41 protein-coding genes (1 of these 41 only partly in view) are annotated in these 57,671 nt (G+C 55.0%); 23 read left to right on the top strand and 18 right to left on the bottom strand.

Annotation, left to right across the window (positions count from 1 at the left end; translation table 11 throughout):
• Window positions 1-53: 53 nt before the first annotated feature.
• From AEAE_RS06240 to AEAE_RS06220, 5 genes are all read left to right on the top strand, one after another.
• The gene (locus tag AEAE_RS06240) at window positions 54-1,568 is read left to right on the top strand and encodes a Mur ligase family protein (protein WP_244569667.1); all 1,515 of its coding nucleotides are present in this window, start codon (window positions 54-56) and stop codon (window positions 1,566-1,568) included.
• The gene (locus AEAE_RS06235) at window positions 1,565-2,431 is read left to right on the top strand and encodes a type 1 glutamine amidotransferase (RefSeq protein WP_094690288.1); all 867 of its coding nucleotides are present in this window, start codon (window positions 1,565-1,567) and stop codon (window positions 2,429-2,431) included. Before AEAE_RS06240 ends, AEAE_RS06235 begins: the two co-directional genes overlap by 4 nt.
• A gap of 557 nt (window positions 2,432-2,988) precedes the next feature.
• Window positions 2,989-4,290: an adenylosuccinate synthase gene (locus AEAE_RS06230; protein WP_094690287.1), complete on the top strand. Its 1,302-nt coding sequence runs from the start codon at window positions 2,989-2,991 to the stop codon at window positions 4,288-4,290.
• A 163-nt stretch (window positions 4,291-4,453) separates the two neighbouring features.
• Window positions 4,454-5,281 (top strand): fluoride efflux transporter FluC, encoded by an 828-nt coding sequence (locus tag AEAE_RS06225; RefSeq protein ID WP_094690286.1) that lies wholly within the window; start codon window positions 4,454-4,456, stop codon window positions 5,279-5,281.
• Window positions 5,278-5,682: a fluoride efflux transporter FluC gene (locus AEAE_RS06220; RefSeq protein ID WP_094690285.1), complete on the top strand. Its 405-nt coding sequence runs from the start codon at window positions 5,278-5,280 to the stop codon at window positions 5,680-5,682. Before AEAE_RS06225 ends, AEAE_RS06220 begins: the two co-directional genes overlap by 4 nt.
• Before the next feature lie 51 nt (window positions 5,683-5,733).
• Here AEAE_RS06220 and AEAE_RS06215 read toward each other — a convergent pair whose 3' ends face one another.
• The 3 genes from AEAE_RS06215 to AEAE_RS06205 all read right to left on the bottom strand — a co-directional run bounded on the left by AEAE_RS06215 (window position 5,734) and on the right by AEAE_RS06205 (window position 8,476).
• Window positions 5,734-6,852: a hypothetical protein gene (locus AEAE_RS06215; protein WP_148139983.1), complete on the bottom strand. Its 1,119-nt coding sequence runs from the start codon at window positions 6,850-6,852 to the stop codon at window positions 5,734-5,736.
• Window positions 6,853-6,956: 104 nt separating this feature from the next.
• Window positions 6,957-7,721 (bottom strand): SIR2 family NAD-dependent protein deacylase, encoded by a 765-nt coding sequence (locus AEAE_RS06210; RefSeq protein ID WP_094690283.1) that lies wholly within the window; start codon window positions 7,719-7,721, stop codon window positions 6,957-6,959.
• Between the two features lie 107 nt (window positions 7,722-7,828).
• Window positions 7,829-8,476: a hypothetical protein gene (locus tag AEAE_RS06205; RefSeq protein ID WP_094690282.1), complete on the bottom strand. Its 648-nt coding sequence runs from the start codon at window positions 8,474-8,476 to the stop codon at window positions 7,829-7,831.
• 433 nt (window positions 8,477-8,909) lie between these two features.
• Here AEAE_RS06205 and rsmI point away from each other — a divergent pair, with 433 nt between their 5' ends.
• A complete protein-coding gene (gene rsmI / locus AEAE_RS06200; RefSeq protein WP_094690281.1) occupies window positions 8,910-9,977 on the top strand; it encodes a 16S rRNA (cytidine(1402)-2'-O)-methyltransferase in 1,068 nt (355 codons plus the stop codon).
• Here the strand turns inward: rsmI and AEAE_RS07100 are convergent.
• Together AEAE_RS07100 and AEAE_RS06195 are read right to left on the bottom strand one after the other, a co-directional pair.
• Window positions 9,883-10,419 (bottom strand): variant leucine-rich repeat-containing protein, encoded by a 537-nt coding sequence (locus AEAE_RS07100; protein ID WP_476723613.1) that lies wholly within the window; start codon window positions 10,417-10,419, stop codon window positions 9,883-9,885. The genes rsmI and AEAE_RS07100 overlap by 95 nt on opposite strands.
• Window positions 10,406-11,095: a hypothetical protein gene (locus AEAE_RS06195; RefSeq protein WP_094690280.1), complete on the bottom strand. Its 690-nt coding sequence runs from the start codon at window positions 11,093-11,095 to the stop codon at window positions 10,406-10,408. Before AEAE_RS06195 ends, AEAE_RS07100 begins: the two co-directional genes overlap by 14 nt.
• A gap of 632 nt (window positions 11,096-11,727) precedes the next feature.
• Between AEAE_RS06195 and AEAE_RS06190 the strand changes: the two genes are divergently transcribed.
• The 9 genes from AEAE_RS06190 (at window position 11,728) to gndA (ending at window position 25,823) form a co-directional block, all read left to right on the top strand.
• A complete protein-coding gene (locus AEAE_RS06190) occupies window positions 11,728-12,711 on the top strand; it encodes an ABC transporter permease (protein WP_094690279.1) in 984 nt (327 codons plus the stop codon).
• Between the two features lie 194 nt (window positions 12,712-12,905).
• On the top strand, window positions 12,906-13,799 hold the full coding sequence (locus tag AEAE_RS06185; RefSeq protein WP_094690307.1) for an ABC transporter permease subunit: 894 nt from the start codon (window positions 12,906-12,908) through the stop codon (window positions 13,797-13,799).
• 82 nt (window positions 13,800-13,881) lie between these two features.
• On the top strand, window positions 13,882-16,083 hold the full coding sequence (locus AEAE_RS06180) for an ABC transporter ATP-binding protein (protein WP_094690306.1): 2,202 nt from the start codon (window positions 13,882-13,884) through the stop codon (window positions 16,081-16,083).
• Between the two features lie 469 nt (window positions 16,084-16,552).
• A complete protein-coding gene (locus AEAE_RS06175; protein ID WP_158520552.1) occupies window positions 16,553-18,283 on the top strand; it encodes an ABC transporter family substrate-binding protein in 1,731 nt (576 codons plus the stop codon).
• A 192-nt stretch (window positions 18,284-18,475) separates the two neighbouring features.
• Window positions 18,476-20,350: a methionine--tRNA ligase gene (gene metG / locus AEAE_RS06170; protein ID WP_094690277.1), complete on the top strand. Its 1,875-nt coding sequence runs from the start codon at window positions 18,476-18,478 to the stop codon at window positions 20,348-20,350.
• Window positions 20,347-21,318: a TatD family hydrolase gene (locus AEAE_RS06165; RefSeq protein WP_094690276.1), complete on the top strand. Its 972-nt coding sequence runs from the start codon at window positions 20,347-20,349 to the stop codon at window positions 21,316-21,318. The genes metG and AEAE_RS06165 overlap by 4 nt, the downstream gene beginning before the upstream one ends.
• A 245-nt stretch (window positions 21,319-21,563) precedes the next feature.
• Entirely contained in the window at window positions 21,564-24,023 is a 2,460-nt protein-coding gene (locus tag AEAE_RS06160) for a KUP/HAK/KT family potassium transporter (RefSeq protein ID WP_094690305.1), read from the top strand.
• Window positions 23,965-24,156: a hypothetical protein gene (locus AEAE_RS06850; RefSeq protein WP_211277541.1), complete on the top strand. Its 192-nt coding sequence runs from the start codon at window positions 23,965-23,967 to the stop codon at window positions 24,154-24,156. Before AEAE_RS06160 ends, AEAE_RS06850 begins: the two co-directional genes overlap by 59 nt.
• Before the next feature lie 206 nt (window positions 24,157-24,362).
• Window positions 24,363-25,823, top strand: a complete 1,461-nt coding sequence (gene gndA / locus AEAE_RS06150) for an NADP-dependent phosphogluconate dehydrogenase (protein WP_094690275.1) — start codon at window positions 24,363-24,365, stop codon at window positions 25,821-25,823.
• Window positions 25,824-25,956: 133 nt separating this feature from the next.
• Here the strand turns inward: gndA and AEAE_RS06145 are convergent, their stop codons facing one another.
• The 4 genes from AEAE_RS06145 to zwf form a co-directional block, all read right to left on the bottom strand.
• Window positions 25,957-26,319 carry a YccF domain-containing protein gene (locus AEAE_RS06145; protein WP_094690274.1) on the bottom strand — a complete coding sequence of 121 codons (363 nt, stop codon included), beginning with the start codon at window positions 26,317-26,319 and terminating at the stop codon, window positions 25,957-25,959.
• Window positions 26,320-26,355: 36 nt separating this feature from the next.
• Complete coding sequence (pgl, locus tag AEAE_RS06140; RefSeq protein ID WP_094690273.1) at window positions 26,356-27,189, bottom strand: 6-phosphogluconolactonase; 834 nt, start codon at window positions 27,187-27,189, stop codon at window positions 26,356-26,358.
• A 195-nt stretch (window positions 27,190-27,384) separates the two neighbouring features.
• Window positions 27,385-28,485, bottom strand: coding sequence for a glucose-6-phosphate dehydrogenase assembly protein OpcA (locus AEAE_RS06135; RefSeq protein ID WP_094690272.1), 1,101 nt, complete (start codon window positions 28,483-28,485; stop codon window positions 27,385-27,387).
• Entirely contained in the window at window positions 28,482-30,017 is a 1,536-nt protein-coding gene (gene zwf, locus AEAE_RS06130) for a glucose-6-phosphate dehydrogenase (RefSeq protein WP_094690271.1), read from the bottom strand. Before zwf ends, AEAE_RS06135 begins: the two co-directional genes overlap by 4 nt.
• A 312-nt stretch (window positions 30,018-30,329) precedes the next feature.
• Here zwf and AEAE_RS06125 point away from each other — a divergent pair, with 312 nt between their 5' ends.
• A complete protein-coding gene (locus tag AEAE_RS06125) occupies window positions 30,330-31,313 on the top strand; it encodes an HD domain-containing protein (protein ID WP_244569665.1) in 984 nt (327 codons plus the stop codon).
• Window positions 31,314-31,413: 100 nt separating this feature from the next.
• On the opposite strand, the gene AEAE_RS06120 is transcribed toward AEAE_RS06125, so the two are convergent.
• Together AEAE_RS06120 and AEAE_RS06110 are read right to left on the bottom strand one after the other, a co-directional pair.
• Complete coding sequence (locus AEAE_RS06120; protein ID WP_094690270.1) at window positions 31,414-33,711, bottom strand: heavy metal translocating P-type ATPase; 2,298 nt, start codon at window positions 33,709-33,711, stop codon at window positions 31,414-31,416.
• 366 nt (window positions 33,712-34,077) lie between these two features.
• Window positions 34,078-34,644 (bottom strand): MerR family transcriptional regulator, encoded by a 567-nt coding sequence (locus AEAE_RS06110; RefSeq protein WP_094690268.1) that lies wholly within the window; start codon window positions 34,642-34,644, stop codon window positions 34,078-34,080.
• 185 nt (window positions 34,645-34,829) lie between these two features.
• Here AEAE_RS06110 and AEAE_RS06105 point away from each other — a divergent pair, with 185 nt between their 5' ends.
• Entirely contained in the window at window positions 34,830-35,867 is a 1,038-nt protein-coding gene (locus tag AEAE_RS06105) for a zinc-binding dehydrogenase (RefSeq protein WP_094690267.1), read from the top strand.
• Between the two features lie 105 nt (window positions 35,868-35,972).
• Here the strand turns inward: AEAE_RS06105 and AEAE_RS06100 are convergent, their stop codons facing one another.
• On the bottom strand, window positions 35,973-37,070 hold the full coding sequence (locus tag AEAE_RS06100; protein ID WP_094690266.1) for a hypothetical protein: 1,098 nt from the start codon (window positions 37,068-37,070) through the stop codon (window positions 35,973-35,975).
• A gap of 150 nt (window positions 37,071-37,220) precedes the next feature.
• Entirely contained in the window at window positions 37,221-38,486 is a 1,266-nt protein-coding gene (locus tag AEAE_RS06095; RefSeq protein WP_094690265.1) for an MFS transporter, read from the bottom strand.
• Window positions 38,487-39,436: 950 nt separating this feature from the next.
• On the opposite strand from AEAE_RS06095, the gene AEAE_RS06090 reads away from it, so the two are divergent.
• The 6 genes from AEAE_RS06090 to AEAE_RS06065 all read left to right on the top strand — a co-directional run bounded on the left by AEAE_RS06090 (window position 39,437) and on the right by AEAE_RS06065 (window position 50,352).
• The gene (locus tag AEAE_RS06090; protein WP_244569664.1) at window positions 39,437-40,804 is read left to right on the top strand and encodes an MFS transporter; all 1,368 of its coding nucleotides are present in this window, start codon (window positions 39,437-39,439) and stop codon (window positions 40,802-40,804) included.
• Between the two features lie 512 nt (window positions 40,805-41,316).
• Complete coding sequence (locus tag AEAE_RS06085) at window positions 41,317-45,945, top strand: SpaA isopeptide-forming pilin-related protein (protein WP_094690263.1); 4,629 nt, start codon at window positions 41,317-41,319, stop codon at window positions 45,943-45,945.
• Between the two features lie 2 nt (window positions 45,946-45,947).
• Window positions 45,948-47,645 carry a SpaH/EbpB family LPXTG-anchored major pilin gene (locus AEAE_RS06080; RefSeq protein WP_094690303.1) on the top strand — a complete coding sequence of 566 codons (1,698 nt, stop codon included), beginning with the start codon at window positions 45,948-45,950 and terminating at the stop codon, window positions 47,643-47,645.
• A 110-nt stretch (window positions 47,646-47,755) separates the two neighbouring features.
• The gene (locus AEAE_RS06075; protein ID WP_094690262.1) at window positions 47,756-48,649 is read left to right on the top strand and encodes a class C sortase; all 894 of its coding nucleotides are present in this window, start codon (window positions 47,756-47,758) and stop codon (window positions 48,647-48,649) included.
• Window positions 48,650-48,709: 60 nt separating this feature from the next.
• Window positions 48,710-49,630 (top strand): L-lactate dehydrogenase, encoded by a 921-nt coding sequence (locus AEAE_RS06070; protein ID WP_094690261.1) that lies wholly within the window; start codon window positions 48,710-48,712, stop codon window positions 49,628-49,630.
• 518 nt (window positions 49,631-50,148) lie between these two features.
• Entirely contained in the window at window positions 50,149-50,352 is a 204-nt protein-coding gene (locus AEAE_RS06065; protein WP_094690260.1) for a hypothetical protein, read from the top strand.
• Between the two features lie 487 nt (window positions 50,353-50,839).
• On the opposite strand, the gene AEAE_RS06060 is transcribed toward AEAE_RS06065, so the two are convergent.
• The 5 genes from AEAE_RS06060 to AEAE_RS06040 all read right to left on the bottom strand — a co-directional run.
• Window positions 50,840-52,747, bottom strand: a complete 1,908-nt coding sequence (locus AEAE_RS06060) for an ABC transporter ATP-binding protein (protein WP_244569670.1) — start codon at window positions 52,745-52,747, stop codon at window positions 50,840-50,842.
• A 151-nt stretch (window positions 52,748-52,898) separates the two neighbouring features.
• Window positions 52,899-54,854, bottom strand: a complete 1,956-nt coding sequence (locus AEAE_RS06055; RefSeq protein ID WP_094690259.1) for an ABC transporter ATP-binding protein — start codon at window positions 54,852-54,854, stop codon at window positions 52,899-52,901.
• Window positions 54,851-55,444, bottom strand: a complete 594-nt coding sequence (locus tag AEAE_RS06050; RefSeq protein WP_158520551.1) for a MarR family winged helix-turn-helix transcriptional regulator — start codon at window positions 55,442-55,444, stop codon at window positions 54,851-54,853. Before AEAE_RS06050 ends, AEAE_RS06055 begins: the two co-directional genes overlap by 4 nt.
• Before the next feature lie 404 nt (window positions 55,445-55,848).
• Window positions 55,849-57,543, bottom strand: a complete 1,695-nt coding sequence (locus tag AEAE_RS06045; RefSeq protein ID WP_158520550.1) for a metal-dependent hydrolase family protein — start codon at window positions 57,541-57,543, stop codon at window positions 55,849-55,851.
• A gap of 127 nt (window positions 57,544-57,670) precedes the next feature.
• Window position 57,671, bottom strand: a 1-nt sliver of a protein-coding gene (locus tag AEAE_RS06040; protein WP_094690256.1) for an NmrA family NAD(P)-binding protein. The gene runs 875 nt beyond the window's last position; just 1 of its 876 coding nucleotides falls inside the window; its start codon lies beyond the right edge, outside the window — the gene reads right to left on this strand; the stop codon is cut by the window's right edge — 1 of its three bases falls inside, at window position 57,671.

Here is a 57,671-nt window from a genome sequence, read left to right as displayed (position 1 = left end):
GAATCTCGAGACTCTCGGAATTTAAAGGAATTTAAGGGAATTTAAGGAGCATAATGGCACAGCAATCAATGTCTGCTTTCACCTCCAGCGTGGCAGACGACGATGCTCAGCGCGCTCGCGTGCAAGCACACACTCACAGCTGGAAGAAGCCTTTCACTCCTGCCATCGGCAAATGCGTTTACGGCCTCGCTCACGTGCGCGGTGGCGGCTCGGCATTCCCTGGTGAAGTGGTGGAAAAGCTGGACCCTGGCTTCCTTGCTCGCACCTTGAGCAATCTTCCTTTGGGAACTGTGGTGGTCAGCGGCACTAACGGCAAAACCACGTCGACTCGCATGGTGGTCAGCCTTTTGGAAAGCTTGGGATTGAAGGTTTTTACGAACCCGACTGGCTCGAATTTTGTGCGTGGCGTCATCTCCTCGTTGCTTCCTCAAATCTCGCTTTCTGGCAAGCTGGATGCCGATATCGCGGTGCTCGAGCTGGACGAAGCCTACTCGGTGAAGTTTGTTCAGCAGGTTCAGCCTCGCTATACCTTGCTTCTCAACGTGATGCGCGACCAACTGGACCGATTTGGTGAGATTGACACCACGGCTCGTCTGCTGGCGCACGCGGCTCATGCCACATCAGGAACGCTGATTCTCAACCGAGAAGACCCACTCATCGCAGGCCTGGCGAAACAAGCTCGCCCTGGCACTCACATCAGCTACTACGGTTTGGGCTCTGATAATCTCAGAAAACTCTTCCCCAACGATGCACAACTGCACTCCTCAACCTTGCATGCTATCGAGCAGCTGACGGGAAGCGCAATGCCAATTGACCACAAGGCTGAACAAAGCCGAGAAGAAGAGTGGAAACGCGCCTCAAGCCTGCCCGCAGACGTGCTGCTCACCGGCGTGGAAACAGGCTTTGCAACCCTGCACATGGACGGGCTGGAAAAGCGCACCAGCATGCGAGTTTCCGGCGTCTACAACATGTTCAACGCAGCAGGCGCTCTCGCAGTTGCCCGCGCAGTGGTCGCAGACGCGAGCAAGAGTGCCGATCTGGAGAATGTGAGCCCAACTCAACGCCAACGCCTGGAGAAAGCCTCCCACATCACCACCGAGCAGCTGATTGACGCTGTGAGCACAGTGACTCCTGCTTTTGGCCGCGGCGAAACGGTGATGGTCAATAACGTGCCAGTTGAGCTGGTGCTGGTCAAGAACCCGGGCGGCTTCCGCTTGGCTTTGCGCTCCTTCCCTGCTCAGGGTACGAGTACCATGATTGCCATTAACGATGAGTACGCCGATGGACGCGATATGAGTTGGCTGTGGGATGTCGATTTCGCATCACTGGCTTCAACAGGAGTTTCTGAGGTGACCGGCGTGCGAGCGTGGGATATGACGACCAGGCTTGCCTACGACGGGGTGAATGTGCAGCAGACGCAGACGAACTTGCATGAGGCGTTGATGGCGTTCTTGCAGAGAGAGCCTGAAAAGCCGAAGAGAATCTATTGCACGTATACGGCTATGTTGGCTCTTCGCCAGGAGCTTTCCCAGATTGCCACGATCGAGAATGTGGGGGTTCGCGCATGAGTGAGCTTGAGGATCGTATTCACACTGTTGAGGGTGAGAATCATCTTCACTTGGCTGAGAGTGAGGATCATCTTCACAGTGGTGAGGCTGAGAATCGTATCAACGTGATTGACGATAGGGTTCGTCCGGCTGTCGATATTGTGTCACTGTATCCGCGCGATATGAATATTTACGGGGATACGGGAAATGTTCTCGTGGTGGCGAAACGCTTGTGGCTGTATGGCTACCAGCCGGTTGTGCACTATGTGAACCAGGGGGATGCCTGGCCAGAGCATGTGGATATCATTCTGGGCGGCGGTGGCCAGGATTCTGGTCAGAAGAAGATTCAGGATGATCTCATGGCTCGCGCTCCTCAGCTGCGGCAGATGGCGGATGAGGGAGTTCCGATGCTGGTAATCTGCGGCCTGTATCAGCTTTTCGGTAACTTTTTCCGCACTATTGATGGCGATGAAATTCCTGGGATTGGCATTTTTGATGCAGAAACGCTGGGGAAAACTGCTCGCTTGATTGGCAACCTGGTAGCAAGCTCGGACTACGGAACATTGGTGGGTTATGAGAACCATTCTGGCCAGACGTTCTTGCATGGGCAGACGAAAGCGTTGGGCCGTGTTACCTCAGGTGAGGGGAACAACGCTGAGGATGAGACGGAGGGTGCACAGAAGAACAACGTGATTGGTACGTATATGCACGGTTCTGTGCTGCCAAAAAACCCGAAACTTGCTGATTTTCTCGTGATGAAGGCGGTGGAGCATCGCTACGGCAGCTTCACTAATTTGGCTGATAGTTCGATGCAAGCTGAACTGGAGAAGCTGGATGAGTGTGCGCGTCAGGCTTCGCAGGTGGCGCAGCATCGCCCGAGGTGAGCGTGTGGGCTTCGGGGCTGCTAGCTTGTGCGGGCTTGTGCAAAGCTCTTCTGGTTTCTCAGGGGTTTGCGTGAGCAAAGGTGATGGGCTTGCCGGGCTTGCAGAACGCCGTTTTCAGTTTTCTTTCAGCAAACAGGAAGAGTTTTTGATGCGCATTTGAGGATTGAACCAAGAATTATGAGGTTATATATAACCATCAGCTCAACAGCTGAGACCTTTTAGGAAATCTTAGAGGCCATAATTGAATTTTCTTCTTCCTCTCCTCATTGAATGGAAGCGCCCTGGAATGCAGACCAGGGCGCTTTTGTTTTTCCTGAGGACCTCTTTCCAGCTATAATCTCATCGCCTCGGCTGCAAGAGGGAATCAGAGATGCTCATCATATAGTTTCTCGTAAGGCAAACTGTGAACGTGTTATCATCCCTTTTCCTTTAATTTTCTGGAAAACAAGCGCGTGTGACCTCCCGTTAACAATTCTCTGCCCCCGTTCGTGTAAGGTATATACCCGGCTTGTGCGCGAGAGGCGTGTGCAGCGGTTAGGCATAAGGAGCCAGCACATATGGCAGGAATTATTGTTGTTGGAGCTCAATGGGGAGACGAAGGCAAGGGTAAAGCAACAGACTTGTTGGGTACCCGCGTCGATTACGTGGCTCGTTACAACGGAGGTGCCAACGCTGGCCACACTGTCGTCGTGGGAGACAAGAGCTATGCTTTGCACCTGTTGCCAAGCGGTGTGGTGAACAAGAACATCACTCCGGTTATTGGCTCTGGCGTTGTCGTCGACCCTCAGGTGCTCGTCGACGAAATGCACACTTTGGAAGCTGAAGGCGTCGATTGCTCCAAGCTTCTGGTCTCCTTGGGTGCTCATATTACCGCTCCTTACGACCGCTACCTGGATAAGCTCAACGAAAGCTCTCGCGGCTCGTCCAAGATTGGCACGACGGGTAGGGGCATCGGCCCTACTTATGCCGACAAGGTGAATCGCATCGGAATCCGAGTGGCCGATCTGTTTAATGAGGAGCATTTGAGGGCTAAGGTTGAGGCAAACCTCGAGCTGAAGAATGAGCTGATTGAAAAGATCTACGGCGCTAAGCCGATGAGCTTGGCAGAAAACCTCGATGAGCTGCTGGAAAATGGCGAGAAGATTCGTTCTCACGCCACCGACGTGTCTCTCGTGTTGAACAGGGCTTTGGATGAGGGTAAGAATGTTCTGTTCGAAGGCGGCCAGGCCACCATGCTCGACATCGACCATGGCACTTACCCATTTGTCACCTCTTCGAACCCAACTGCAGGTGGCGCTTGCACGGGCACTGGTGTTGGTCCGACCAAGATCAACCGTGTGCTGGGTGTGACGAAGGCTTACACCACTCGCGTTGGCGCTGGCGCATTCCCAACCGAGCTCACCGATGAGCAGGGTGATTGGCTGCGCGCTCAAGGCCACGAATATGGTGTGGTGACTGGTCGTCCGCGTCGTTGTGGTTGGTTTGATGCTGTTGTTGTTCGCTATGCTGTGCGCATCAATGGTTTGACTGACCTCGTTCTCACCAAATTGGATACGTTGACTGGTTTGAAGAGCCTGCCAATCTGTGTGGCTTATGATGTGACTACTTTGCAAGGTGAGCATAAGCGCGTCAGCGAAATGCCAATCGACCAGTTTGAGTTCGCTTCTGCCAAGCCAGTATATGAGGAAATGCCAGGCTGGAGTGAGAACATTACGGGTGTGAAGAGCTTCGATGAGCTTCCTGCCGCCGCTCGTAACTATGTGTTGCGCTTGGAAGAGCTCTCTGGCTGCCAGATCTCGCTGATTGGTAACGGCCCTGCTCGCGACCACATCATCGTTCGCCACGAGATTTTGGACTGAGTGACAATCTGGCGGATTGCTTCTTTGACTGATTGCTCATCTGACTGATGGAAACTTACCGGCGAGCTGGTCTTCTGGCTCGCCGGTTTGTTGTCGGAGCTTGTTGGCGAGCAGCCAGCCGCCTTTTGCTCGAGCGTGCGATTTAGAGTAGTGCTTCGTGAATATGGAACAGAACGAGCGCACTGCAAAGCCGCATGCTGAGGGCAAAGTTGCCGCCGCCTCGCCCGCTTCTCGCGTCGAGAAAGCTGCTGAGGGCAAGCCGTTGTCTCTTGTCGCTCAGATTTTCTGCGTTTTTGCAGGAGGCCTTCTGGGCACTGCCGCCCGAGCAGGCCTGAGCCTTATGCAACCAGCTGCGCACACTGCAGTGCAACTTCAAGCCTGGCCGTGGGCAACTTTCACGGTGAACATGCTCGGCGCTCTGTTGCTGGGCTTCATTCTCGAGTTGTGGCAGCACTGGGGCCCCGATACTGGCACGCGTCAAGCGACGCGATTGCTGTTGGGAACGGGCATTATGGGCGCGTTCACCACGTATGGCACCTTCATTTGGGAGACGATCCTTCGCTTCGACTCTTCCTCTGCTCGTGCTGGCGTGATTGGCCTGTTCTACGCGCTGGCCAGTTTGGTGGGTGGCTTGTTGGCAGCAGGAATTGGCATTGTGATTGCCCGCTTGGTGTCTGGCCTTCCCGTCACTCAAGCTCAACTGCTCGCCGCTCAAGCACAAGCGGCGTCTGGAGATGCTCAAGTTGGAGATGCTCAAGCCTCCGGTTCCCAAGCCGCTGACTCTCAGGCCTCTTCCGAAACCCAAGCTTCCCGCAAGTCGAGCCCGCGCGCAGAAAAGCTGCACGCTCACGGCATCCTCGACCGCGAGGGCTGCTCGGCAAATCTGATTGGTTACGCGCACACGGATGATGATTTCCGCGGTGTGTGCGGCGATGTTGACCCGGAGCTCGAAGCGATTTTGAAGGAGCATGAGAAGGGAGATTCGCAATGACTTTTTCGCTGTTTCTTGTGGTCATGCTCTGCGGTGGCTTGGGTGCGGTCTGCCGTTTCCTCGTCGATTCTGCGGTGAAGAAGGCTGCTTCTCGCAGTAAGCGCTGGTCTGAGCGATGGGCGAGCTTCCCCGCAGGCACTTTTGTGGTGAACCTGACTGCTTGCTTGCTGGTTGGTTTTGTGGCTGGTTTGGCGTCGTCGTCACTCTTGCCGGCTGCTGTGGCAACTGTGGTGAGCACTGGCTTTTTGGGCGGTTACTCCACTTTTTCCACGGCAAGTGTCGAGGGTTATCGCTTGATCATTTCTGGCAAGGGAAATATCGCGTTCCTCTATTGCGCTGGCATGTTGCTTGCCTCGCAGCTCTTGGCCGCTGCAGGCTACTTCCTCGCCTCGCTTTTCTAAGTATTTCTTGAGATTATCAGCGCTGGTAATCTCAAGAACTTTAATTGCAGCCTAGAGAAGCAACATTTTTCGCAAGCTGGCGTTGGCATAGAGAAGTGCTGACAGGTAAATGACTACGCTCATGACGAGTACTAGCGAACTGGCTACTGAGTAATACCAATTAATTTGTGCGGTAAGGATTACTGGTATTGCTGCAGGTAGAAGCAGGGTAATTGCGAGGAATGCAGCGAATTGACACATGAGAAGGGGTAGTGGTGCTCCAAATGCGTGGCGGATTGAGAATTCGCGAATATCAGAGCGCACAATCGAAGAGCCAATTGCCCAGAAGAGCATGAGGACGAGGAATACGAGGGCGAATGCTGCGATAATGTAGATCGACGTTCGCACGAGTAACTGGCGGAAAATGGTGGGTTGACTGGTGGCGAGGTCAACGGGAATGAGGGAGGCTCCGTTTTTCTGCGCTGCGCTGATGTAAGCGTAGAGGTTTAGCTGTGCGCTCGCATTCTTGCTGTGAGGAAAGAAAATTGAGTTTCCTTCGGCAACCTGAATCATCTGATCATCGATATGGGTGAGAACGTCAGGCGGAAGAACGGCGAGCACGTAATTGTCGAGCTTTTCTCCTGTTCCATGTGGAGAGAAGTAGGCGGCCGCGTAAGGCAGACGCTTGGTAGCGGTGAGCTTGTAGTTGCCAACAGTGAAAGCAAAGGATTGATGAGGGAAACTTGCACCCAAATAGGCGCGAGGAGTGAGGTCAAGTTTTCCAGAAGAGGCGATTCCGGGAACTTCTGAAACCATGAGGCTTGCACGATGCCCAATGAGCACGATGATGTGTGTAGGCTTAGCGTTGAACCCTTGCTCTTCTCCTGTGGGGTGCACCTGCATTTCGATATAGGTGAATGCGCGGTCAGCTTTGATCTCTTTTCTCAAGATTTTCATTGCGGTGAGATCATGTTTTTCAACTCCGGGGTATGCGATCTGGAAGTAGGTTGCCTGCTGGTCGCGCAGCTGTTTTCCGCGCATATAGTTCATGCCTTGTGCGAGAACATCACCAAGGTTTAAGGCAATGATGGTGCTGGTAAGTGCAATAAGAACGAGGATTGTGGCGCTGTGGAAGAAGTTTCGTTTGACGAGGAGGAGACCTGCTGTGATTTCGTGCCAAAGTGTACGCATGGTCATCTTCCTTCTTTATGAGTTTTGATGATGACACAAGCGTGAATATAACTGGTCAGAAGCCAGGCAAGGGTGAGAATACACGTGTTAACTGCCGCGCTTCTTTACTCGGCGGCGGCGATGGTGGCGTGCACGAGCTTGGGCAGCGCGTTTTGAATCGGCTCGTGGATGAGGCGCTGGGCGAGCGAGTCATACATAGTGGAGCCTAGGTTCATGATGGTTATCGGAATGCCCGACTGGTGAGCGTACGGCACGAGCAGCGCGGCTGGGGTAACTTCCAGTGTGGAACCGATCACCCACAGTTCATCGGACTGCAACGTGAGGTTGAGCGCCTTCTCGAAAGCGCCCTGCGGTAGAGCCTCACCAAAGTAAGTGACGTCGGTTTTGATGATGCCATGGCATTGCCGGTTGGTAATCTCACCGTCGTCAGGCAGTGGCTTGTGGCAGCGCGGGTCTGGCTCTTCGTCCAAGCGGGCCATGATGTCGGCAGTCTGGTATTCCTTGCCGCAGCGCATGCAATGGCTGGTGGCAATCGTACCGTGAAGGTTGACGACGAGGTCCTCGCTGTTACCCGCTTTCTCATGCAAACCATCAAAATTTTGCGTAGCCAGAACGCTGAGCATTCCCGCCTTTTCCAGCTCCACCAGCGCCTTGTGCGCGACACCTGGCTGGGCATTCCACACGGGAGATTCCTTCTGCCAGCGCCAGGAATACTCGCGGTCAGCGGTGGAGGAGAGGAAGGAGTCGATGTCGTACACCTTCATCTGGTCAGGATGCTTCGTCCACACGCCTTGAGGGCCTCGAAAATCAGGGATTCCCGCGCTGGTAGAAATGCCGGCACCGGTCAAAATGGCGATCTTGCGTTTCATAATTTCCTGCCAATCTGGTGAAGTGACACTACTGTAACTTTACCTCTCTTGGCACTGGTTGCACTGTGGCGCAAGATTATCAGCGCGTGACAATCTCAAGCCATCATTTAGCGCAAGCGAGAGGAAAGTTGAGCGGCTAGGCGCGCGGAAAGGCGAGAGTCGAACAGCAGGGCGAGCAGGAAGCCGGCCATACCCCACGCGAACATGTGCCATACCGGCAAGGTTGCGCCACTCATCAGGCTGGAGAGCAGCGGGATGAGCGAGCCGAGGGCGAAGCTTGCTTGCGGGCCGAGCAGCAGGGCGGCGAAGAGAACGAAGATTGCGGTGAAGCTCATGCCGGAGGAGACAGCGAAAATCTCACTGGCAACGCCAGCGACGAGGAGCGCCGCCATGAGGAAGAGCGAGCGAGGAAGGCTGCGCGGAGGCTCTGCCAGCCACAACACCAGGGCGACAGCGCTTGGCAGAAGGGCGAGAGACAGCACGCTTGTCAGGCCGGCATGGCCTGCTTGAAGGGCGAGGAGGCCGAGGCTTGAGATTGTCACCGTGACGAAAAGAAGGATCTCGCTCATGCGGTGCACGGAAGAAGCGTTGTGCGCAGACAGCGCGATGCCGTTGGTGCTGGCGTTGCTTGAAGTGGCGCTAGCTGGCAGTGTGCTCGCGGTACGTGTACTAGCCGGCAGTGTGCTGAGGGCATCGATGGTGGTGGCCGCGCTGGTGGTTGCGGTTGCTGGGCGGCTCAGGGAAGAAACGGTCATTTCTTCACTCCTTCCTTTTCCTCTTCGCTCATGCGGGTTCGCCGCCTCGTGGGGAAGCGGGAACCCATACACTTCTCGGAGGAAAGGACCTTCGAGAAGACTCAGGAGTGAGACTCCTGATGTGGTAACTGTTTACAGTGATGACTGTGAATGCCAGTGGTGGGATTACTGGCTGCCTCACAGGAGGCACTACATATAGTAGCGAATGAAAGTAACAACACAAGATGTTGTGGTTATTCACCGCGTGTTGTGAGAAATCACGCCATTTTATGGGCGTGTTGCACCACGTTATCCACCGCCCAGATGACACAAATGTGAAGCTTTCCACAGCTTCACGCCTTGTATTTTCCATCTTCTCGTAACGTGAACGCATACTGAAGGAAGCGAGAAAAATTCTTATAAGCTGAGGGTGAAGCGAGGAAGGCGGTCACACATGGCTCACGACGCAGCACACCATGCACTGGAAAACTATGAGGCAAACGAGGCAAGCGAACACAGTGCAGAGCAGGAAGGCGTTCAGCACTTTTCTCGCGACCCGCGAGCAGTGAAAGAAGCCGCTGGTGAAGTCAGCTACGCCAATGAAATCACAGCGTCGAACGGGCAAGATGGTGGCGAAAAGCGTGGAAGGGTAATCTTGGCGGCTACCCCTATCGGCAACGTTGGAGATGCATCCGCTCGCCTGCGCTATAACCTCGCTCACGCCGACATTGTGGCAGCTGAGGACACCAGACGGCTCTATGATCTCGCTAATCGCCTTGGAATTCACGTTTCTGGACGCGTTGTGGCCTACCATGACCACAATGAGGATGCCAAAGCAGACGGCCTGCTCGATGAAGTAGAAAAAGGTGCAACAATCCTCGTCGTCTCCGACGCGGGAATGCCCACAGTTAACGACCCTGGCCATGCCATCGTCGGACGAGCAATCGCACGCAATATCCCCCTCACCTGTGCACCAGGGCCTTCCGCAGTACTCGACGCCATCGCATTAGCGGGCCTTCCTACCGACCGCTTCTGCTATGAAGGCTTCATGCCTCGCAAGCACTCTGAAAAACTCACGCGCTTGCGCTCCCTACTCACTGAGCAGCGAACCATCGTCTTCTTCGAAACAGCGCAACGAATTAGCGAAACCATGCACGCTTTCGAAGAGGTGTTCCCAGCTGATAGGCCGATGGCTTTAGCTCGAGAGCTGACTAAAGAGCATGAAGAAATCAGGCGTTCTACCGTCGCAGGAATTGCGCGCGGTGTCGAGCAGGACCCTCCACGAGGAGAAATCGTTCTCGTCATCCAAGGAGCGAGTAGCGAAGAAGTGCGCGAAAACGCTGCTGCAACCATCATGAGCGTTGAGGATATGGCTCGTGAAGCGCTCAGACTTTCTCAGCAGCAGAATATTCGCGTCAAGGATGCTATTAGCCAGGTGGTGGAAGCCCATCCTCTTCCTGACGGCAGTTTCGTTCGCCGAAAGCAGGTGTATCAGGCAGTTTTGGAGCTTCAAGAGAACTGAGAAGAGCAGACACTGCCTTATCTACTGGGCGAGAACCCTGTTGCGCAATCCAATCAATCAATACTGGGCTCGCATGGCTATTCGCCACAATCCACGGGCGCAAATGGGGCTTGTTGCGCGCCCATGCCCACAACTGCTCTTCGCTAGCCTGAGGGTTGAGCGCGTCTAAAGGTGTAATTGGCTTTGGCGGAGGAGTATGCCTCAGCGGAGAAGCGGTTGCGCGAGTAGGTGCGCCAACTGGTGTGCGAGTTGGCGGGCAACCGCGTGCACAATCTGGGTCGCGGGTTGCTGTGGTCGCGCGAGGGGGCAGAGAGTTCTGCGCCGACGCAGAGGTGCGCTGAAGGGAATGCAACCACGCCAGATGAGAATTCAGCGGGGGTTCAACTGTGGTTGGTGAGGTGCAATGGGCGTGACGGCCTCGCTGTGGTTTATCGAAGAACATGATCATCCTGACAATCTGAAGGTGTGCAGAAATAAAGGGAAGAAGTAAGGGTAGGCCTTGCGGCAGAAGGGAGAGCAGGGCGGCTGAAACTGCGAAAATGCAAGGCTTCCAGCGCATCAAGGTTATGCCGGCCTCGACGAGTAGCGATCAGGCGAGGGTTCGACTCCAGCTCTTCTCTCAGCTGCGGCAAAGAAAGAGCGCGGCACAACGTGACCAACTGCGCCACCGTGCCCATCGAGTGAAGGGTTGGACTGTAATGGACGGAACGCTCTGAATATTCCGGCTGGACGAGCTGATTGGTGAGGTAGCGCGAGCAGAGAACATCGCCAGCAGTCCTCAACGGTGAGGTGATGAGAAGCGTCGAGCCGGGAATGTTTTGCACTTCTTGGGCAGTGATCGCGCGACGACGAGGAAGAACTGGGTGGCCGAAAAGCTGATTGCGCGTGCGCGTGGGGCTGAGTACCTCGGGGTAATCGGGAGGAGTGCCGCCCACCCACACCCATAAAGCCAAAGTGGAGAAGGCAATGCAGGGGCGAACAAGGTGGTGAGCTACATAGTTCGCGCGCTGTTCGACGCTGGTGAGCAGAACAACGACGTCTGCTTCTCGAGTGTGTTCGAGCGTCCACCAAGCTTGCTGAGGGTTTTGGTCAGTCAGCAAGCTCAGTGAGGTGAGCATGCGGGCGGGATCCTGCTCGTGAAGCCGGCGTGTACACAGTCGCCCCGGAAAAACTGAGGTCAGCGAGCTGACAGGCGAGCCTTTGGGCGGCGCGGCACTAGGACTGGCGGCGTGGCTGGCGGCATGGCCTTCGTGGCAAGTGACGGCGCGGCTTTCGCAGCGGGTGGTGAGGCGAGCAGCTGAGCTGCCCCGAATTGCGTTAATTACTGATGTGTTCTCGTACATAGTGCAAGGCTAGAAGTACGCGCAAGTGAGCGGATGCTCACAGTGCAAACTGTGGAAGTGATAATCTCAAGGGCTTGAATTCAGCCTCTAAGCTGTGGATAACGGCAGCGCACAACACCAACAACCCGCCAAAACTCGAGAAAAACCAGAAAAAAGAACCGCCAGTCGCTCGACACGCACTCGACACGAGCCTTCTTGGCGGGATCTCGAATAGGATAGAGAAACATTAGGCGAAAAAAGAACGGGGACGGTTCGACAATTTGCTCTGAGCTGACAGCGCGAGGTGGAAAAAGAGGTGGAGCACCACGCTTCACCTGTGCACTGACGCACGCCTGTTCTCTGACCAAGGAGTGATATATGGCAGAGGCGCAAAATGCTAGCAAGCTGCCACAAGGCAGGTGCATGAGATGATCAAATACATCATCAAACGCATCGTGAACTACATAGTGATGCTCTTTGTTGCAGTCTCGATGACCTACTTCCTGGCGAGCGCGTTCATGAGCCCGCGATCCATGTACATGATGCGACACCCTATTCCACCAGAGGCGTCCATCGACAGGCAGCTCACAGCCGCTAACATTAACGACAAAACCCCTGTCATTCAGCGCTACTTCACCTGGCTGAAGAACATTTTCACCCAGTGGAACTGGGGTTTGGCGCCGGACCAGTCACCAGTCGGCCCGCAGATCGCCTCCCGAGCCGCCAGCTCCGTCCAGCTAGTCACGCTCGCCACTATTTTGGGCATTCTTCTGGGCGTTTCCATCGGCGTGTACACGGCAATCCGCCAGTACCAGTGGCAGGACCGCGTTCTCAACTCGGTGGCAACCTTCCTTCTCGTCATCCCAGCCGCAGTGATGGCACTTCTCGTCGTGCTCGCGGCCATCCAGATTAACACTGCTTCTGGCACTCGCATCTTCTACGTGACCGGCCTGCACAGCTACCAGGGCTCGAACCCGTGGCTGTACTTTGTGGACACGTTACAACACTTGATTTTGCCGACGATTTCCATGACGATCCCGGGTGCCGTGGGCTACCATCTGACCCAGCGCACCTACCTGCTCGACACGATCAACGCTGATTACGTGCGTACTGCTCGCGCGAAAGGCTTGACTTTAAACAAGGCCATTCGCCGCCACGCTTTGCGCACCTCCCTCATTCCAACCGCTCAGTCGGTGGCCTTCTCCATCGCATCCGTTTTCACTGGCGCTGTGATTTCCGAATCCATTTACGCGGTGAACGGCTTGGGTAAGTACTTCGTCACTGCCATCACGATGAACGACATCAACGGTTCGGTGGCCATTGCAGCCTTCTCCGGAGTGTGCACGCTGGTGGGCGCTCTCTTGGCTGATCTCTTCTCGGTTTGGCTTGACCCTCGCATCAAGCTCAGCTGAAAGGTGGAATGATGGTTTCTCAAGATTTTCAGGGCACTGATATGACCGACGAAGAACAAGCAACATCCGCTGAACAGGGCGGCGCGCAAGCCGCGCCTGCCGCCGCAGCTGTTGATAGCGCAGCCGCCTCACAAACTCCAGTTGATAGCGCAGCCGCAGCGCACGAAGCTGCTGAGGACGCAGGTATCGAAAACATGGCGACCGAGCAGGATAAGCAGCTCAAGCGCACCGGCCGCATGACCCTCTACGTTCATCGTTACATGCGCAACCCGGGCGCCGTTTTTGGCCTCGTGCTGCTCATCGTGCTCACCTTCTTCTCTATTTTTGGTAAGTATTTGACGCATTGGAGCTATTCCGACCTCGATTACATGGCTTTGGGTGCTCCGCCGAGCGCACAACACTGGCTGGGAACCACTCCGGGCGGCTCTGACCTCTATGCCATGATCTGCCGCGGTTTGGGCCGCTCGCTGTCCATCGGCATCATCTCTTCCATCGGCAACACCATCATCGCAGCCATCGTGGGCACGGCAATCGCCTATTTCCGCGGATGGTTTGAAAAGGTGGGCATGTGGCTGCTGGATATGCTGCTCGTCGTTCCAAGCTTCCTGTTGATCGCCATGATGGTTCGCGGCGCTTCCGGCACGTCGTCGTGGCTGTGGCTGGTGTTCGGCCTGACGGTGTTCGGCTGGATTGGTTACGCCCGCGTTCTGCGTACACTCACCCTCTCTTTGCGTGAGCTCGAGTACGTGCGCGCCGCTCAGTTTATGGGTGTGGGTTCCTTCCGCATCATCATTCGCCACTTGATCCCGAACCTCGGTTCCGTTTTGATTATCAACACGGTTTTGGGTGTCGTCTCTGCAGTCAACTCCGAGACCTCCCTCTCCTTCCTGGGTTTGGGTATTAAGGCTCCTGATACCTCGTTGGGCACGCTGTTGACGGATGGCCAGTCGGTTATTTTGACTCAGCCATGGGTTCTCGTGTTCCCAGCAATCGTGTTGATTTTGTTGACGTTCTCCATGCAGCTCATTGGTGACGGCATGCGTGACGCCATCGATCCATACTCCCGTTCCGGCGGAAAGGCAGAGTGACATGTCTCAATTCCGTAAAACCCTGTTCGACCCACAGATGGCAGCGATCATGGCTGCCGCGGCCGCGCACACTCAACAGCTCATGGCCTCTCGCGTTACTGACAATCTGGGTGGCGAGGGACGTGACGTACCAGCCGAGCAAGCTTTCCGCGAGAAGGACCCGAGCTTGTCGGCTGCCGAAGCTTCCCAATTGGCTGAAGAAGAGCCAGTCGTACTGTCCGTGCGCGACCTGACCGTCAACTTCGCCTCGGAGGCCGGTACTGTTCACGCTGTTCGCGGGATGAATTTTGATTTGCACCGCGGCGAAACCATGGGCATCGTCGGCGAATCAGGCTCTGGTAAATCCGTCACCTCGACCACCATCATGGGCCTGCTGGACCGTAATGCGAAGGTCACCGGCTCTATCAAGTACAAGGGTGACGAGCTTCTGACCAAGACCGACCAGGAAATGGCGGAAATTCGCGGTAAGAATATCGCCATGGTGTTCCAGGACCCGCTTTCTGCTTTGACGCCGGTCTACTCGATTGGCGACCAGCTCAAGGAAGCTCTCGTCATTCACAACCCGAAGATGACTGCTGAGCAGATTCACGACCGCTCGATCGAACTGCTCAACCTGGTGGGAATCCCCAACGCTGAAGAGCGCTTGAAGGCTTACCCTCACCAGTTCTCCGGCGGTATGCGCCAGCGCGTTGTCATTGCTATGGCCATCGCCAACAACCCCGACGTCATCATCGCCGACGAGCCAACCACCGCACTGGATGTGACCATTCAGGCCCAGGTTCTCGACGTGCTGCGTAAGGCGCAGAAGGAGACGGGTGCAGCCCTCATCTTCATCACCCACGATCTGGGTGTGATCGCCGGTATTGCCGACAAGATTCTCGTTATGTACGCCGGCCGCCCGGTGGAAACCGCTCCGGTGGATGACATTTTCTACCGCCCAGCCATGCCGTACACCATGGGCTTGCTGGGTGCAGTTCCGCGTTCTGACCAGCGCAAGTCTCGCCGTTTGGTGCCAATCCCGGGCGCACCAATGAACTTGGTGAATATGCCGAAGGGGTGCCCATTCTCCCCACGCTGCCCTATGGCAACGGATATTTGCCGTGAGAAGGAGCCTGAGCTTGCCGACATCCCCGGCCGTCCACACCAGAAGGCCGCTTGCTGGCACACCGATGAGATTGTCAGTAAGAATTTGACCTACATGGACGTGTACCACGTGGGGGAGGGCACGAAGTCCATCTTCGAAGGCATCCCGCGCGAGCAGCGTAAGTTGGTGCTCGAGGTCAAAGGCTTGAAGAAGTACTTCCCGCTGACCAAGGGCGGTTTCCTGCGTCGTAAGGCAGGCTATGTGCGCGCTGTGGATGGCGTGGATTTGGATGTTCGCGAGGGTGAAACCGTTGCACTTGTGGGCGAATCCGGTTCGGGTAAGTCCACCACACTGCTTGAGATTATGAACCTCGTCAAGCCGCAGGCTGGCACTATTTGCCTGTTTGGCCAGGATGTTGCTGATAAGCTCACCGCCGCTCAGAAGCGTGAGTTGCGCAGCCAAATTCAGTACGTGTTCCAGGACCCGATGAGCTCGCTCGACCCGCGCCTGCCAATTTACGATATTCTGGCAGAGCCAATGAAGGCTGTTCATATGAGCAAGCAGGAGATTAACACTCGCATTGCTGAGCTCATGCGTTTGGTCGAGTTGAACCCTGACCAGGTGGATCGCTTCCCAGCGCAGTTCTCTGGCGGCCAGCGTCAGCGTATTGCTATTGCTCGCGCGCTGTCGGTGAATCCGAAGCTGATTTTGCTCGATGAGCCAGTCAGCTCTTTGGATGTGTCCATTCAGGCTGGCGTGCTCAACCTGTTGGAAGATTTGCAGAACAAGCTGGGCGTGGCCTACTTGCTCGTGGCGCATAACCTTTCGGTGATCCGCCATATTTCGAGCCGCGTGGCCGTGATGTACTTGGGCCACATCATGGAGGCAGGCGCTACGGATGAGGTGTTTGATAACCCTGCTCACCCGTACACGCAGGCACTGATTTCTGCCGTGCCTGTTCCTGACCCAGAGTACGAGCGCAAGCACAACCGCATTGTGTTGCAAGGTGAGCTTCCAAGCCCTGCGGAGAAGATTGAAGGCTGCCCGTTTAGGATGCGCTGCCAGCTCTACTCCACGCTGCCGGATGACAAGAAGCTCATCTGCCAGACGCAAGCTCCAGTGCTGCGCCCAGTGGAGGGTGACCATGAGGCTGCCTGCCACTTTGTGGATGAGGCGATTGCGCTCAACAACGCGCAGTGAGCAAGCTGCGGCACGCATGAACCGCCCGTAGTTATTGATTTTTCTGATAACGGGTAATAAGGCCGCGCGAGGTGTGATGCTATGCACAGCTCTCGCGGTCTTTTGCATGCTGCATGAGCTTCTTTGAATGCGAAAGTTACGAATCAGTGACATTTTTGACAAGAAAATCGCGGGGAAGCAAAACGCAGCCTGATAATCTCAAGTAATGCGAAAAGGCCGAAAATAGCCTAAAACAGGCTGTAAGGGGCAGCAAGAGCCTCAAACCCAGCCAAGGTGAAGCGTTTCAGAAGCAGGCAACACCAGGCCAGAAAAGAAAGAAATGAGCACGAAAAAGTGCAGGCCAGCGTATAGGGTTACAACAAACTTCTCTCACACGGCGACGCAACAGAATCATTGCGCCTCACCGGCTCAGGAACGGAGAACCGCGTCAGTGAGTGTGCGAGGGGTGCTGATGAAGGAGAGTTTCTCAATGAAGAACAGCATGATGAAGCGTTTTGCTGCCAGCGTGGCAGTAGTCGCCAGCCTTGCCATGGTCGCTGCAGGCTGTGGCAACAGCTCGACGAACACCAATGCCGGCCCAGCTCAAACCGAGCCAAAGGACGGTTACGCATCCTCGTACACCGGCAAGTATGCTATGCCAAGCAAGGACGGCGTGTATAACAACACGCAGGACCGCGACAACCTCAAGGACGGCGGTACCTACACCTACGATTCCACCTACTCGCCAAACTGGAATTACTTCAACGTCGACGGCACCACCAGCTACATGTCTGACTTGTGGTACTGGTACATGCCAACTCTGGCATTGCAGGACACCAAGGGCAACCTCAAGTGGAACCCTGACTTCGTGAAGTCCGTCACCATGAAGAGCGCGAACCCACTGGTTGTGGAAATGACCCTCGCCGACAAGGCAAAGTGGAACGACGGCTCCGACATGAACTGGGAGGACGTCAAGGCCACCTGGACCGTGTCGAACGGCAAGGATGAGGCTTACACCCCAGCTTCCACCGACGGCTTCAAGGACATCAAGTCCGTCGAGCGCGGTGACTCCGACAAGCAGGCCATCATCACCTTCGCTAAGCCATTCTTCCCATGGCAATCCTTGCTGACGGGCCTGTACCCACGTATGGCACTTGACCCGAAGGTCTTCTCCAACGGCTGGGTGGATAACCCTCACAACGAGTGGGCTGCTGGTCCATTCGTCGTCGCCTCTCACGACAAGGATCAGGTCGTCTTCGAGCGCAATCCAAAGTGGTGGGGCAAGCCAGCAAAGCTCGACAAGGTTGTTGTCAAGTTCATGGAAGCTCAGGCAGCACTGAACGCCTTCCAAAATGGCGAGACCGATAAGACGGAGTTCACCTCTGGTCCATCCCTCAAGCAGGTCAAGGGCCGCAAGGATGCTCAGATCCGCTACGGCTACTCCAAGACGACCAACGTCTTCACCCTCAACGGCACCGACAAGTACCTCAAGGACATCAACGTTCGTAAGGCCTTCGTCCAGGCAATGGATACCAAGACCTTGACCAAGATTCACTACCAGGGCACCGACTGGACTGCAACAGCCCCAGGTTCTGAGCTCTTCCCAGTGTTCCAGGAAGGCTACGAGGACAACCGCCCGAAGGATAGCCTCTACACTGGCGCTGACAAGCCAAAGAAGACCATGGAAGCCGCTGGCTACAAGATGGGCAAGGACGGCTACTTCAAGGACAAGGAAGGCAAGACCGTTACCTTCTCCTACGTCTACTTCGGCTCTACTGCTCTGGCCAACTCCATGGCTCGCGCAATCCAGCAGATGGGTAAGGCTGCTGGCCTGAAGATCGAACTCGACAACCGCGATAGCTCCAAGTTCGTCGACACCATGAACAAGCACGAGTACGGCGTGATCGGCATGGGATGGTCGGCATCTTCGCCATACGGTCAGGTCAACGTCAACCAGCTCTACGGCTCCAAGTCTGAGTCCAACTACACCTTCGTGGGTAGCAAGGAAGTCGATAAGCTCGCCGACATCCCAGGCACCATTTCTGATCAGCTCAAGGCCGTCAAGGCTGCTAACAAGGCTGAGAAGGCTGCTCTGGCTCTCTACGGCACCATGCCAAGGGATGTTCCACCGGCTTACTTCGCTGTGAAGAAGGGCTTGGCTAACGTTGGCCCTGCTGGCTTCCTGATCGTTCCTCCGGAGAACATCGGCTGGCAGAAGTGAGCTCGCACTGAGCTAACCTGACATCTCATTTCTTGAGATTATCAGTACGGTTTTCCTGCGATTGATAATCTCCTGGTGACTAGTTCTCCTAGTTAATATCAAAGCCGCCCTTCGGGGCGGCTTTTGTGTTCTCTCACCCGCTCAACCTGCTTCACGTTCAGCCCAGTTGAGCGCTAGTGCCATAATCAAACTATGACGAACATCTTGGTATCCGTAGCTTGGCCGTATGCAAACGGCCCCCGCCACGTCGGCCACATCGCTGGCTTTGGCGTGCCATCCGACGTTTTCGCCCGCTATGAGCGCATGGCGGGCAACCGCGTGCTCATGGTCTCCGGCACTGATGAGCACGGAACACCAATCTTGGTGCAAGCCGACAAAGAAGGCATGAGCGCTCAGGAACTGGCGAATAAGTATAACCGCATCATCGCCACCGACCTGACCAACCTCGGCTTGAGCTATGACATTTTCACCCGCACCACTACGAAGAACCATGAGAAAGTGGTGCAGGAACTGTTCACCCAATGCTTGAAGAACGGCTACATTTACAAGGGCACTCAGCAGGTGGCTATCAGCCCTTCCACCGGCCGTACTCTTCCTGACCGCTACATCGAAGGCACCTGCCCGATCTGCGGTTACGAGGGCGCTCGTGGCGACCAGTGCGATAACTGTGGTAACGAGCTCGACCCGGATGAGCTGAAGAACCCCCGCTCCAAGATCAGCGGTGAAACCCCTATTTTCACCACGTCTGAGCACTACTTCCTCGACCTTCCTGCCCTCGCCGAAGCCAACCTGAAGTGGCTGGATAGCCGCGAAGGCTGGAGGACGGGCGTGATGAACTTCTCGAAGGGCCTCTTCGCCGAAGTTCGTCCTCGTGCCATCACCCGCGACATCGACTGGGGTATCCCTGTTCCTGTGGATGGCTGGATTGATAATCCTAATAAGCACCTTTATGTGTGGTTTGACGCGGTGATCGGCTACTTGAGCGCCTCCATTGAATGGGCTCGCCGCGCAGGAAAGCCAGAAGCTTGGAAGGAATTCTGGACCGGCTCCCAAGCTCAGGATTACTGCTTCCTGGGCAAGGACAACATCACCTTCCACTCTCAGATTTGGCCATCGGAGATCCTCGCCTACGACGGCGAAGGCAATAAGGGCGGCGAACCAGGCAAGCTCGGCCGCCTCGACCTGCCAACCATGGTGGTCGCCTCGGCATATATGACGATGGAAGGCCGTAAGTTCAGCTCTTCTCGCGGAATCGTGATCTACGTTCGCGATATTCTCGAGCGCTACTCGGCTGACGCTTTGCGCTACTACATCGCCTTGGCTGGCCCAGAAAACCAGGATGCCGACTTCACGTGGTCGGAATTCGTGCGTCACAACAACGAAGAGCTCGTCGCCGGCTGGGGTAACCTCGTCAACCGCGTGGCAACCCTTCTGCACAAGAACTTCGGCGAAATCCCAGCTGTGGCAGATGCTGACCTCACTGAGCGTGACCGCGAATTGCTCGCCGAAGTGAAAAAGGGCTTCGACACAGTCGGTGCGGATATCAGCGAACAGCGCCAGCATGCTGCCGTCACCGAGATCATGCGCTTGGTGGGTGAAACCAACAAGTACATCTCCGAAATGGAGCCATGGAAGCTCGAGGACCGCACTCGCCTCGCCGCTGTTTTGCACACAGCAGCTCAGGCTGTGGTCGACATCGACGTGATGTTCGCCCCCTTCATTCCTGCCGGCTCGCAGCGCGTGTGGGAAGCTATGGGTGGCACCGGCACTATTGCTCCACTGCCACAGATGAAGGACGTCACCGACCTCGACGACCCGAACTTCACCTATCCGATTATCACGGGCGACTATGAGCTCGGCCGCACGGTTGCCCCGTGGAAGCACACTCCCGTGGTGGACGGCACGCCTATCGCCAAGCCACACCCCCTCTTCGCCAAGATTCCTCGCGAAGCAGTGCAAGAAGAGCTGGACCGCTTCAAGCAGGCGATGAAGGCTCGTAAGGAAGCTGATAAGAAGCAGCTGGCCGAGGCGAAGAAGGAACTCGCCGCCAAGAAGGCACAACAGTGAGCCAGACTCATCATCATCGTTCTCGGGCGTGGGCACCTTTCAGCTCACGCCCGAGCCATGTTCTCACCGTCGACGACCACACCCACCTGCACTCCACCATCGCCTTTTCGAAGGAAATGGCCGAGCAGGCGAGCGAACTTCACCAGCCGGTGCAGCAAATCTACAGCGCCGAGCAGCTGTTGGATTTCGCCCAGTACGCGGGTGTGGGCCAGATTATTGACGTGGGTTGCGAGCTTCCTGATTGGCCAATCGCCCTTGACCTCGCTCGTCGTTTCCCCGATCGTGTTCACGCGGCTCTCGCTATTCACCCGGTGGAGGCCGTGCGTCACGGGCACCGCGCAGTGGCTGGCCCCGATGGCCTCGAGGTCCATTACGCCCCTTGGCATGACGTAAGCTATGCCGACGCTTTTGCTCAACTTTCCCGGATTGCCAAGCAAGGTAAAGACGAAGGCCTTGTCGTTGCCATTGGAGAGACGGGCCTGGATTTCTTCCGCGTGGGGCAAGCTGCTCACAGCCCGCAAATCTCAGCATTTCGCGACCATATTGCCTTGGCCAAAGAGTTGAACCTTCCTATGCAAATTCATGACCGCGATGCAGACCAAGCATGCATGGATACGCTGTTAGCGGACGGTTCCCCCGAGGTGACAATATTCCATTCCTTTGCGGGTAATGGGCAGATGGCGAAGGTTGCCAGGGAAAATGGCTGGTATTTGAGCTTCTCGGGAACAGTGACTTTCCGTACGAATCAAGCTATTCGAGACGGACTGCGAGAAATTGATAAAGAGCATATCTTAGTAGAAACAGATGCGCCTTATTTGACGCCGATGCCCTGGCGAGGCAGGACGAACGCGAGCTACCTCGTGCCTTACACAATGGCGGTGATGGCCGATGTGCTTGATATGAGCGTGGACGAGGTCGCGCAGTTGACGTATGACAACGCTTGCCGAGCTTACGGATTGCCACAGTAAGCAACCATGAGCAACCGTAAGCAAGCCATAAGTGGATTGGCCTTCACAGCGGGCAATTGTGAAGGTTATTTCCTACTGGGTAACTAGAATAGTGGCTTCGTGAGTATTACGAGGTGGAGGTAGAGATGACGCAATCACGCGGTTCGGCGAATGCGACGAGTTCGCGTACGTCTGCTCGTGACGATGATGAACAGCCATTGAAACGAGTCGCTGCTCAGCCTATGTCTGACCCTGCGCTGGCAGCAATGGTTCAGTCCAATGCCGACATGGCCCAGCAAGAGGAAAGTGCTGAAGCTCGGCGCCGATCTCTCGCCACAGCTGAGGCGACGATGAGGATTGACCGTATTCAGGATACGGGCTCCATCATCGTGCCGAAGGGCGTGGTTAACACAGCTAGAATCAACCGTTCTGCCATTTCCAAGGAAGAGCGTGAGGCCAAGGAGCGTGCTAAGAGGGAAGCCGAACAAGCTGCCCGCCGTGCCGCCCACCAGCCGCGCACCCGCCTGGGCAAGTGGTGGAATAACTTGCAGTCGGGCCCTGACCGCATCAAGCTCGCCATGTGTATTGTGGCTATGGGCGTGGTGTATGGCGATATCGGTACGTCGCCTCTGTACACGGCTCAAAGCTTCATCGCTGGTAACGGTGGCTCCGTCAAGTACGTGGATCGCTTCGCCGTTTTGGGCTTGCTCTCCCTGCTGTTCTGGACCATTACCCTGATTACCACCGTCAAATACGTTCTTATTGCTATGCGCATCGACAACAAGGGTGAGGGTGGCATCTTCGCGCTCTACTCTCTGGTGCGTCGCTATGGCAAGTGGCTGGCCATTCCAGCAATGGTGGGTGGTGCAGCCTTCTTGGCTGATTCCGTGCTCACCCCCGCTGTCTCGATTTCCTCCGCAGTGGAAGGTTTGCGCACTATTCCACGCCTTCATGACACCTTCTCCGATACGACGGTCACGCTGGTGATCACCGCCATCATCATTCTCGTGCTCTTCTCCGTCCAATCGCGCGGAACGGAGAAAATCGGCATGGTCTTCGGCTCGATCGTGGTCATCTGGTTCCTCTTCATCGCCGTCATCGGTGGTCTGAACCTCGCCAATGACTGGTCGGTGTTCGAAGCTCTGAACCCGATGTGGGGCCTTCGCTACCTGCTCTCGGGGGAGAACAGGGCTGGATTGGCACTGATGGGTACCGTCTTCCTGTCGACGACGGGTGCTGAGGCTCTGTACTCCGATATGGGCCATGTGGGCCGCGGCTCTATTTACGCCACCTGGCCATTCATCAATATCGCTCTGGTTTTCTGCTACTTTGGCCAAGGCGCTTGGATGCTCTCCAACGCTGATAATCCTGAGATTATCAAGCAGGGAGCAGTCAACCCGTTCTTCCAAATGATGCCGAATACCACCATCCGCACTATCGCCGTCGCGCTGTCCGTCACGGCAGGTGTTATCGCCTCTCAGGCTTTAATCACCGGCGCTTTCACGATGGTTTCTGAGGCAACCTCGCTCAACTGGATGCCTCACCTGCAGGTGCGCTACCCAGCTCATACTCGTGGCCAGCTCTATATTCCGGCCATCAACTGGGTGCTGTGCGTGGCAACTTTGGGCGTGCTCTTCCTGTTCAAGGATTCTGAGCATATTTCCGCCGCTTATGGCCTGGCTCTTACCATCACCATGATTACCACCGCCATTCTGCTGGCCGCCTACATGTGGGCCGCGCAGAAGAGGCGCGTGTTTGCTGTGGTGTTCTTGATCGTGTTCCTGATTATTCAGGTTCTCTTCTTGATCGCATCGCTGTCCAAGTTCTTCCACGGCGGTTGGTTCACCACACTGCTCACCCTCGCTATTTTGATGGTGATGTACGTGTGGGATGAGGGTACCCGAGTAGAGCGCAGCCAGCGCAGGCATTTGAACCCTCGCGAGTTCCTGCCAGCACTCGATATGCTGCACCGCGACCCGCGCCAGGCTTTCTACTCTGATAATCTTGTGTACCTCACCTCCGACTCGGAAATGAGGCGACTGGACACCGACATCTTCTACTCCATCTTTAATGGCCACCCGAAGAGAGCCAAGGCCTGGTGGGCGGTGTCGGTGGAAGTGACCGACGACCCGTTCACCCGCGAGTACTCGGTGGAGAACTTCGGTACCGACTTCCTCTTCCGTGTGCGCATTCGTATTGGCTTCAAGGTCAGCCAGAATGTGGCTACGTACCTGCACCAGATCATGCATGATCTCATCGATTCGGGCGAGCTGCCGGAGCAGCGCACTATTTACCCGAAGATCGACGAGGACCAGCAGATTGGCACTATTGATTACGTTCTGATTCACAAGGACTTGGTGCCAGAGTCGAAGATCGATGTGACGGGTGCCTTCGCTTTGCGCATGAAGTACGCTATTCGTCACGTGTGCGGTAACCCAGTGAAGTGGTTCGGCTTGTCCGCTTACAACCCAGTGACGGAATCCCAGCCGCTCTTTGTTGCCGTTCAGCCGGTGGCACCGTTGAAGCGCACGCAGCTGAGGAAGGTGAAGCATCCTGTTACCTTGCAAGCAGTTCTTGCGAAGCAGGAGAAGGAGCGTGTTCAGCGTGAACGCCAGATCAGCGAGGAGGAGGCTTTGGAAGCCGCTCGCGCTGTGGCACATAAGGTGCATGAAGCGCGTAAGGCTGCTGAAGAGGCGTCTAGAACGGCGAAAGCTGCTGCCCGCTAAGTCGGCTGCTACAAAGCCGGCCGCTACCGCTAAGGCTCCTTCCAAGCCTGCCGCAGCTAAGCCGACCGCTGTGAAGCCAGCCGCTAAGGCCGCAGCAAAGGCTTCTGGCCAGCAAAAGGCTTCTGATAAGTAACGTCGAGCAGCCGCTTGAGAGCCGCTGATAAGTAGCTTCTGAGCCGCTTGTATCGCTCTCCAGGCGCGTGATGTGTCGCCAAACATGGCAGCAGGTCACGCGCCTTTGTGCTTTGGCTGAGAGCAAAGACGGGCAACTCGCCAGCTGTTACGGAAGGCCTCGCAATAGGATTAACAGTGGACTTTAATTGAATGGAAAGGCTTCGTATGACCGAGGAAAAGGCAAATATTGGTGTTGTCGGCCTTGCAGCAATGGGTGCCGCACTGTCGCGTAACCTGGCCCGCAATGGCAACACTGTCGCCGTTTTCAACCGTTCGAGTTGGCGTACCGACGAACTGATCAAGGAACACGGCGAGGAAGGCAAGTTCATCCCTGCCCACACCTTGGAAGAGTTCGTCAACAGCTTGGAAAAGCCACGCACCGTCATCATCATGGTCAAGGCAGGCGCTCCAACCGAAGCGTTCATCCAAAAGCTCGCTGACCTCTTCGAACCTGGTGACATCATCATCGACGGTGGTAACACCTACTTCAAGGACACCATGCGTCGCGAAAAGGAAATGGCCGAGCGCGGTATTCACTTCGTCGGCTGCGGCATTTCCGGCGGCGAGCAGGGCGCTCTGCTCGGCCCATCCATGATGCCAGGCGGCCCAGAGGAGAGCTGGAAGAAGCTCGGCCCGATCTTCGAATCCATCGCTGCCAAGGCAGAAGATGGCAGCCCGTGCGTCACTCACATCGGTGAGAACGGCGCTGGCCACTTCGTCAAGATGGTTCACAACGGCATCGAGTACGCCGACATGCAGCTCATCGCTGAAAGCTACGACCTCCTTCGCCGTGGCCTGGGCTTGAGCCCCGCTGAAATTGCTGACATTTTCGACGAGTGGAATAAGACGGAGCTCAACTCCTACCTCATCGAAATCACCGCTGAAGTTCTCCACCATGTGGATGAAAAGACGGGCAAGCCGTTCATCGACATCATCAAAGACCAGGCTCAGATGAAGGGCACCGGCACCTGGACTGTCCAGACCGCTCTCGACCTTCCAGTCCCGGTTTCCGCCATCGCTGAGGCCGTGTTTGCTCGTGGCCTTTCCGAGCGCGTCGAGCAGCGCGAAGAAGCTCAGAAGAACATTCTGGCTGGCCCAACTCCTCATGTGGAGCTTTCCGATGAGGAGAAGAAGGCCTTCATCGAGGACGTTCGTCACGCTCTCTACGCTTCCAAGATCATCGCCTACGCTCAGGGCTTCGACGAGATCTCCGAGGGTGCTCGCCAGTACAACTGGACCATCGATCTGGGCGCTGTGGCTCGTATTTGGCGTGCTGGCTGCATTATTCGCGCTCAGTTCTTGAACCGCATTTCTGACGCTTACGACTCTGGCGAGATTACCAGCTCTCTGGTGTTCAACCCTTACTTCAAGAAGTCGTTGGAAGAGGCTCAGAATTCCTGGAGGAACGTCGTGGCGAAGGCCGCTTTGGGTGGCATTCCTGTTCCAGCCTTCTCTTCCTGCTTGAGCTACTACGATGCTCTGCGTTCCGACCGTCTGCCGGCTGCTCTGATCCAGGGCCAGCGCGACCTGTTCGGTGCTCATACCTATGGCCGCGTCGATAAGCCTGGCGTCTTCCACACTTTGTGGGCTGAGGACGGTCAGCATGAGGTTGAGGAAACTCGCTAAGCGAATTTCTTAAGATTATCAGCGCGCTCCATCGCCTCCACCTGTGGTTCGCCCGCTGATACAGCAGTGGGGGATAGAGCATTGCTCTATCCCCCACTTGCGTAACAGGTGTGATGAAACCGGAGTAAAAATCTTAGTAGGTAGTGATTTGGGAGCCGAATGGCCAGAAGGCGAGCTTTGCCATTTTCATGACTTGCAAGCCGATCGGTATGCCGACGATGGTGCAGCACCATGCTAAACCAAGCACAAGGTAGCCCAAAGCCATATACCAGCCCACAAAAATCACCCACACAATGTTCAGCACTGAAGAGGGTGAAGGCGTCCAATCGACATGTAAACCGAAAGGTGCGAGGGAGAGCTGAGCCATTTTGAAGGCTTGCAGGCTCAACGGGATGCCGACGATCGTGCAGCATAACACGATGCCGATCATTCCCCAGGCGAGGAAGAGCTCGATGCCCCCAAAGATAATCCAGAAGAAATTGCCGATGGTTCTCATAACTCAACTGTAGCCGATGTTCAGGCGTGCGTGAACTTAGGAGCGAGGAGCTGCGGCGACATCAACCATCCACAGCGTGGACTTGCGTCCAGCTGCAAAGGTGATTGGTGCTTGAGGATCATCAAAGTTGCCTAAAGCCTTGCTCAAAGCATCGCGCTTCTTCTCACCAGAAGCGATCACCCAGGTTTCCAGGCTGCGCTGGATCATCGGAACAGTCATGGAAACACGCAGAGGAGGCATATTGGGTGAGTTAGTGACTCCGCAGGTGAGCTGAGAGGGATCAGTAATGGTAATCTGAGGCAAACCTGGCATCAGAGAAGCAAAGTGAGCATCAGGGCCAACACCCCACCATGCGATATCCATGCGAGGCTCGCCGTTCATGTTACCCAACTCTTGCAACAGCATCTGCTGGAACTTCACAGCAGCTTCGTTGACGGCGCGAGCATCATCTTCAGCGCTGGCCTGGTTACGTTCAGTAGCAGAACGAGGATCGGCTGGAATCTCATGAATATTGGATTCCGGCAAGCCCTTTTGTGCCACCAACATGTCCAGCAAAGCATGGCGCGCTTGCAAAGCGTTACGGTCAGGGTCGTTGGCAGGAACGAAACGTTCATCACCCCACCACATGTGCACGCGCGACCAATCCACAGAATCAACCAGAGGGTTCAAACCCACCAAGCGCAGCATTTCAATGCCGTCGCTGCCGCCGGTAATAGCGATGTCAATACGCTGGCGGCCTTCGGCTTCGAGTTCGATCAAACGGGTGAGAAGCCTGCTAGCGGCCATGCGCAGCACACCGTTTTCATCGGCCAAGCGCACAACGATGCGAGGAGCAAGGCCACGCTGCAACTGTTCATTTTGATCTGGCATAAAACTCTTCTTCTCTTTGGTCCTCATCGCTTAAGGAGAGCAGCGAGCTGACAACTCTCACTGATTAACTTGCAGTGATAAGAAGTTGTCAGGCTACACTGCACAACCGTGTAACGAAACATAATAGTTCCATCGTACTTACAATGGCCGCAAGGGTGAATACAAATCACTCAAGGCATGAGCAACAATACAAGCTCAGCCGTGAATAACAGTGAAGCTCGAGCGCAGAACACGCGAGTACAGCGGGTCAGGGTAGAGGCGGCCCAACTCTTCACTCAAGCAATCAGCCGTCGAACGGTGAGGCAAAGAGATCATCTGCGGAGCCTTCGACGTTGGCGTCGTCACCCACGCACCATCATGAAGTGCAGGAGATTGCCACGACGGGTCAACCTCAACACCAGCATCCTGCAAAGCTCTCTTCGCCATGGAAATACCACGCGAAAGCGTATACACACCGCCATCATCCATGGTCAACTTCACACCACGAATAATGCCTTCCGGCACTGGCCCACCTTCGCACTCTTCATTAGCCTGCTGAGGTCGAATGCTCGCCTGAGCACCAGCCACAGTGGCCAGCCAGGCAGCCATCAAGCGCACGGAAATATTTTCTGGCGAACCCGTCACCTCGGCACTGATAATCTTGTGCCCTTGAGCTTGATCGAGAACAGAGGCCAAGGAAGCGCGCCACAACGTCAAATGCGTCCAGGAGAGGTCAACATCCTCCACAGAAGCCGTACGCATCAACTTTTCCAAAGTCCCCAGCGGATCAGTTGAGCGAGCAGCATCCGTAATGCGCGACACAGCCATACGCCCAATAGGGTCCTGAGCAGGGTTGTCAGGAGCCTGAGTCGGCCACCACGCCACCACCGGCGTATCAGCAACCATCAGAGGAATAACGAGCGTATCCAAATGCTGAGCCAGCTCACCGTGAGGGAAGAGAACAATAACATCAGAAGCGCCGGCATCCGCACCAAAACGAATCTCCGCCTCCAAATCCGTCTCATTGCCTTGCAAAACGCCTTCTCGCGCCGCATCCGGGTTGACGTCACGGGCATCCTGAGCAAGCACCGCCTTCGGGTTCACCGACGTACCGCCGGGAACAAGTGCAATCACACGGCAAGGATGTTCGCCAGAAATCTCGTTGGCAATGCGCAAGCTATCTTCCAACTCACGCTGAGCGCACGAGATTATCAGCGTCAAAACGCGGCCTTGAGCCGCCTCACCGCGCTGAACATGCAAAGTTTCCAGCTTCTGAGAGATAGCCTTTGTGGTGGTGTTCTTCATCGTAACGATCATGGCAACCTCCAAGCACGCCCATCACGGGCCATCATGTCATCAGCAGAGCGAGGCCCCCACGTGCCTGCCGTATAAGGATCAGGCCGGCCCTGGCTAGCCCAGAACTTTTCGATAGGGTCAAGAATCTTCCAAGAAAGGTTTACTTCTTCCGTGGTAGGGAAGAGCGGTGGCTCGCCGAGCAGCACATCCAAAATCAAGCGCTCGTAGGCTTCAGGGCTTGACTTGGTAAATGAAGAGCCATAGCTGAAGTCCATGTTCACATCGCGCACTTCCATCGTCGAACCAGGAACCTTCGAGCCAAAACGCAAGGTGATGCCTTCGTTCGGCTGAATGCGGAAGACGATTTCATTCGCACCGAGCTCTTGAGTAGAGCTTGAGTCGAAAGGAAGGTGAGGAGCGCGCTTAAACACCACAGCAAGCTCGGTGACGCGCTTGCCCAGCCTCTTGCCCGTACGCAGGTAGAAGGGGACGCCAGCCCAACGCCTGGTGTCAATCCACAGCTTGATGGCCGCGTAGGTTTCCGTCGTCGAATCGGGGCTAATGCCCTGCTCTTCGAGGTAGCCACGCACCTTCTCTTCACCCTGCCAGCCAGCAGTGTACTGACCGCGCGAGGTTGAAGCAGCAAGGTCTTCAGGCAGGCGAACGGCGGAGAGAATCTTCGTCTTCTCATAGTGCACATTGCGCGCAGAGAAGTCGACAGGCTCATCCATCGCTGTCAACGCCATGAGCTGGATCAAATGGTTTTGAATAACATCGCGAGCAGCGCCGATGCCGTCGTAGTAGCCTGCGCGTGAGCCGATGCCGATATCTTCAGCCATCGTAATTTGAACGTGGTCAACATAATGGTTGTTCCACAGTGGTTCGAAGAGCATGTTGGAAAAGCGCATGGCCATGAGGTTCTGCACTGTTTCCTTGCCCAGGTAGTGGTCGATGCGGAAAATCGAGTTCTGGTCGAACACGGAAGCGATGGTATTTCCCAATGCTTCGGCAGATTCGAGGTCGTGGCCAAACGGCTTTTCGATGATCACGCGCCTCCACGCACCCTCGCGGCTCTTGGACAGGCCCGATTCGGCGAGTTGGCGTGCCACCACCGGGAATGCTGACGGTGGGACGGAGAGGTAGAAGGCGTGGTTTCCTTCTGTTCCGCGCACGCGGTCGAGCTCCTCCACCGTTGCCGAAAGGCGACGGAAAGCTTCCGGGTCGTCAAAAGTTCCGGTGACGAAGCGAATCCCACCGGCGAGTTGGTTCCATGTTGATTCGCGGAATGGGGTACGGCAGTAGCGTTGCACATGCTCTTTCACCCAGTTGGCGAAGTATTCGTTGCTCCACTCACGCCTACCAAAGCCAGTCAAGCCAAAACTGGGCGGCAACAGGCCTCTGTTAGCGAGGTCGTAGATGGCTGGCAAAAGCTTTTTGCGCGCTAAATCGCCCGTCACGCCAAAAATCACGACAGAGCACGGCCCTGCAATGCGCGGCAAGCGCAGATCCTGCGGGTCTCGAAGTGGGTTAGTCCACTGAGGTTCATTGCTCATATAATTCCTCACGTTATCTCTCAACTGGTCTCACGCGCGTGGTGAGCCAGCATCTTCCTTTAGTTTAGGAGGTTGGGCTTTGAGTTGCCTGTGGGAGCTGAAACCTCGCTGGTAGCGCAATCCGCGTTTCTTGAGATTATCACCGCGCTTTTGGCTCGAGATTGCCACTGCGCTTCATCGCTCGAGATGTTTCACTGAGCAGTGGGTTACTCGTCGTATCCGCGATTGGTTGGGCTTCTAACTAAGGAAAGCGAGCTCGCCGGTTGGTACGCTCGCTGTTTCCTCCTCGTCGTTTCGCCTAAGATTGACACTATGAGTTACGCATCACTACCAGGGGAAACACAGCACGAGAGTGCCGAGGAAACCGCCCAGCTGGTGTATTCCAGCGCGGGCAATGTGAATAAACAACGAAGTGTGGTGATGCGTCACATTTTTGAAGCCGCTCAACGCTTAGACGCTTCCGCGCAAAAGCCTGTCCATCAAGCCGCAACCGAGCAAGCCGCTGCTGGCAGCCCGGCTCCAACAGCAGAGGGAGAGCAGGAAACTATTGAGATTATCAGCGCTGATAATCTCAAGAAAGGCATTGACTCAAGCCAAGAGGGAGTTTTCGAGAGGGTGCGCGACAGCAGGGGAGTGCCCGTCAGTTTTGCCCAACTCGGCGAGCTGCACCACGAGGAGGCGCCCAGCGAGTTTGCCTACGAGAAAATTTGGACTCACTGCCAGATTGTGGCCAGAATTGCCGTGAGCCTCGCCGCCAACTATCGCGAGCGTGCGCGGAAACTCGCCCAAGCAGGCCCACTGCCTCAGCCGTGGAATGGCGCGCTTCCTGACCTCGAAATGTGCGCAGTCGGAGGCCTCGTTCACGATATCGGCGTTCAGCACGTCTTCCTGCGCCACGGTGCGGATGCCGGCCGCCTGTTCGACCGCCATCGCTACATTTTCCATGGGCTTGAAGGCTATTTGATCCTGCTGGAGAACCGCTACGGCCTGGCCATTGCCCAGTTCGCGCGCAACCATACGGGTGTGGGAATCACGCGCTCGGAGGTGGTTGCGCAAGGCTTGCCGCTGCCTCCCGACGACTATATGCCCAAGACTATCGAGCAAGAGATCGTCATGTACGCGGATAAATTCCACACCAAGTCCGACCCTATGCAGTTTGTGTCGCTTAAGGCGGCTCGCGCTTCGGCTGCACGCTTCGGGCTGAGCAATGCGACGCGCTTTGATAATCTCGTTGCGCGTTATGGGGTGCCGGACCTCGAAAGCTTGTCGCGCGAATACGGCATGAGTATCCGCTGAGCTCTCGCCGCTGAGTTGCAGCGCGCATGCAAAAGCCCCGCCCGTGAAGAACGCTTCGCGAACGGGGCTTTAGTGTGCCTTACTTCTGAGCCAGTCGGCCTTACTTCTTATCGATCAGCGCGGTCAGTGCCCAAGTAATCGAGATCACATCGATCACTTCCTGCAGCACAGCGCCCACCACAACCGGGATGAAGTTGAAGGCAGCGAGCAGCATCATGACGATGGCGATGATGATACCGCCGGAGCTCGCCTGAAGCATGGTGCGCTTGGTCTGGCGAGAAATGGTGATTGCGCGCGGAACCATCGCGATGTTGTCGTTCATAATCACCACTTGAGCCGACTCGGAAGCAGCCGTCGACGAACCGTCAGTCATAGCCACACCAATATCAGCAGATGCGAGGGTTGGAGCGTCGTTGACGCCGTCGCCCACCATCATGGTCACCGGCTGAACGGCAGGCTCGCGGTTAATGCGCCTGAGCACGCGCACTGGCCACGACTCTGGAATGCCTGGCTCGTTATGGGCTGCAGCAACGGCGGCCACCTTCTCTTCTGGCAGCAGGCTTGCCTTGACGTCGCTAATGCCGACCTCTTGGGCGATAACCTGGGCGGAACCTGGCTTGTCGCCGGTCACCATGGACAGGCGGTCAATACCGAGCTTCTTGAGATTATCAAGGCTCTGACGTGCATTCTCGCGTGCGAAATCCTTCAGGATGATGCGAGCAGTGACTTCACCATCGATGGAAACGTAAGTGGCCATCTCGTTAGCAGCCAAAGGCTCAGAGAAGTACTGGGAGATGAGTTCGGCTTCTTTCTCCTGCACCTGAGCTGGGTGAGTGGCAGAAGCTTCATCCTGCTGTTGGCCGGTGACGAAGGTGAAACGACCAATCTTGACTTCATGGCCGTTAACCATGCCCATTTCGCCTTGACCAGCAATCTCTTGCGGGTTGGTCACGCGAGGGCGTTCGATATTGTGCTCGGCCAATACCTTGTCACCAGCAGAGCGAATGCCCTTAGCCAGAATGTGCACGGAGTATGCCTCGAGTGGGCCTGCGATGGCGAGAATATGGTTGGCATTGAAGCGAGATTGTACTGCTGGAGCAATATCCACGCGAGACACTGCTGGACGCTTATGCGTGAGCGTACCCGTCTTATCGAAGAAGATGTGGGACACGCGGCCCAGGTTTTCCAACACATCCTGGCTCTTAATAATGATTCCGGCATGTGCCAAGCGGCCAGTACCACCCATGAAGGCCACTGGAGCCGCGATGAGCAGTGGGCATGGGGTTGCGAGAACGAGCACCTGGGTGAAGCGCAGAGCGCCCATACCAAAGCCTTCGCTCATAGCAGTGGCAACCCACGCCGAAATGGCAATCACGAGGGAAATGACGGTGAACGGCATAGCGAGAAGGTCGGCCGTCTTGACCACCGAGGCGCGAGATTCCTGAGCAGAACGAACCAAGTCGAGGATGCGCTGGTACTGGGAGTCGCCCGAGGCTGCAGTAGCGCGCATGAGCAGGGCACTTGCACCGTTCACAGCGCCAGAGCTCAGCTGGTCGCCGCGGAACACGTCAGCGGGAACAGGCTCGCCGTTGATCATCGACAGGTCGACGGTTGCAGTGCGCGAAACGAGTGTACCGTTGACAGGAATGGTTTCGCCGGGGCGAACCATGAGCAAATCGCCCACCTTCACCTGCTCAACAGGAACGGTTTCCCACTCGCTGGCCATTTCCTCGGCAGGCGCGTTCTCGCCCGTGGCGAAGAATGGGTGGTTCGGGTCGATTCTTTCGGAAGCCTCACTTGCAGCGGTAGTCTGGCCTACCGTTGCTCCAGCCTGAGAGTTGCTTGCAGCGGTAGTCTCAGGAGCAGCTTTGCCGGCCTTCTGGTCAAGCTTTTCGGCCTGCTCGGCGAGAGCCTGCGTCGAGGTGACGATATGAGCGATCTGAGGAGCGGCGTCGATGAGGGCCGCCAAATTTCTCTTAGCACGCAGCTGAGCGTAGGTTTCAATGGCCTCGCCGGAGTAGACCATCACGTCCACAATCCAGGCGGCCCAGAACTCGCGCACGCACAGGGTTGAAATCAGTGCGATGACGGCGAGGAAGTCGGCGCCCACTTCTCCGTGGATCAGGCCGGTGATAATGCCGTCAAGGGTGAAGCCGAAGAGCTCATCGAGAGCCGTAAAGATTGTCAGCACGGTGAAGAGTGCCGCTGCGGCCGTTTGAGCCGGGGCTTGCGTCCAGCAGGCTACGCTGAACAGGTCGAGCTGATGTGGGTATGACTTGCCGGAGAACCACAGAATCGTAGAAACAATACCGACTATAACGGTAACGAAAAGCATGGGAGCATTCGCTACAAAACGGCGAACTAACTCACCAAACGAACGATGCGGACGAGTTGGCATTCCTTCTCCTTTGCCGCACCCGTGACTAAGGCCAACGGTTGTGCCACCTGTCAAACGGGCGCTGAGCGTAACGTATGACGTGCTGGTGTCGTGCGTAGCTCAGCTCGCCCGTCCGTACGATGCTTGTTCGTACATGTTGAGTTCACTGATGCTGGTGCACTGTCACCAGGCTTGGTGGAGGAGAAGCTTGCAGATCTGCCATTGAGATCCTGCTGTTGCCGTGCAAACCCGTCGTAACCTCCAATGGCGAGCGACGGTCGCGCTGCTTCTGCTCGCCCTCAAGTATAGCTGACCGCTTTGATTTAGCAAGAAAGCAAAATGCTTGTGCGAACACGCCAGGGCTGGTTGTGATCATGCCAACGCTCGCTAGGATTCTGCTTCAGCGTCAATACCAGCAATGCGAAGAATTTGAGGGCGTTGCTTCACTCCTTGAAGCAGAAGGTGCTCAGGAGCTTGTGTTGTTCCAGCTTGCTGAGCGCAGGAGTAGTACCAAACTTTGAAGTCTAAGGCGTTTTGTTGGGCTTCTAACGCTGCTCTCTGCTCTTCTAATCTGCGTTGTTGACGATGGAAGAATTCGAGGCGAGCATCAATAGATGCGTCTCCTTGTTCGACAAGTTCGACGAAGCTGCGAATTTCTATGAGTGGCATTCCTGTGGCCTTTAAGCATTCGATGAGCTGTGCAAGGCGTAAGTCGTTCTCGCAATAGCGGCGTAAGCCTGTTGAGGAGCGAGAAATATGAGGAAGAAGATGCTCTTTTTCGTAGAAACGCAAGGTGGATGAAGGAACTCCAAGCATCTTTGCAGCTTGGCCAATGCTATACGTCTCCTGTTCCTCATGCTGCGGCTTGTGTTTGCGCATTTGCCCCCGTGTAGAGGCATGGTTCTGGTCAGTGAAGGAGATTTGGTTGTTCTGAGGTGCACTGTTGTCGTTCATAGTTTTTTCTTCTCTCTGTTTCCTGGTTGCTTTGTTTCTCGCTGCTGTTGTGAAAGCAACATCAACACTTTGACTTAAACCTGACTTTAAGTTTTAGCATAGAAGAACATGAGCACTGACAACCTTGTTCCTCTAGATTGCCACTGACACAGTGTGGTAAGTCAGCGTGGTAAGAAAGGCAGACTATGCTTCAAACATTCATGTATGCTCCCGGCGATGTACGCGTCGAGGAAGCTCCTGTTCCGCATGTTAATAAGCCTACTGATGCCGTGATTCGCGTGGTACGTGCCTGCGTGTGTGGTTCTGACCTGTGGCCTTTCCGCGGTATTGAAAAACCATATGAGAACGGCCCTGTCACCATGGGTCACGAATATATTGGTGAAATCGTCGAGCTGGGCACTTCTGTCACTGGCCTGAAGAAGGGCGACTTTGTTGTTGGCTCTTTCGCTACTTCTGATGGCACCTGCCCTATTTGCCAGGCTGGCTACCCTTCTGATTGCGTTCACCGCGATTTTGTCGGTGCGGCACAAGCTCAGTATCTGCGTGTTTCCAATGCTGAAGGAACTCTCGTGAGGGTAGGCGATGGCTCCACGCCTGATGAGGATCTGTTCCCGAGCTTGCTTGCTGCCTCCGATGTTTTTGGCACAGGCTATTACGGCGCGTGGGCTGCCGATGTAACGCCTCACACTGACACTGCAGTCGTCGTGGGTGATGGTGCTGTTGGTTTGGAAGCCGTATTGTCGGCGAAAATGTTGGGTGCCAAGCATGTGATTGCCATGTCGCGGCATGAGGATCGTGCTGCTATTGCTCGTGAATTTGGCGCGGACCAGATTGTTGCTGAGCGTGGTGAGGAAGGCATTGCTCGCATCAAACAGCTCACCGATGGGTTGGGAGCACAATCAGTAGTAGAAGCTGTGGGTACGCAGCAGTCGATGACGCAAGCCATTGGGTCTACTCGTCGTGGTGGGTCAGTCGGCTTTGTTGGTGTTTCCCACGATCAGAGCATTGATGGTGAGATGCTCTTCTTCTCTGCAGTTCACGTGCATGGTGGCCCAGCTCCTGTTCGCCGCTGGTTGCCAGAGTTTGTTGACAAGATTATGCACCGCGAAATTAACCCCGGTCGAGTTTTCACTGAAGAACTACCGTTGGAAAAGGCTGCGCAAGCCTATCGCGATATGGATGAGCGTCGAGAAATTAAAGTGATGCTCAACCCGTGGGCATAACGCTGAACTGTGCTCTCGCTTCATCTGGTGCGCTCCATCCAGTGCGGGACACAGTTGCTTGCAGCAATGTCTGCCACTGCTCGCTAGCTTTCCTAAACAGCAGGCTTACTGGCGAGCGCCAAACCACTGCTCCCACAGGCGGGCAAAATTGAGATTACCAAAGCTCGAACAACTATCTGGCTTGCCTGCGAGAGCAGCACGGTTGGGCTGATAAGGCGTGTAAATATAGAGCAAAGCCGTCGCCGTATTCTCGATATACACTTTGCTCGAACCGCAGGCAGCATTGGGATTAAACCGAATAGAATTCACATGCTGCGCGGAAAACTGGTACTGGCCAGGGTTGGCGCGATAGTACTGAAAACGCCTGGCCGCGCCAAATACTTGATTGAAAAATCCCGCATATTTCTTATCGCAAGCCGCATTATCCGGGCAGTTGAGTCCCATAGCAAAGCGATAATTCTTCTCCTGCGGGTTCCTCATCGTCACCACGCCCGACTCTTTTTGCAGTAAAACGAGCAGCGCGCGCGGGTTGATATGGCAGCTGCGTGCGGCTGCCATGATCACTTGCGCACCCGTTGCAACGGGCGAAGCGGCTTTGCGATTTTCCGTACTGGTAATCTCGGGCGGAGTGTAGGCGGAACACAGCTCGTCCTTCTCCTCAGCGTGCACCTCGAAACGGTGGCTTTTCACGCACCACTCGCCCTGGCAATCTTGGCCTTGAGTGTTGAGGAAAGTTTGAACCTGCTCCTCGTCCATCGCCTTGTCGTTGAAGAAAAGATTGTCAGAAATGATGTAGCCGGGGTTGAAAGAGTAGAGCCTGGCATCGCTATTTTGCTGGGCAACCAGCGACTTGACCTGCTGGATATTGCTGAAAACGAAGACGCCGACCATCGCCAAAACGAGGATCAGGCTGACCAGAAGCCCGGTGCGCACGCCTGGGGAAAGCCGCGATGTTGCCGCAGAAGCGTTGGCATTACGCGAGAGTGAGCTGTTGCGGGTACCGCTCGAGTTGCGCGGTGTGCGAGGCTTGCGAGGGGCTCGAGAATTATGCGGTACGCGGGAATTACGGGGGCCGTTGGAATTACGCGGTGCGCGAGGCTTGCGCGAAGGAGTCGCCCTGCGCGAGGAACGAGGTTTGGCCTGAGTACGACCCGCGCCCGTCCTGCGTGAAGTATGTGCTTGCTGCGACTTCTTCGATGCCATGGCCCCATTATCCCACAAAAGAAATCCCCGACTCTCATCCTGCGCATTGGGTCGCAGTATGAAAGCCGGGGAAGAGCTATAGGAGATTATCAGTGCGCGCAAACTCTCAGCTGAGAGGAATAAACAGCGCTGATAATCTTGAGAAACCCATCAGTCGTTGATGACGGATGGGGTTTCACGCTTCTCGTCGACGACCAAGTAAACGGTCAACAACAGGGAAACGAGAGTGAAGGCCAAGCCGACGCCAGCGAATGGCAAGTAAGAAGAAGTGACCTTCTCCAGCGAGTTACCCACCTGGGTGCCCACAAAGTTACCAGCGTTGAGCGTCAAGTTGAACAGAACGCCACCAGCAAGGCCGCGAGCAGTCAGATCGTTCGCCACCATCAAGCCTGGAGTACCGGACACATAGAACAGGGAAGCGGTAATCAGGAAGGTGAGAACGTAAGTGAAAACGGCCGAATGAGGGGCGATGAGCCACAAGAGAGCCAAAGCAACGCTCTGCCAAGTCAAACCAATGAGCAAAGAGCGAGCTGGGGAGAACTGGTCAACGAACCTACCAGCCAAAATCGAGCCGACAAACATACCCAGGCCGGCGACGACCATGAGCCAGATCGTGGACTTTACGCCACCAGCAAAGCCAGTGGAGAAGCCAGCGTCCTTCTGAGCCCAAGCGGAAACGAAGTTGTAGAAGGTGAAGAAGCCCAAGCCACCCAGGAAGGTTGCCACAGCATAAGCCCAGAACGGGACGCGCTTCATAGCGGCGATCAGAGAGCCCTTCTTGCCAGCTTCGCCCGTCATCGCTGGGATCGCTGGAATGGTGAAGACGCCGAGCAGCAAAGCCAGAACGTTGAGAATGGTGATGATGAGGAAGACGGGAGCCCAACCAATGGTGGAAGCCAAGTAAACACCGAGTGGGATGCCGATGACGTCAGCAACGGTCTGACCGGTGACGACGATAGCGGTTGCAGCGCCTTCCTTGCCTTTGGGGGCAAGCTGAGCGGCGATCAGGGATGCAACACCGAAGAAGGTGCCGTGAGGAACGCCGGCGATGAAGCGGGCGACGAGGAGTGGGGCGAAGGCAGAGGCGCCCACCAGGCCCAACATCCAGGTGAGAAGGTTGCCGACGAGCATGAATACGGCGAGCAGGGTGATGAACCACTTTGCGTTCATCTTGCGGGCGAGAGGCAGGAGAACCAGACCGATGCAGATGCCGATGGTGTAGGCGGCGGTGAGCTGGTTTGCCTGGCCTGCGTTGCCGCCGGTCAAAGCTTGTGCGACGCTGGGCAGCATGCCGACGATGATGAACTGCGACATGCCCAAGCAGAAGGACATAATGCCCAAGCTCATCAGTGGGGTGAGCTGCTCAGAGGTGAAGCTCGAGCGCTCAGCAGAGCTTGCGGAGGTAGTTGAGGTCATGGGTTCCTCTCTGTCTATAGCGAGCGGGCGCCCTCAGTGTGCGAAGGCGCCTGCGTGTAGCTATATCACGTGAAACATTGCCCTGATGGAGGGGCATGCTGCTTCTGCTTTGTATGCCTTGTGTTGGTCCAGTCTTGTCCTCTTCATCTTTTCGCCGTGCTCAAGGCATGCGAAGATACAGTCCCCACAAGGGATGTATCGACGGTGATAAAAGACTGGCGTGCTAGGTAGAAACAGTGGCTGAGACTGTTGACTACCTGTTTTGTGCACAGGGCATCAAGAAAGCAAAAAGCCCACTCTGACCGCACTGATCTCTGCCGGGTTGCTGGAGCGATGTCTGGGTAGTGCATGAGCGCTACTGGGCATAAAACACAGCATCAGAACGGCGAGAAGCACGGAGAGTGGTGTTTCACATGTAACTGTTCTTGATAGTTCGAGAATAAACGACACCTAAATTTGTGGCTAATTGAGTATTTAGTACAAGGAAGAAAATAAAAAAATTGAGCTGTGGAGTTCATTTTTCGTGGGGTTATTGTTGAAATTACTTCTTTCTTTGCAAACGGTGGTATTTCTTTTCGTGCATTAATTTGTTTTCTCAGCAGGTGAAAAAAATAAGTAAAGTGCGTAAACAAAAAGAAAATTTCCGTTTTTACTTCACTACAACTGAAATATTCGGCGTTTTTACTTTCGGAAAGTCACTTTTTCAGCCTGCTCTAGCCTGTGGTGCTGGTGTAGGGGTGATGCGTCTTCACGTTCTTTTCACCTTTGGGGCATAAGGCAGCCACGATGTCACCATGCTGATGCCATTTCCTGAGCTCCCGCCAGCTCGCAAGCTCTTTCCTCGCCCGCAGACTCCCGCCACGCCACAGCCTTGTTCGGCGGGCTCTCGTCGTTAAATGGAAAGCGTACGCGGCAAGCGCAGGAGCGGACATATAAAGGCGAAGGTACAGATGGCACAGGCGACATCGACGAAGCAGGCGAGGAGTCAACAGAATATGAACCCCGAGAACTCCACCGACCTGGAGGCTCCAGCGAACCCTGACAACAGCGCCGCACGGAACGCCGCTCAAAACTTGCCTGACGAAGAATCCGCCATCATCCCCGGCCGCTTCTGGACCCTACCCGTCATCTGCCTGGTGACGACGAGCTTCGTTCTGGGAGCGAACGAGTTCATCATGATGGGCATTCTGCCCGACATAGCCCAAGGCTTGCATATTTCCCAAGTGCTCGTCGGCAACCTGGTGTCGATTTTTGCCGCAGTGTACGCCGTCGCCTGCCCTCTCGTCGCCGCCTTTTCCGCTAGATTCCAACGAAAACGCATCTACCTGGCCATGGTAAGCGTCTTCCTCATCGGCAACGCGCTCTCTGGTTTCGCGCCCAATTACGCCGTTCTTGCTCTCTCTCGCATGATCGTTGCCCTCGTCGCAGGTGGCTTGGTTGCTGTGGACATGACCTTCGCCCCTCAAGTCGCTGAAAGCAGCAAGCGCACTCGCTTCATGGCTTGGGTTTTCTCCGGCTTCTCGCTGGCCTCGGTGTTTGGCGTCCCCGCAGGCACGTGGCTCGCCCAAACTTCCGGTTGGCGTTGGGCTTTCCACTCCATTACGCTTCTGACCATCGCCCTTCTCCTTGTGGACATCGCCGTTCTGCCTGCCAGTAAGAGCACCTCGGCGGTGGGTATTCTTCGTCAATTCCTGCTGTTTAGCGACCTTCGCATCGTTTTGGGCTGCGCTTGCGTCATCTTCGGCGCGGCTGCGACCTACGTTTTCTATACGTATATCACCCCGGTATTGACCCAGTTCGCGGGGGTCGCTCAGGCTCGCGTCTCTTTGGTGCTCATTCTTTTCGGCGTGATGGCGCTGTTCTCGAACCTCTACTCGGGCGTGCTCGCTCGTCGAGGGACTATCGAGCAGCCTTTGGGACGCATGTGGAGCTTCTACGCGGTTCAGGTGCTCACGCTGGTGCTGTTGAGTGCGGCCTGCTGGTGGGCTCTTCGCAGCTCGTCTGTACTCGTGCATGGAAGCGTTTTCGTGTTGGTGATGGCTTTAGGCTTCCTGATTTACCTGCAAAACTCACCGTCCCAGATCTGCTACGTCGACTCTGCCCTTCAAACTCACCCTGGCTCGCTCAACCTGTCGAACTCGCTCAATTCGATGAGTTTCAACACGGGCATTGCGCTGGGTGCTGCAGTTTCTGGCGTGGTGTACGACCATGTTGGTTTGACCGCTTTGGGAGCTTTTGGCGCAATCTTCGCTTTCCTGGCTGCTCTCTCTTCTCTCGCCCTTCTCCAGATTGGCAGGTCGATGAGAGCTTCGCGTTGATCGCAGATTCGCGTATGCGAATAGAACGTTGCCATCGCTGTTATTGATTAACCTATGAATAATTTCATCGAAAATTAAAATCTTCGAATAGCCGAAGAAAATAGCAACATCACTTGAGATTATCACGGTACCTCATCACCCCGAGCCATTTTGGTGTTCTCCAGCGCTGATCGGTAGTTATATTGATGGCTGATTGACAACGGTTTTACTGAGAAAGTGTGTGAGCGCTCACAATTTCTCCTCGACACGCCGGCGGTATAACAACTTTCCGTATTTTGGAAATCGTGTTTCACGGAAAGAAAAGCTACTCTCGTCTCAAATCTGTTGACTACGTTTGCAAGAATAAATAATTCGATCGTAAATTCTCCCTTGATCCGCATTGCGGGGGGGTATTCTCATTGGTGTAGGCAGAGTTTTTCTTCTTGTGGCAGTGATGCCATAGGGGCTATTCCCTGCGAAATCAGTGTATTCATTGCCCGGGGAAAACTGTATTCAAAGGAGATGGGGTGTGCATGCATCACAGTAGTACCCCTCGCAACTTCTTGAATGCATCCGTTTGCAAAACCCTTCGTGAGAAAGGTCATTCCCTTCTGGCCGCTCTCTCAGTTATTGCACTTTCCTGCGCTACTTTCGTCAACTATGCCAATGCCGATACCGTTCTTGGAGCCCTGTGCGATTCCAGCGAAGAGCTGCATATGAACATCGATACCAGCGGCACCCTCGACTCCAAAGATCACCATGTTGCAACTTATGTGGGTAAAGACATGGTGATCGGAAATCTCGAGAATATGAACTGGGATTCTGCAACCGGTCCGAATGGCTCATACGCGGCGGAAGCAGAGGGAACGACACTGGTGTCTGGTGATCTGATCGCCAACCCGCTCAAAGGCTTCTTCACTTTTGGCATCGTTTCCTTCGGTTCACAGTACTTGCCAGACGATGGTTCGACCATCCTCGCAGTCGGCGGAAAGACGAACACACTTTCGCGCAATGCACAAGCCTCTGATGGTCCTGTCACCCATGTGCAAGCATGGAACGCTGGTATGGGCATCAAAACTGGTGATTCTGAGGGAAACAACAATCACTTGTTTAATGCTCTCGTGGCCGGCTCGAGTACCGATGTGTGGGGCAAGAAAGGCACCCCATCTCTGCGCCAGTACACCGCCAAGAATGGCCCGTTGACCTTCAACGATGCCAATCCGCTCTCCCATGTGGTGCTCGCTGGAAAAACACAAGACCTGACGAATGCCGACGATGAGGTCATTACGCTATCGACTTCCCTCAAAGATCTCACCGCGAACGGCTTCGCCACCACCGGAATCGCTCCTGCTGAAGATGTGACGTACTACAAGTACAACTACAGCTCAGCAGACGGAGTTAAAGAGCCAAAAATCTCGTATGCTCTGCACTTCGACGGCCCACAAAACCCAGCAAACGCAGAAAAAGTACTCTACCTCACTGGAGATGGTGCTTCGAAACTGCAAGTGTTCTCTCTCACTGCCGATCAGCTTAACTCTGACGGTTACCGCGGTTTGGACCTGAGCTTCTCCAACATCCCTGAAAACGCCTCCGTTGTTCTCAATGTCAGGGGAAAGAACATCTCCTGGCATAACGGCTGGCGTGTGTGGTGGGATGGCACGCAAATCGGCAACGGTTACTCCGACTCCGTGCCATCTGCCATCCAAGACCTGTACGCACAGGTCGGCCAAAAACTGCTGTGGAACTTCGTCGACGCTGATAATCTCACGATATACGGCGGAAAAACCACCAACGCGAGCGCGAACAACGGCTTGACCAGCAGCGACGACCCAGCGGCGGCCCTCCTGGGCTCGGTGATCGTTCCTCACGGCAACTTTGACGACCACGTCACCACCAACGGGCGTGTGTGGGTGACGGGCAACTACCTGATGAACACGCCTACCCCAGCCTCACAAAAGGTCGGGGGAGTGGTCAGCGCTTCCGTGCTCGACATGGATGAGGAACGCCATGTTCTGCCATGGTCGGGCGCAGTGGCTAACACCTGTTCTTCTATCGAATGGCGCAAGACGGACGACAGTGGCATCCAGCTTCTGCCTGGCTCCTCGTGGAATATTTACACCACCCGTGAATCTGCTGAAAGCAACGGCACCGCGCTTCTTTCCGTCACTGATAACGGTGAAAACGACTGGAGCTCCGAGCAAGGCCACCTGCTCGTGCAAGGCCTGCGCCCTAACGCTACTTACTTCGTGAAGGAAACCACAGCCCCTGAAGGCTATTTGGTGAACACGAATATTTACGAAGTGACCACCACACTCACCGGTAACGACGTCAATGAAGTACCCGGTGACGGTGTGAGCGCTGACGGCTTCCACTACATCGCCGACCAGGAGAACCATGTGTCCTGGTACAAGGCCGATGCTGATAATCATGCGAAACTCTTGGCCGGGGCGACCTGGAAGGTGACCAACACTACGACGGGCGAAGAGTGGACCGTCACCGACTCGACCCGCACCATCTCTTCGGTTAGCGCAACTATTGACGATAAGCAAGGCAAAGTGGGAGCAACAACCCACGCACATGCCAGTGTCGAAGGGCAAAACCACGAGCTCCTCCCCGACGAGCCCATTAGTTGGGTGAGCTCCGACACCAATGTCGCCGTAGTCGAGCCCGATGGCACTGTTCACGCTATTGCCCACGGTATGGCAACTCTGACCGCCCGTGCCGGCGATAAGAAGGCTGTTGTTATGTACAACGTGTTGGGTGACGGGCCAGTCAAGGTCGACCCCGACGTGATGTGCATCGACGGCTCGAAATTCATGCTTCCGGGCACTACCCAGCAGATGCTTTTCCACTGGACTGACGGCTACACCGACCCTTCCGTGGCCAAGTGGAGCAGCTCCGACCCTCAGATTGCCAGCGTCAACCAAAACGGTGAAGTGACGGCGATCAGCGAAGGCATGGTGATTATCACCGCCGAATACAACAACTACACCACCCAGCTCGCCATCCAGGTCGGCAACCCTGCCCAGGCCAGCCAGCCGGAAAACCAAGTGACGCTGTACTACCAAAAGTCGCGCACCAACTGGCCAAGCTATTACATCCACTACACTGTTGACGGCACTACGTGGACGACGCAGGCTCAGCCGATGCAGGAAGCGTGCGCTGGTTGGGTTTCCTACACCATTGAAAAACCTGCCAGCATTGGGTATGCGGTGTTTACTGATACCCCTGGGCTCAAGGACGGACACTGGGACAACAACGGTAGCTCGAAAGGCAGTTACACCATCGACCCGACCTGGCCAGTAACTGTGCTCTCCCAAGGCAGCAACACCATTACACATACGAACCCCTGCTCTGCAGCAGTCGAATCCATCGAGATTACCAGTGACAAGCTAGTCAACGGCGAAATCGGCCTGTACTCCGGGCAAGTCATCTCCCTAGGCCACAAGGTCAGTCCAGATTCCGTGTCCAACATTCAGGCGACGTGGAAATCTTCCGACCCTACCGTGGCAACCGTCAACTACGCAGGCAATGTGGTGGCCAAAACCCCTGGTCAAACCACCATCAGCGCAACTGCGGGCAAGAAGAGCACCAGCATTCTCGTCACCGTTCAGGACCCTCCAAGCAAGGGCATTCGCATCACCGGTTCGACCATGATGTTCGTGGGCCAAAACCAGATGATGGGAGCTGTGAAGAATGGCAGCCCGCTGCAAGGAGCGTTGTGGACGAGTTCTGATACTGCTGTGGCTACTGTTGACCCACAGACTGGCGCAGTGCATGCTGTTGCTCCGGGCATCACCACCATTACTGTGACTGCTGCTAACGGCACGAAGGGAACGATTCTGTGCGTGATCTCTGGGCTTCCGGTTCTCGCCGATATGAACGCTCAGCCGGGCCATGTCAGCGTCGCTGGTTTGCAAGATGGCGACTACACCGTCGAGGAAACCCTCGCTCCCAACGGCTATGCACTGAGCAGCACCCCTCGCCGCTTCAGCATCGTCAACGGCCAGTTGAGCGTTACCGATGCAGGTGACACGTCCGGTGCTGATAGCTCGGTGCTGGCAGATAACAATAACTCTCCGATCGCCTTCATCGATACTCCTACTTCAGTGTCGTGGAACAAGGTGAGCAGCACGGATAACTCGCTTCTGGCAGGCTCCACGTGGTCGATTACCAAGTACACCGATTCCAGCTACACCACAGTGGATAGCGAATCTGGTTTTGGTAATCAGGGTGTGTTGAGCGTGACGGAAAGTAGCGGTGAACCGGGCAACTTTAGGGTCACCGGCTTGCTCAACGGCTTCTACCGCTTGAGCGAAACCCAAGCCCCCACCGGCTATGAGCTCGCGGCCAAGCCAACCGACTTTGAGATTAACAATGCTCAAGAGAAGTTGACGAATATCGTTCTGGGTAATCTCAAGAACTCCGAGAAACCAGGCAGCGCAACGTGGAAGAAGAGCGACGATAAGGGAACTCTTCTGCCAGGTTCGCACTGGAAGCTCACCATGAAGCGCAACTATACCGACGCTGCTACCGGCGTGACGCACCACGAAGTGTTGGTGTGGAACGTGGTGGACGCAACGGGCAAGAGCGCTGACGCGGGTTCGGGTTCGGGTTCTGACGCGGGTTCTGCTCATGCATGCGAGGCTGTTGCTCCAGAAACGAGCAGCGACAAGCACGACGGTGAAGTGAGCGTGACCACCAGTAAGGAAGGCGTTCTGTGCGACGAGGACGAGAGGGACGGAATCTTCTCGGTCACCGGCCTGCCATGGGGTAACTACACGCTCGAGGAGACGCAAGCTCCCGAAGGCTATTTGGCCACCTCGGAAACCTTCTCTCTCGACGTCACCACTCACACCAGCGCGCATATTGGAGTGAGCGCCGCCCTAGCAGCAGATGCCACGACAAGCGCTGACACGGCTGGCTCAGCCACCGACAAGGCGAGCGCCGACGGCTCTGACAAGGCTGCTGCCGAGACGAGCAGCTATAGCGCGCACATCGATTTTGGAAGCATTACCAACACCAAGAAGTGGTACGTGCTTCCGCAAACAGGCTCGCTTCCGGGCCAAGCAATAGCAGTTGTCGTTGCAGTGATCTTGTTGATCCTGGGAGCGTGGCTGTATTCAGATTTGTCCCCAAAGATGGGGAAAGGGAGGAATTAACTATGAAAGCTACAGTGTGGAAGAAAGCCGTGACCATGATGGTCGCTGGCGTTGCCACCCTCGCGATGGCCGGTACTGCCGCTCTGAGCGCACAGGCCGCTGAACAGCCCAGCCTGACGCTGACCAGCACGACGGACCTCACAGGCCGCACCTTCGAGGCATGGGAGCCAATCCTCATCGACAACACTGCTACTTCGGACTCTGCTGATTCCTACCAGCTGAGCATCAACACCGGCTACGACGACGCCGTACGAGCAGCAGCAGTCGACGCAAAGCTCACCGTTGACGGTAGCAAGGCCATCACCGCAGAATCGTCCTCTGCTGACGTTTTGCAGGCAATCTCCTACCTGGGCGGCGCAGAAAAGGAAAGCGATGTCGACGCCAACAACGTCTACCGCACCTTCGCCGACTCCCTTCTCAAGCAGATTGAGGCTAAGGGCATCGAATCCACCGTCAAGTCGGACGCCTTCGTCCTCTCTGACGACAAGCTTTCTGTAAAGGCAAGCCTTCCTTCCACTGGCTTCTACCTGGTGAAGGAAACCACCGCTGCTGACCCAGCAGCCCCATCCACTAAGGAAAACAATTCTCCAGTCTCTCTCGTGATTACCACTCCTGTTTCCAAGGATGTGAGCGTGGAACTGAAGAGCTCCACTCCAGAAAGCCACAAGAACATTGTGGACGTGGATAGCGAAGGTAAGATCACTCACCAGCACAAGGCTGACACGGCACACGAGAACACGGCCGTGCACTACGAGCTGACCTTCTACATTCCTACTTCCTGGGCTTCTCAGTACACCTACAAGGGCTTCTGGTTCACGATGAGCGATACTCTCTCTGAGGGCCTGACCTTCGACCAGGTTGACTCCATCAAGGTGGGCACCGACTTCGCCCCATCCGCATCGGATGCTGACTTCTCCACCTACACTGCTCCACAAATGCAGCAGAATGGTCAGAAGCTCACCATGAACTTCGGCGACCCAACCGGCGCTGACACCACGAACAACATGAAGAACCTCGAGCTCGCTGGCAAGTGGGTGAAGGTTTACTACACCGCTCACCTCAACGACAAGGCCATCATCGCTTCCACTGGTAACGACAACGATTACGACGTCACCTACCAGCACGACCCACAGGTGGCTTCCGACGGTGAGAAGACCCCTGAAGAGCACGCTTACCTCTACAGCTTCCAGATCGTGATGAACAAGGTTGACGGCAACTCCAACGAAAAGCTCGCCAACGCAACCTTCTCCGTCCTCACCAAGCAGGGTGACACCTCTTCGGCTCTCAAGTTCAACGCCGACCCAGCAGTCAAGAACCACTACGATTACAACCCAGAAGGCACCCTCACCGAGGTGAGCACCGATGCTGATGGCAACTTGGTGTTCGAAGGCCTGAAGGAAGGCACTTACTACCTGCACGAGGTCAACGCTCCTCAAGGCTACAACCGCTTGGGTGCTGACGTTCAGGTTGAGGTGAAGGCCACCAACAAGGATCAGAAGGATGAGCTCGCCCGTCAGGACATGCCAACTCCTTACGAAATCCACTACACCGTTAACAACGTCGATGCTGGTTCCGTCACCGTCAAGAACTACAAGGGCTTCCTGCCTCGTACCGGTGGCTTCGGCATTGCTGTTCTCGTCGTCGCTGGTATCGCTTTGATCGCCGGTGGCGTCATGATGCTTGCTCGCAAGCGCGCTTAAGATGAACACTGCTAGTGAGCCCCGGACGGTGACTCTGCCACGTCCGGATCGTTCTTCAGAGCCAGGCGCGGGGCCTGAGCTCTGGTGAACACGAAACGAGGAGGTGTGTTATGACTGATCGCACTCAGCCACACGCATCTCCTCGTTTTTCTGTACGCACTCTCGTCGCCATTCTCATCATGCTGGCAGGCTTAAGCTTGCTGCTCTACCCGATTGTTTCCCAGTCGATTTCAGCATTGGATGAAGCCTCCACCGTCGCCCACTATGATGATGCGGCCGCGAAGCTGGGCCACGAGCAGCGAGAAAAAGTGTTGCAAGCAGCTCGAGACTATAACTACCGCTTAAGCGTGGGTAAAACTCCTATTCCGAGCTTGTACGATGAGCATTACCAAAACGACCGAGAATATATGTCCCAGTTGAGCGTGAAAGGCTCCCAAGATGCGCTCTCGGTTATTGCTACGCTCGAGATTCCTAAAATTTCTGTTAATCTGGCGATTCGCCGCGGAACTACCGTGCAAACCCTCTCTTCTGGCGCTGGCCACCTGTACGGAACCAGCCTGCCGGTGGGAGGAAAAGGCTCCAACAGTGTGATTGCCGGGCATCGCGGCCTGCCGAACGCCTTGATTTTCACGCGCCTCGACGAGTTGGAGAAAGGCGATTACCTTTTCATTCACGTGCTGGGGGAGAAGCTCTCATACCGCGTTGACAAAATGTGGGTGGTCGGCCCGGAGGACACCACTCATTTGGGCATTACTCCAGGCAAGGATTACGTCACTCTTCTCACCTGCACGCCTTATGGTGTCAACTCGCATCGTCTGCTCGTGCGCGCCGAGCGGGTGAGCGATTCTGCTGCGAAGGTGCAAAGCGATGACGGCATTTACCCGAGCTGGGTGTATGCCGGGCTCGTTGCTGCAGCAGTGATGATTGTGGGCTGTGGTATCGCGGCTCGTCGCAGCAGGGTTCGCTATTCTCGTCGCAGCGCAGCGGCGCATAGTGCGCAGTGATAATCTCAAGCCGCCGAGAAATGTCGTGTAACCGGCGGGAGCTGCACCTACACTAGAAGTATGCGAAAGATTGGCATTATTGGAATGGGAAATGTGGGCGCCGCTGTCGCCCACCAACTGATCGCCAGCCAGATGGTCGACGATCTCGCACTCTACGACATCAATGAGGCGAAGGTTAACGCCGACGCTCTCGACTTCCAAGACGCGCTGGCAAACCTCGAAAACCATGTGAACATCACGGTGAACGACTGGTCTCAGCTGCGCGATGCACAGATCATCATCTCCACGCTGGGCAAAATCAGCCTGACGATGGAGTCCAAGTCGGATCGTTTTGCCGAACTGCGCTACACGCGCAAGGCCCTCGGCGACATCACTGCGAATATTCGCAATTCGGGCTTTAACGGCGTGCTCGTCGTGGTGAGCAACCCGGTGGACGTGATCACCGCCCTCTACCAGGAGCTCACTGGCCTGCCGACCTCCCACGTTCTGGGCACGGGCACCCTGCTCGATTCCGCGCGTATGCAGCGCATCGTGGGCGAGCAGCTTGGTGTTGACCCTCGTTCCGTGTCGGGTTACAACCTGGGTGAGCATGGCAATTCGCAGTTCACCGCGTGGTCGACGGTTGGTGTGCTCAACCAGCCGATTACTGAGCTTGCCAAGAAGAATGGTTGGGATTTGGAGCATTTCGCTCAGCTCGCTCGTGAGGGTGGTTTCGCCGTCGCTTCGGGCAAGCATTACACGAATTATGGTGTGGCTGCCGCTGCGTGCCGCATCGTTTCATGCGTTTTCCAAGATTCTCACACCGTTTTGCCGGTCTCTCATTACCGTGAAGATTACGGCGTTTACCTGAGTTACCCGGCTATTGTTGGTCGCGATGGCATTGTGGCGACGACTGAGCTTGCGCTTACTGCCGAGGAAAAGGCGAAGATGGAGAGCTCGGCCGAATTCATTAAGGAACGAGTCGCTGGCTCGAGGGACTAGAGTTTCTCAAGATTATCACTGCTCTTCATCGCTCGTGTGAGCGTATTCGGCAGTGTGTTACTGCTGCGCAAGCCTTTCGGTTTGCGCAGTTTTTGTTTTCTGCGGTTTTGTTGCCGTAGCGCGGGCTCGATGTGGCCTCAGGCTTGCGTGGGAACTGGTGGAGGGTGCTGGTTTCAGAGGTGTTGTGCTAGCTCAATCGAACCGGTGAGATACTGAACGTATTGTCAGTGGGGTGCTTCAATTGCTTATCAGGGTATCTGGTAAGAAGGGTATGAATACGAACGGTTTGAGGCGTATTGGCTGAGAGATAGTGGAATAAGGGCGAAAATGCGCGATGAACACTTTGACAAGTAGGGCGATGAAAGCCGTATAATTTTGTACGAACTGTCAAAGACACGCAATAAAAAGGCGTAATTACAAGGCTAGTTACAGGCTAATGAACATTTCATCGATAAACGCCAACAAACACTTGACCATTTTATGTCGAATTTGGTTCAATACTGAAAGGCAAAGGAGCAATGAAGCTCCCAGTTTTCAGAACGTATTTCTTCGTTCTGCTCGAGCGCGGGCTGCTGGGCAGAAGAGAGGCGAAGAAGAATGCTGAAAACATAATTGAAGATGGAGGGAAACTCAAAACTGAAGACGAAAAACTGAAGAGAAGAAGAAAATTCAACTGCCGAAAATTGAAGACACCGCACGGTGAAAAAACTGAAGAACACTGATAACTCAAGAAACAGATAACTGAAGATACAAATAACTGAAGAACACTGAAGATTTCGTAAGAGAAGAAGAAAGTGAAGTTGCGCAGAGAGAACTGCTCGTGGCTTGAGAACCCACACACGCAGTGCGTAACACACAGAGGATCATTCAGATGAAACGGGAACCGAAAGGTTCCCGTTTTGCGTTCTACATCAGTGCCTTGCGGGAAAGCTGGCTTGCGGTATCCTCCGCGCAAACCGTTCCATGATTCCCTGCTTGCGATATTTCGCGATCATTTCGTGGAACGACTAGGGAGATAATATTTCACGTGAAACAGTGGTGCAGTGAGGGCTCTCGTACAGTTGTGCTTTTTCGGTGGGTAGATACAAAAAGGCGACTGCGTATGCAGCCGCCCTCATCAGCCTGATAATCTCAAGCCATATAGCTCGACTTGGTCAAACTCAAGCCAGCAAACTGAACTGTTTTAAGCGCAACGTGGCGAAACCCAACTCAGTCAAGCTCAAACTTGCCCGTGTACAGCTGGTAATACTCACCACGCTGAGCGATCAGCTCCTCATGAGTACCGCGCTCCAAAATGCGACCATGCTCCAACACCATGATGAGGTCTGAATTACGAACCGTAGACAGGCGGTGAGCAATGACGAACACGGTGCGGTTCTTCATCAGAGCATCCATACCCGACTGAACAATCTCCTCCGTACGGGTATCGATCGACGAAGTAGCCTCATCCAAGATCATCGCCGGAGGATCGGCGACAGCAGCGCGAGCAATAGAGATCAACTGGCGCTGACCTTGAGAAAGGTCATCACCAGAGCCAGAAAGCCACGTGTTATAACCCTGAGGAAGCATACGAATGAAGCCATCAGCATTTGCCAACTTCGCAGCCGCAATGCACTCTTCATCCGTTGCATCCGGCTTACCGTAGCGAATGTTATCCATCACCGTTCCGGTAAACAGGTTGACGTCCTGAAGAACCAAGCCTAAAGAGCGACGCAGATCAGGCTTAGCAATGGAGCGAATATCAATGCCATCGTAGAGAATCTGGCCAGAGTCGAGGTCATAGAAGCGGTTAATCAGGTTGGTAATCGTCGTCTTACCAGCACCTGTCGAACCCACCAACGCGACCTTCTGGCCTGGCTTTGCCTCCAAAGTGATGTCATGGAGAATTTGCTCGCCAGGAACGTACGAGAAGTTCACATCCTTAAAGGTGATGTGGCCTTGCAAAGGAGCATAAGCCATACCAGGCTGAGCATGCTTATTCGCCTTCGTCACAAAGGAAAGATCAGCAGCATTCTGATCCACCTTCACACCCTGAGGAACCTTCCATGCCCACGTATCCGTGTGGCGGCTGGTTTCACGAATTGAACCATCCTCTTCAACAACCGAGTTGACGAGAGTGACAGTGCCGTTATCCTTCTCAATCGGCTCATCCATCAGCTCGAAAATGCGGGAAGCACCAGCCATCGCCATCATGATGGAAGCAACCTGCTGGAAAATCTGGCCAATCGGGTTGATGAAACCACGGGAAAGCTGCAAGAAGCCAATCACCGTGCCGATCGTCATCGGAGCCATACCCGTCAGCGTGAGGTTCCAGCCTCCGCCCATAGCCATCGAACCAGCAACGACAGCCAAAATAACGTAGAGCAAGTAACCCATGTTGTTGACGAAAGGCATCATTGAGTTGCCAATAGAATTGGCGTGAACAGCAGAACGGTACAGCTTCTCATTATGCTCGTCAAACTGAGCGAGGGTGGCGTCCTCATGGGTAAACACCTTGACGACTTTCTCGCCCTTAATAGTCTCCTCCACAAAAGAGTTGACCTGACCTAAATCATTCTGCTGGTCAACAAAGAAGCCGGAAGCAAGCTTCATAGCTCCCTTGGAAACCCACATCACAATGGCCACAAAGACTACCGAAATGATAGCCAGTGGAACCGAGAGGATGAGCATGGCAACGAAACTGGCAACAAACTGCAGTGCCGAGTTCAACACATTCGGGAAACTCTGCGAAATAGCCTGACGCAAAGTATCCGAATCATTGGTATAGCGCGACATAATGTTGCCGTGACCAGTGGAATCAAAGTAGCCGATCGGCAACTGTTGCATGTGGTCAAACATGTCATCGCGAATCGTCTTCAGTGTTCCCTGCTCCACCTGAATAATCACCAGGCGAGAAATGAGCTTGGCAACAGCACAAACGAATAAGATTGCGCCAATCGTGAGCAAGAAACGACCCAGCGGAGCAAAATCAGGATGCTGCTCTTTGAGAAGCGGCATAATGTACTGATCGATCAAGTTCTTCGACACGATTGACACCAAGGCAGAAGCGCCCGCATCCATCGCCAAAGTGACGACGAAGATGACAATGCGCAGCTTATCCTTGAGAATATAGCTCATCAAGCGCTTGAAAGAACCAGCGTGCACGCGCGAGTTTGCAGCAGCACGGTCGCGGCCACGAGGGCCCTTGAAATCAGGAGCGCCACTTTCTGCGTCAATCGCAGGGTTACGACGCTTATTGATCAACTTTCCATGGCGATTCATCGTAGCTTCAGTCATTCTCACCCTCCTTTGCTGCAATCTCGTTACCGTTCTCATCGATAATTCCCTCTTCGATACCCGCCTGCTTGGCCTCGTTTTGCGACAGCCACGTGCTGCGGTAATCTTCAGAGCTTTCCATCAATTCCTCGTGGGTGCCTTGAGCTGCAATCATGCCGTTCCTCAAATAGAAGATCTGGTCAGCACTTTCCACGGAACTCAAACGCTGAGCAATGATAATCTTTGTGGTATTCGGCAGTTCTGTAGCGAAAGCTTGACGAATATCAGCATCCGTCTTCGTATCAACAGCAGACGTCGAATCGTCGAGAATCAACACTTTCGGTTGACGCAAAATAGCGCGCGCGATCGTCAGACGCTGCTTCTGACCGCCAGAAACATTCGTACCGCCCTCTTCGATCATCGTGTCGTACTTCTTCGGCATTTCCTGAACGAAGTCATCAGCATGAGCGAGCTGGGCAGCATGGCGCAACTGCTCATCCGTGGCATCAGGGTTACCCCATCTCAAATTCTCAGCAATAGTACCGGTGAACAGCGTGTTCTTCTGCAAAACCATGGAAACGGCATGACGCAAAACATTCATATCGTACTCACGCACGTCATGGCCGCCCACCTTCACAGAGCCTTCCTGAACATCATAAAGGCGAGGAATGAGCTGAACCAGAGAGGACTTCGCTGAACCCGTTTCACCAATAATGCCAATGGTTGAACCGGAAGGAATATGCATACTCACATGGTCCACCACAGGAGTACCCGTACCCTGAGCGTCATAACGGAACACCACATCCTCAAAGTCCACAGAACCATCAGGAACATCCATGAGAGGATGCTCAGGGTTTTGCATATCGCTCTTCTCCAGCAAAATAGCTGCCATACGCGAAGCGGACGCACGCGAAATGATAATCATCACGAAAACGCCCATCAACATGATCGTCGACATCAAAATGGCGATAGCGTAAGAAAACAGGGACGTTAAATCACCCGTCGTCATACCCAAAGCCTCATTGTTACCCGAAGCAACAATCTCCTGAGCAGCAACCCACGAGGTCATCATAATGATGAAAGCAATACTGATATTCGCAGCTGGATCAATCCAACTCATACGGAACTCAGCCTTGCAAAACAGCTCATAAATACGCTGAGAAATATGCCTAAAAATAGTGGACTGATGAGCCTCACGGTTGAAGCCCTTCACCACTCGAATGCCGTTAATATCCTCTTCCACCGACGAGTTCAACACATCATAGGTGTGGAACACGCGAACGAAAATAGGATGTACGGAACCAGCAAGGCTGAGCAACACCACACCCAGAACAATCATCACTGCGATGTAGATCAGCGACAGCTTCACATTGAGCCTCAAGCACAGAACAATCGAAACGATCATCATCACAGGAGCACGGAAGGCAATGATGAAGATCATCTGAATCGAGTTCTGAACATTCGTCACATCCGTCGTCAAACGAGTGATGATTGAACCCGTCGAGAAATGCTCAATGTTGGCAAAGGAGAAAGCCTGAACCTTCTCAAACAGATCACGCCTCAAATTCTTCGCAAAACCAGCACCTGAGCGAGCAGCAGTGAAAGCAGCCCCCACGCCAGCGCCAATGGAGAGAAGAGCGAGAAGGATGAGAATCAATCCCCAATGCCAGACTTCGGCCATATTGCGAGGAGTGATTCCATAGTCGATCAGGCGAGCCATATAGGTTGGAATCATCAGCTCGAAAATAGCTTCGATGACGATGAGAACGGAAGTCACGGCAGCATACTTGCCATACTCACGGAAGCTGGGGAAAAGATAGAAGAAATCCTTAGCAGAACCCTTATCGCGAGTAAACTCTGCCTCCTCGCGGGCAAGAAGCTCCTGAGCAGTTTGAGTTGAACTGCGAGCTGTAAGCTCTTCTTGCTCGTCCTGAATTTGAGAAGCTAAAGCCTTTGTTGCGCTGTTCACTGTTCCTCCTCTCTCGTGTTCGTCATAGTGTCTCGTTTCTCTGAACTTTCAGCTTTGTCATCGCCTTCAGCCTCATCAAGGGCTCGCTGCACGTTACGTTTCATGGCAAGCAGCGTTTTGGCTGAAGTAGAAATATCCTCGGGACTAATGCCGTCCAGCATGGTCGCCCATGTTTTAATGGCACTCTCACTCATCTGCCGTTCTGTTCTGCAGCCTTTATCAGTGAGTGTGACGAGGTTAACTCGCGAGTCTGTAGGGTCCTCATGCCTCTCCACCATTCCCAGTTCTTCGAGATGGTCGATCACTCGAGAAATAGAGGATCGTGACGACGCTTTATCTGCTGCAATCTGAGTTTGGCTTGCCGCCATCTCAGACCTGTGACGCAAGTAATACAGCAAGAAAAAACTGCTGGAACCCACTAAACGGCCATCTTCTGGCATTTGAGCGTCGAGCAGCCTCTTCACTAGCGAGTGAAGAACATGCATTTGCTTGGCGAAGTAGGAGACTGACGGGGAGGTCAAGTCTTCGAAGGCTTCTGGCTCGAGGCATGGTTGGTTGTGAGACTCGGAGGGTTGTGCTGCACTGCTCACGTGCTGCCTCCTTGTACTATTACCTCTCATTTTTTTGTTGCATGTGCAACAATAACTACATTTTGTTGCATGTGCAACATTCTTTCTGAGCGAAACGCAGGAAAAGGTGAAGGAACTTTCACATAAAAGCTCGCTCTGGTAGGTGGCGGTCAGCCCTGGTAGACGCCAGAAAGCCTGAGCTTGGCGGCAATGGCGGCTTACCGGTAGGTTGCGGTAAGCCCTGGTAGGAGCCAGGAAAAGAAAGCCCGCACCGAGGAGCTGAAAAAGTCATCTTGCCTGCAGGTACGGGCTTAAGGAGAGGAGATTATCAGCGCGGGATCATCATGCACAGGGATTCGAGTACCGAACCAGCGGGCACAGGGATCATCATGCACGCAGATTATCAGCGCTGATAATCTCAGTGTTTAACCGAGCATATCGAGGTTGCGCTCAATCTCCTCATTCTTCTTGACTTGAGGATGGAACACTGGCAGGCCCTGAGCCACCACCAATTCCACATCGCCCAAGGTGGAGAGGTTTCCCAGCGGGTTCTCATCAGTGATGACGATATCAGCGCTATAGCCTTCACGCAGCGTGCCAATCTCGCTGCCCAAGCCAAGAACTCCAGCGTTGACATGAGTTGCCGTGTACAGTGCCTCTGCGGCGGTGTAATCGGCGTACTTCATGAGCACTTGGAGCTCTCGCCACGTGCCATACTGAGTGACCAACGGCATAGCAGAATCGGTACCCATGCTGACCACGATGCCAGCCTCTTTCGCCTGCTTGAGGCCTGCAAGCATACCATTGGTAATGTCAGTACCGTTGGCAAGTGGAATGTCATCAATTTGAGTGACAGACTGCGGCAGATCGCGCATAGCAACACCTGCTAAAACAGTGGCGTCAAAGCTGGAGAAACCGTGCAATGCCTTCGGGTTGTTCTTAAACAAGGCGATCGCTTCGTCGTCAAGCTCGCTGCCATGCTCAATGGTGTCCACGCCGGCGCGCAAAGCGTTCTTCACACCGTCCAAACTTTGAGCGTGAGCTGCGACGAGGAGACCGTGCTCATGAGCAATCTCGCAGATAATGGCCATCTGACCTTCGGTGAGCTGAACTGCTCCAGCCTCGCCGCGCTGAGTGGAATCAGTTACGCCGCCAGTCGAAGCGACCTTGATAGCGCTTGCACCCATGGCGATATTGCGATCGACGGCGACAGCTGCATCAGCCTCATCAGCGCATTCCACGGAGATCAGGGGAGCGCCGTGGCCACCAACGGCAGCGATAATTGGGCCAGAGGCGAGAACGCGCGGGCCTGTAATGTGGCCTTCCTCTACGAGCTTTCCTACGCGAATAGCGTCATCGCCCAAATCTCCCAGAGTGCGAAGAGTAGTGACGCCGGAGCGCAGCATCGTTTCTAGGTTCTTGAGGCTGAGTGCGAAAGCTGCTTCTCGGCCTGGCTTCGTGTCAAAGAATCGGCGCATTTTCAGCGTCTGATCCTTGCTCGTCATCTTGTGCAGCGGCTTGCCGTTGGAGAAGGTGTGCACGTGTAGGTTGATCAGGCCTGGGATGGCGAACTTTCCTGTAGCGTCGAGGCGACGATAGCCTTGTGGCAGGGCCGGCTCGATGCTTGCGCTATCGCCAATTTCCTCGATTTTGCCATCAGCGCCGACGACGATTGTCTGGTCAGGGTAGACGCGCACCTTGTTGCGGCGCATGTCGAGTTGGTCTGGCGAGCTTTCCAGGTCATCGACGATGCTCACGTGGGTGATGGCGAACGGTACGTGGTCAGGCTTTTTGAGGAGCCTTGTCAAGTCGTTGAGCTTCTGCGTCTGTGCGGCGAGTTGCGCATTGGCTTGGCTTACGGCATTCTTTGCCTGTTCGCTTGCTTGGCCGAGCTGAGGTTTGGCTTGAGATTGCCAGAACTCGACGGCTTGGTCTCGCAAGCTCGTCAGGAAATCGCTAGCATCTTTGCCCAGATCGCTCAAGCTGACATCGGCAAGGTCGTCGTCCATGCTTTCGCCAAACTCCTCGGCAAAGGTGGTGTCGGGCAGGGTTGTGTCAGCAGTCTCAGCAGAAGAATTCTTCACGCCATTGTTGGAATTCTGCGCGGTGTTGTCGAGCATAGGCAGCATCCTTCCTTGAAAGTTTTCTTTTTCTCAAGGGTAGTCGCCGTCTGTTACACAAACAACACATTTCGCTGGGTGTGAGCTGGGCGTTGGGTGTGAGCTGGGCGTTGAGTGCCCTACGCGTT

This window comes from Aeriscardovia aeriphila (assembly GCF_002259595.1).
Taxonomy (GTDB): domain Bacteria; phylum Actinomycetota; class Actinomycetes; order Actinomycetales; family Bifidobacteriaceae; genus Aeriscardovia; species Aeriscardovia aeriphila.
Note: the sequence above shows the minus strand (reverse complement) of the source record. Positions and strands in the feature narration are given on the sequence as shown.

Coding starts and splice junctions, on each gene's coding strand:
- AEAE_RS06210 (WP_094690283.1), bottom strand. CDS start 7,721: ATGAAACGCAAGATCGCCATTTTGACCGGTGCCGGCATTTCTACCAGC.
- AEAE_RS06175 (WP_158520552.1), top strand. CDS start 16,553: ATGAAGAACAGCATGATGAAGCGTTTTGCTGCCAGCGTGGCAGTAGTC.
- AEAE_RS06185 (WP_094690307.1), top strand. CDS start 12,906: ATGGCGACCGAGCAGGATAAGCAGCTCAAGCGCACCGGCCGCATGACC.
- AEAE_RS06100 (WP_094690266.1), bottom strand. CDS start 37,070: ATGGCATCGAAGAAGTCGCAGCAAGCACATACTTCACGCAGGACGGGC.
- AEAE_RS06075 (WP_094690262.1), top strand. CDS start 47,756: ATGACTGATCGCACTCAGCCACACGCATCTCCTCGTTTTTCTGTACGC.
- AEAE_RS06230 (WP_094690287.1), top strand. CDS start 2,989: ATGGCAGGAATTATTGTTGTTGGAGCTCAATGGGGAGACGAAGGCAAG.
- AEAE_RS06160 (WP_094690305.1), top strand. CDS start 21,564: ATGGTTCAGTCCAATGCCGACATGGCCCAGCAAGAGGAAAGTGCTGAA.
- AEAE_RS06125 (WP_244569665.1), top strand. CDS start 30,330: ATGAGTTACGCATCACTACCAGGGGAAACACAGCACGAGAGTGCCGAG.
- pgl (WP_094690273.1), bottom strand. CDS start 27,189: ATGCCAGATCAAAATGAACAGTTGCAGCGTGGCCTTGCTCCTCGCATC.
- AEAE_RS06085 (WP_094690263.1), top strand. CDS start 41,317: ATGCATCACAGTAGTACCCCTCGCAACTTCTTGAATGCATCCGTTTGC.
- AEAE_RS06145 (WP_094690274.1), bottom strand. CDS start 26,319: ATGAGAACCATCGGCAATTTCTTCTGGATTATCTTTGGGGGCATCGAG.
- AEAE_RS07100 (WP_476723613.1), bottom strand. CDS start 10,419: ATGTTCTTCGATAAACCACAGCGAGGCCGTCACGCCCATTGCACCTCA.
- AEAE_RS06110 (WP_094690268.1), bottom strand. CDS start 34,644: ATGAACGACAACAGTGCACCTCAGAACAACCAAATCTCCTTCACTGAC.
- AEAE_RS06065 (WP_094690260.1), top strand. CDS start 50,149: ATGAAGCTCCCAGTTTTCAGAACGTATTTCTTCGTTCTGCTCGAGCGC.
- rsmI (WP_094690281.1), top strand. CDS start 8,910: ATGGCTCACGACGCAGCACACCATGCACTGGAAAACTATGAGGCAAAC.
- AEAE_RS06205 (WP_094690282.1), bottom strand. CDS start 8,476: ATGACCGTTTCTTCCCTGAGCCGCCCAGCAACCGCAACCACCAGCGCG.
- AEAE_RS06120 (WP_094690270.1), bottom strand. CDS start 33,711: ATGCCAACTCGTCCGCATCGTTCGTTTGGTGAGTTAGTTCGCCGTTTT.
- metG (WP_094690277.1), top strand. CDS start 18,476: ATGACGAACATCTTGGTATCCGTAGCTTGGCCGTATGCAAACGGCCCC.
- AEAE_RS06045 (WP_158520550.1), bottom strand. CDS start 57,543: ATGCTCGACAACACCGCGCAGAATTCCAACAATGGCGTGAAGAATTCT.
- AEAE_RS06060 (WP_244569670.1), bottom strand. CDS start 52,747: ATGAGCTATATTCTCAAGGATAAGCTGCGCATTGTCATCTTCGTCGTC.
- AEAE_RS06190 (WP_094690279.1), top strand. CDS start 11,728: ATGATCAAATACATCATCAAACGCATCGTGAACTACATAGTGATGCTC.
- AEAE_RS06195 (WP_094690280.1), bottom strand. CDS start 11,095: ATGCTCACCTCACTGAGCTTGCTGACTGACCAAAACCCTCAGCAAGCT.
- AEAE_RS06090 (WP_244569664.1), top strand. CDS start 39,437: ATGGCACAGGCGACATCGACGAAGCAGGCGAGGAGTCAACAGAATATG.
- AEAE_RS06105 (WP_094690267.1), top strand. CDS start 34,830: ATGCTTCAAACATTCATGTATGCTCCCGGCGATGTACGCGTCGAGGAA.
- AEAE_RS06850 (WP_211277541.1), top strand. CDS start 23,965: ATGAAGCGCGTAAGGCTGCTGAAGAGGCGTCTAGAACGGCGAAAGCTG.
- AEAE_RS06240 (WP_244569667.1), top strand. CDS start 54: ATGGCACAGCAATCAATGTCTGCTTTCACCTCCAGCGTGGCAGACGAC.
- AEAE_RS06080 (WP_094690303.1), top strand. CDS start 45,948: ATGAAAGCTACAGTGTGGAAGAAAGCCGTGACCATGATGGTCGCTGGC.
- AEAE_RS06135 (WP_094690272.1), bottom strand. CDS start 28,485: ATGATCGTTACGATGAAGAACACCACCACAAAGGCTATCTCTCAGAAG.
- AEAE_RS06180 (WP_094690306.1), top strand. CDS start 13,882: ATGGCCTCTCGCGTTACTGACAATCTGGGTGGCGAGGGACGTGACGTA.
- AEAE_RS06235 (WP_094690288.1), top strand. CDS start 1,565: ATGAGTGAGCTTGAGGATCGTATTCACACTGTTGAGGGTGAGAATCAT.
- AEAE_RS06070 (WP_094690261.1), top strand. CDS start 48,710: ATGCGAAAGATTGGCATTATTGGAATGGGAAATGTGGGCGCCGCTGTC.
- AEAE_RS06215 (WP_148139983.1), bottom strand. CDS start 6,852: ATGCGTACACTTTGGCACGAAATCACAGCAGGTCTCCTCCTCGTCAAA.
- AEAE_RS06225 (WP_094690286.1), top strand. CDS start 4,454: ATGGAACAGAACGAGCGCACTGCAAAGCCGCATGCTGAGGGCAAAGTT.
- zwf (WP_094690271.1), bottom strand. CDS start 30,017: ATGAGCAATGAACCTCAGTGGACTAACCCACTTCGAGACCCGCAGGAT.
- AEAE_RS06095 (WP_094690265.1), bottom strand. CDS start 38,486: ATGACCTCAACTACCTCCGCAAGCTCTGCTGAGCGCTCGAGCTTCACC.
- gndA (WP_094690275.1), top strand. CDS start 24,363: ATGACCGAGGAAAAGGCAAATATTGGTGTTGTCGGCCTTGCAGCAATG.
- AEAE_RS06220 (WP_094690285.1), top strand. CDS start 5,278: ATGACTTTTTCGCTGTTTCTTGTGGTCATGCTCTGCGGTGGCTTGGGT.